At 69.6% G+C, this 54,051-nt stretch carries 54 protein-coding genes, 1 tRNA gene and 1 riboswitch; of the genes, 24 read left to right on the forward strand and 31 right to left on the reverse strand.

Annotation, left to right across the window (positions count from 1 at the left end; all coding sequences use genetic code 11):
• Positions 1–237 precede the first annotated feature (237 nt).
• From Q8Q77_RS12410 to Q8Q77_RS12420, 3 genes are read right to left on the reverse strand one after another with little or no spacing between them, the layout of a single operon-like run.
• Complete coding sequence (locus Q8Q77_RS12410) at positions 238–2,256, reverse strand: transglycosylase domain-containing protein (RefSeq protein ID WP_305583891.1); 2,019 nt, start codon at positions 2,254–2,256, stop codon at positions 238–240.
• 48 nt (positions 2,257–2,304) lie between these two features.
• Positions 2,305–2,487 carry a hypothetical protein gene (locus Q8Q77_RS12415; RefSeq protein ID WP_305583892.1) on the reverse strand — a complete coding sequence of 61 codons (183 nt, stop codon included), beginning with the start codon at positions 2,485–2,487 and terminating at the stop codon, positions 2,305–2,307.
• Positions 2,488–2,518: 31 nt separating this feature from the next.
• Positions 2,519–2,719, reverse strand: a complete 201-nt coding sequence (locus tag Q8Q77_RS12420) for a hypothetical protein (protein ID WP_305583893.1) — start codon at positions 2,717–2,719, stop codon at positions 2,519–2,521.
• Between Q8Q77_RS12420 and Q8Q77_RS12425 the strand changes: the two genes are divergently transcribed.
• Positions 2,718–2,954, forward strand: coding sequence for a hypothetical protein (locus Q8Q77_RS12425; protein WP_305583894.1), 237 nt, complete (start codon positions 2,718–2,720; stop codon positions 2,952–2,954). The genes Q8Q77_RS12420 and Q8Q77_RS12425 overlap by 2 nt on opposite strands.
• A 7-nt stretch (positions 2,955–2,961) precedes the next feature.
• Here the strand turns inward: Q8Q77_RS12425 and nth are convergent, their stop codons facing one another.
• A complete protein-coding gene (nth, locus tag Q8Q77_RS12430; protein WP_305583895.1) occupies positions 2,962–3,636 on the reverse strand; it encodes an endonuclease III in 675 nt (224 codons plus the stop codon).
• 77 nt (positions 3,637–3,713) lie between these two features.
• Between nth and Q8Q77_RS12435 the strand changes: the two genes are divergently transcribed.
• Positions 3,714–4,184 carry a DUF2244 domain-containing protein gene (locus Q8Q77_RS12435; RefSeq protein WP_305583896.1) on the forward strand — a complete coding sequence of 157 codons (471 nt, stop codon included), beginning with the start codon at positions 3,714–3,716 and terminating at the stop codon, positions 4,182–4,184.
• A 1-nt stretch (position 4,185) separates the two neighbouring features.
• Here the strand turns inward: Q8Q77_RS12435 and Q8Q77_RS12440 are convergent, their stop codons facing one another.
• From Q8Q77_RS12440 to hslV, 4 genes are all read right to left on the reverse strand, one after another.
• Complete coding sequence (locus Q8Q77_RS12440; protein ID WP_305583897.1) at positions 4,186–5,028, reverse strand: hypothetical protein; 843 nt, start codon at positions 5,026–5,028, stop codon at positions 4,186–4,188.
• A gap of 43 nt (positions 5,029–5,071) precedes the next feature.
• Positions 5,072–6,379, reverse strand: a complete 1,308-nt coding sequence (hslU, locus tag Q8Q77_RS12445) for an ATP-dependent protease ATPase subunit HslU (RefSeq protein ID WP_305583898.1) — start codon at positions 6,377–6,379, stop codon at positions 5,072–5,074.
• 13 nt (positions 6,380–6,392) lie between these two features.
• Complete coding sequence (locus Q8Q77_RS12450) at positions 6,393–7,262, reverse strand: DUF4440 domain-containing protein (RefSeq protein ID WP_305583899.1); 870 nt, start codon at positions 7,260–7,262, stop codon at positions 6,393–6,395.
• Positions 7,263–7,343: 81 nt separating this feature from the next.
• Complete coding sequence (gene hslV, locus Q8Q77_RS12455; protein WP_305583975.1) at positions 7,344–7,889, reverse strand: ATP-dependent protease subunit HslV; 546 nt, start codon at positions 7,887–7,889, stop codon at positions 7,344–7,346.
• A 41-nt stretch (positions 7,890–7,930) separates the two neighbouring features.
• Here hslV and Q8Q77_RS12460 point away from each other — a divergent pair, with 41 nt between their 5' ends.
• Complete coding sequence (locus Q8Q77_RS12460) at positions 7,931–8,665, forward strand: molybdopterin-synthase adenylyltransferase MoeB (RefSeq protein ID WP_305583900.1); 735 nt, start codon at positions 7,931–7,933, stop codon at positions 8,663–8,665.
• Here the strand turns inward: Q8Q77_RS12460 and Q8Q77_RS12465 are convergent.
• Both Q8Q77_RS12465 and Q8Q77_RS12470 read right to left on the reverse strand, forming a co-directional pair.
• Positions 8,662–10,659, reverse strand: coding sequence for a S9 family peptidase (locus tag Q8Q77_RS12465; protein ID WP_305583901.1), 1,998 nt, complete (start codon positions 10,657–10,659; stop codon positions 8,662–8,664). The two genes, Q8Q77_RS12460 and Q8Q77_RS12465, sit on opposite strands and share 4 nt — an antisense overlap.
• An 83-nt stretch (positions 10,660–10,742) precedes the next feature.
• Positions 10,743–11,729: a D-glycerate dehydrogenase gene (locus tag Q8Q77_RS12470; protein ID WP_305583902.1), complete on the reverse strand. Its 987-nt coding sequence runs from the start codon at positions 11,727–11,729 to the stop codon at positions 10,743–10,745.
• Positions 11,730–11,803: 74 nt separating this feature from the next.
• Between Q8Q77_RS12470 and Q8Q77_RS12475 the strand changes: the two genes are divergently transcribed.
• The 3 genes from Q8Q77_RS12475 to fabB all read left to right on the forward strand — a co-directional run bounded on the left by Q8Q77_RS12475 (position 11,804) and on the right by fabB (position 14,198).
• Complete coding sequence (locus Q8Q77_RS12475; protein WP_305583903.1) at positions 11,804–12,358, forward strand: SH3 domain-containing protein; 555 nt, start codon at positions 11,804–11,806, stop codon at positions 12,356–12,358.
• A 90-nt stretch (positions 12,359–12,448) separates the two neighbouring features.
• Entirely contained in the window at positions 12,449–12,976 is a 528-nt protein-coding gene (gene fabA, locus Q8Q77_RS12480) for a 3-hydroxyacyl-[acyl-carrier-protein] dehydratase FabA (RefSeq protein ID WP_305583904.1), read from the forward strand.
• Between the two features lie 10 nt (positions 12,977–12,986).
• Positions 12,987–14,198, forward strand: a complete 1,212-nt coding sequence (fabB, locus tag Q8Q77_RS12485; protein WP_305583905.1) for a beta-ketoacyl-ACP synthase I — start codon at positions 12,987–12,989, stop codon at positions 14,196–14,198.
• On the opposite strand, the gene Q8Q77_RS12490 is transcribed toward fabB, so the two are convergent.
• Positions 14,195–14,512, reverse strand: coding sequence for a hypothetical protein (locus Q8Q77_RS12490; protein WP_305583906.1), 318 nt, complete (start codon positions 14,510–14,512; stop codon positions 14,195–14,197). The genes fabB and Q8Q77_RS12490 overlap by 4 nt on opposite strands.
• Before the next feature lie 177 nt (positions 14,513–14,689).
• Between Q8Q77_RS12490 and Q8Q77_RS12495 the strand changes: the two genes are divergently transcribed.
• Positions 14,690–15,505 (forward strand): enoyl-ACP reductase, encoded by an 816-nt coding sequence (locus tag Q8Q77_RS12495; RefSeq protein ID WP_305583907.1) that lies wholly within the window; start codon positions 14,690–14,692, stop codon positions 15,503–15,505.
• On the opposite strand, the gene Q8Q77_RS12500 is transcribed toward Q8Q77_RS12495, so the two are convergent.
• The 3 genes from Q8Q77_RS12500 to Q8Q77_RS12510 are packed head-to-tail and all read right to left on the reverse strand — an operon-like array spanning position 15,502 to position 18,832.
• On the reverse strand, positions 15,502–16,110 hold the full coding sequence (locus tag Q8Q77_RS12500) for a TetR/AcrR family transcriptional regulator (protein WP_305583908.1): 609 nt from the start codon (positions 16,108–16,110) through the stop codon (positions 15,502–15,504). The genes Q8Q77_RS12495 and Q8Q77_RS12500 overlap by 4 nt on opposite strands.
• On the reverse strand, positions 16,110–17,681 hold the full coding sequence (locus tag Q8Q77_RS12505) for a DHA2 family efflux MFS transporter permease subunit (protein WP_371130451.1): 1,572 nt from the start codon (positions 17,679–17,681) through the stop codon (positions 16,110–16,112). The genes Q8Q77_RS12500 and Q8Q77_RS12505 overlap by 1 nt, the downstream gene beginning before the upstream one ends.
• A 53-nt stretch (positions 17,682–17,734) precedes the next feature.
• Entirely contained in the window at positions 17,735–18,832 is a 1,098-nt protein-coding gene (locus Q8Q77_RS12510; protein ID WP_305583910.1) for an HlyD family secretion protein, read from the reverse strand.
• A gap of 155 nt (positions 18,833–18,987) precedes the next feature.
• Between Q8Q77_RS12510 and Q8Q77_RS12515 the strand changes: the two genes are divergently transcribed.
• Positions 18,988–20,241, forward strand: a complete 1,254-nt coding sequence (locus Q8Q77_RS12515) for a UbiH/UbiF/VisC/COQ6 family ubiquinone biosynthesis hydroxylase (protein WP_305583911.1) — start codon at positions 18,988–18,990, stop codon at positions 20,239–20,241.
• A gap of 293 nt (positions 20,242–20,534) precedes the next feature.
• On the opposite strand, the gene Q8Q77_RS12520 is transcribed toward Q8Q77_RS12515, so the two are convergent.
• From Q8Q77_RS12520 to Q8Q77_RS12535, 4 genes are all read right to left on the reverse strand, one after another.
• On the reverse strand, positions 20,535–20,738 hold the full coding sequence (locus tag Q8Q77_RS12520) for a Trm112 family protein (RefSeq protein WP_305583912.1): 204 nt from the start codon (positions 20,736–20,738) through the stop codon (positions 20,535–20,537).
• 9 nt (positions 20,739–20,747) lie between these two features.
• A complete protein-coding gene (locus Q8Q77_RS12525) occupies positions 20,748–21,413 on the reverse strand; it encodes an LON peptidase substrate-binding domain-containing protein (RefSeq protein WP_305583913.1) in 666 nt (221 codons plus the stop codon).
• 8 nt (positions 21,414–21,421) lie between these two features.
• On the reverse strand, positions 21,422–22,318 hold the full coding sequence (locus tag Q8Q77_RS12530) for a co-chaperone YbbN (protein WP_305583914.1): 897 nt from the start codon (positions 22,316–22,318) through the stop codon (positions 21,422–21,424).
• A gap of 87 nt (positions 22,319–22,405) precedes the next feature.
• Complete coding sequence (locus tag Q8Q77_RS12535; protein WP_305583915.1) at positions 22,406–22,912, reverse strand: prolyl-tRNA synthetase associated domain-containing protein; 507 nt, start codon at positions 22,910–22,912, stop codon at positions 22,406–22,408.
• Positions 22,913–22,991: 79 nt separating this feature from the next.
• Between Q8Q77_RS12535 and Q8Q77_RS12540 the strand changes: the two genes are divergently transcribed.
• Positions 22,992–23,732: a DUF6065 family protein gene (locus tag Q8Q77_RS12540; protein ID WP_305583916.1), complete on the forward strand. Its 741-nt coding sequence runs from the start codon at positions 22,992–22,994 to the stop codon at positions 23,730–23,732.
• 166 nt (positions 23,733–23,898) lie between these two features.
• Positions 23,899–23,973 (forward strand) — tRNA-Gly (locus Q8Q77_RS12545).
• Positions 23,974–24,034: 61 nt separating this feature from the next.
• Here the strand turns inward: Q8Q77_RS12545 and Q8Q77_RS12550 are convergent.
• On the reverse strand, positions 24,035–24,871 hold the full coding sequence (locus Q8Q77_RS12550) for an enoyl-CoA hydratase/isomerase family protein (protein WP_305583917.1): 837 nt from the start codon (positions 24,869–24,871) through the stop codon (positions 24,035–24,037).
• A gap of 364 nt (positions 24,872–25,235) precedes the next feature.
• Here Q8Q77_RS12550 and Q8Q77_RS12555 point away from each other — a divergent pair, with 364 nt between their 5' ends.
• Both Q8Q77_RS12555 and Q8Q77_RS12560 read left to right on the forward strand, forming a co-directional pair.
• Positions 25,236–25,535, forward strand: coding sequence for a hypothetical protein (locus Q8Q77_RS12555; protein ID WP_305583918.1), 300 nt, complete (start codon positions 25,236–25,238; stop codon positions 25,533–25,535).
• Entirely contained in the window at positions 25,528–25,842 is a 315-nt protein-coding gene (locus Q8Q77_RS12560; RefSeq protein ID WP_305583919.1) for a hypothetical protein, read from the forward strand. The genes Q8Q77_RS12555 and Q8Q77_RS12560 overlap by 8 nt, the downstream gene beginning before the upstream one ends.
• On the opposite strand, the gene Q8Q77_RS12565 is transcribed toward Q8Q77_RS12560, so the two are convergent.
• A complete protein-coding gene (locus tag Q8Q77_RS12565; protein ID WP_305583920.1) occupies positions 25,805–26,497 on the reverse strand; it encodes a hypothetical protein in 693 nt (230 codons plus the stop codon). The genes Q8Q77_RS12560 and Q8Q77_RS12565 overlap by 38 nt on opposite strands.
• A 254-nt stretch (positions 26,498–26,751) precedes the next feature.
• Between Q8Q77_RS12565 and Q8Q77_RS12570 the strand changes: the two genes are divergently transcribed.
• Positions 26,752–29,145, forward strand: a complete 2,394-nt coding sequence (locus tag Q8Q77_RS12570; RefSeq protein WP_305583921.1) for an EAL domain-containing protein — start codon at positions 26,752–26,754, stop codon at positions 29,143–29,145.
• Here Q8Q77_RS12570 and Q8Q77_RS12575 read toward each other — a convergent pair.
• Positions 29,142–29,729, reverse strand: a complete 588-nt coding sequence (locus Q8Q77_RS12575; protein WP_305583922.1) for a hypothetical protein — start codon at positions 29,727–29,729, stop codon at positions 29,142–29,144. The two genes, Q8Q77_RS12570 and Q8Q77_RS12575, sit on opposite strands and share 4 nt — an antisense overlap.
• Before the next feature lie 84 nt (positions 29,730–29,813).
• Positions 29,814–30,446 (reverse strand): LysE family translocator, encoded by a 633-nt coding sequence (locus tag Q8Q77_RS12580; protein ID WP_305583923.1) that lies wholly within the window; start codon positions 30,444–30,446, stop codon positions 29,814–29,816.
• 115 nt (positions 30,447–30,561) lie between these two features.
• On the opposite strand from Q8Q77_RS12580, the gene Q8Q77_RS12585 reads away from it, so the two are divergent.
• Entirely contained in the window at positions 30,562–31,332 is a 771-nt protein-coding gene (locus tag Q8Q77_RS12585; RefSeq protein WP_305583924.1) for a sulfite exporter TauE/SafE family protein, read from the forward strand.
• A gap of 79 nt (positions 31,333–31,411) precedes the next feature.
• On the opposite strand, the gene Q8Q77_RS12590 is transcribed toward Q8Q77_RS12585, so the two are convergent.
• Entirely contained in the window at positions 31,412–31,816 is a 405-nt protein-coding gene (locus tag Q8Q77_RS12590) for an MAPEG family protein (RefSeq protein WP_305583925.1), read from the reverse strand.
• 134 nt (positions 31,817–31,950) lie between these two features.
• Between Q8Q77_RS12590 and Q8Q77_RS12595 the strand changes: the two genes are divergently transcribed.
• Positions 31,951–32,157: a KTSC domain-containing protein gene (locus Q8Q77_RS12595; RefSeq protein ID WP_305583926.1), complete on the forward strand. Its 207-nt coding sequence runs from the start codon at positions 31,951–31,953 to the stop codon at positions 32,155–32,157.
• Here Q8Q77_RS12595 and Q8Q77_RS12600 read toward each other — a convergent pair.
• On the reverse strand, positions 32,154–33,392 hold the full coding sequence (locus tag Q8Q77_RS12600; protein ID WP_305583927.1) for an argininosuccinate synthase: 1,239 nt from the start codon (positions 33,390–33,392) through the stop codon (positions 32,154–32,156). The two genes, Q8Q77_RS12595 and Q8Q77_RS12600, sit on opposite strands and share 4 nt — an antisense overlap.
• Before the next feature lie 111 nt (positions 33,393–33,503).
• Between Q8Q77_RS12600 and Q8Q77_RS12605 the strand changes: the two genes are divergently transcribed.
• Positions 33,504–33,965, forward strand: a complete 462-nt coding sequence (locus tag Q8Q77_RS12605; RefSeq protein WP_305583928.1) for an Lrp/AsnC family transcriptional regulator — start codon at positions 33,504–33,506, stop codon at positions 33,963–33,965.
• A 9-nt stretch (positions 33,966–33,974) separates the two neighbouring features.
• On the opposite strand, the gene Q8Q77_RS12610 is transcribed toward Q8Q77_RS12605, so the two are convergent.
• Both Q8Q77_RS12610 and Q8Q77_RS12615 read right to left on the reverse strand, forming a co-directional pair.
• Positions 33,975–34,331: a hypothetical protein gene (locus tag Q8Q77_RS12610; RefSeq protein WP_305583929.1), complete on the reverse strand. Its 357-nt coding sequence runs from the start codon at positions 34,329–34,331 to the stop codon at positions 33,975–33,977.
• Positions 34,332–36,251 carry a potassium transporter Kup gene (locus Q8Q77_RS12615; RefSeq protein WP_305583930.1) on the reverse strand — a complete coding sequence of 640 codons (1,920 nt, stop codon included), beginning with the start codon at positions 36,249–36,251 and terminating at the stop codon, positions 34,332–34,334.
• A gap of 207 nt (positions 36,252–36,458) precedes the next feature.
• On the opposite strand from Q8Q77_RS12615, the gene Q8Q77_RS12620 reads away from it, so the two are divergent.
• The gene (locus Q8Q77_RS12620; RefSeq protein ID WP_305583931.1) at positions 36,459–37,298 is read left to right on the forward strand and encodes an SDR family oxidoreductase; all 840 of its coding nucleotides are present in this window, start codon (positions 36,459–36,461) and stop codon (positions 37,296–37,298) included.
• 12 nt (positions 37,299–37,310) lie between these two features.
• Here Q8Q77_RS12620 and Q8Q77_RS12625 read toward each other — a convergent pair whose 3' ends face one another.
• Complete coding sequence (locus tag Q8Q77_RS12625; protein WP_305583932.1) at positions 37,311–38,000, reverse strand: MarC family protein; 690 nt, start codon at positions 37,998–38,000, stop codon at positions 37,311–37,313.
• A 75-nt stretch (positions 38,001–38,075) separates the two neighbouring features.
• Between Q8Q77_RS12625 and pyrF the strand changes: the two genes are divergently transcribed.
• On the forward strand, positions 38,076–38,786 hold the full coding sequence (pyrF, locus tag Q8Q77_RS12630) for an orotidine-5'-phosphate decarboxylase (protein WP_305583933.1): 711 nt from the start codon (positions 38,076–38,078) through the stop codon (positions 38,784–38,786).
• Positions 38,787–38,952: 166 nt separating this feature from the next.
• On the opposite strand, the gene Q8Q77_RS12635 is transcribed toward pyrF, so the two are convergent.
• On the reverse strand, positions 38,953–39,612 hold the full coding sequence (locus Q8Q77_RS12635) for a hypothetical protein (protein WP_305583934.1): 660 nt from the start codon (positions 39,610–39,612) through the stop codon (positions 38,953–38,955).
• A gap of 89 nt (positions 39,613–39,701) precedes the next feature.
• Entirely contained in the window at positions 39,702–39,902 is a 201-nt protein-coding gene (locus Q8Q77_RS12640) for a DUF1674 domain-containing protein (protein WP_305583935.1), read from the reverse strand.
• Between the two features lie 111 nt (positions 39,903–40,013).
• Between Q8Q77_RS12640 and Q8Q77_RS12645 the strand changes: the two genes are divergently transcribed.
• The 5 genes from Q8Q77_RS12645 (at position 40,014) to purH (ending at position 45,956) form a co-directional block, all read left to right on the forward strand.
• Positions 40,014–40,397, forward strand: coding sequence for a hypothetical protein (locus Q8Q77_RS12645; protein ID WP_305583936.1), 384 nt, complete (start codon positions 40,014–40,016; stop codon positions 40,395–40,397).
• 41 nt (positions 40,398–40,438) lie between these two features.
• Complete coding sequence (locus tag Q8Q77_RS12650) at positions 40,439–41,722, forward strand: RsmB/NOP family class I SAM-dependent RNA methyltransferase (protein ID WP_305583937.1); 1,284 nt, start codon at positions 40,439–40,441, stop codon at positions 41,720–41,722.
• Positions 41,723–41,785: 63 nt separating this feature from the next.
• Positions 41,786–42,448 (forward strand): ribulose-phosphate 3-epimerase, encoded by a 663-nt coding sequence (rpe, locus tag Q8Q77_RS12655; RefSeq protein WP_305583938.1) that lies wholly within the window; start codon positions 41,786–41,788, stop codon positions 42,446–42,448.
• A 4-nt stretch (positions 42,449–42,452) separates the two neighbouring features.
• Positions 42,453–44,183 (forward strand): heparinase II/III family protein, encoded by a 1,731-nt coding sequence (locus Q8Q77_RS12660; protein ID WP_305583939.1) that lies wholly within the window; start codon positions 42,453–42,455, stop codon positions 44,181–44,183.
• 53 nt (positions 44,184–44,236) lie between these two features.
• Positions 44,237–44,319, forward strand: a riboswitch (ZMP/ZTP riboswitch).
• A 23-nt stretch (positions 44,320–44,342) separates the two neighbouring features.
• The gene (purH, locus tag Q8Q77_RS12665; protein WP_305583940.1) at positions 44,343–45,956 is read left to right on the forward strand and encodes a bifunctional phosphoribosylaminoimidazolecarboxamide formyltransferase/IMP cyclohydrolase; all 1,614 of its coding nucleotides are present in this window, start codon (positions 44,343–44,345) and stop codon (positions 45,954–45,956) included.
• 46 nt (positions 45,957–46,002) lie between these two features.
• Here the strand turns inward: purH and Q8Q77_RS12670 are convergent, their stop codons facing one another.
• A complete protein-coding gene (locus tag Q8Q77_RS12670; protein ID WP_305583941.1) occupies positions 46,003–50,847 on the reverse strand; it encodes an NAD-glutamate dehydrogenase in 4,845 nt (1,614 codons plus the stop codon).
• A gap of 190 nt (positions 50,848–51,037) precedes the next feature.
• Positions 51,038–52,174: an AI-2E family transporter gene (locus Q8Q77_RS12675; protein ID WP_305583942.1), complete on the reverse strand. Its 1,137-nt coding sequence runs from the start codon at positions 52,172–52,174 to the stop codon at positions 51,038–51,040.
• A 253-nt stretch (positions 52,175–52,427) separates the two neighbouring features.
• Here Q8Q77_RS12675 and Q8Q77_RS12680 point away from each other — a divergent pair, with 253 nt between their 5' ends.
• On the forward strand, positions 52,428–53,912 hold the full coding sequence (locus tag Q8Q77_RS12680) for a helicase HerA-like domain-containing protein (RefSeq protein WP_305583943.1): 1,485 nt from the start codon (positions 52,428–52,430) through the stop codon (positions 53,910–53,912).
• Positions 53,913–54,051 lie beyond the last annotated feature (139 nt).

The following is a 54,051-nucleotide window of genomic DNA, read 5'->3' on the forward strand; positions in this document are numbered from 1 at the left end:
CTAGGTGGCGACGGTCTCGACGGTGCGGCGGCCGGCCGCTGGCGTGATGAGCGCCTCGGCCGGCCGCTCTGCAAATCTAGCGCAAGCCAAATACACGAGGTGGCGCGTCGCCCTCTTCGGCGACGTGACGGAGGGGGTTGCCGCCCGCAAACAAGAGTCAAAGTCCCCCTCACCCGGCCATTCGGCCGGGAGCTCCCCCAGGGGGGGAGCATCTGGCTCGGCGGGTCGCCGCCGCCCTCAGTACGGAATCCCGGACCACACATCGGGCTCCCGGGTGGCGACGTCGGCGAGTTCAAGGCTGTCGGGCGACCGGGCCCGCTCGGCGTGGCGCACCGGTATGATCGGGGGCCGCGGCGGTTCGTAGGCGGGGGCGTCCGGCGGCAGTATGGCCGGGAACCAGTCGAAGCCGCGCACCGGCAGGCCTCGGTGGGCCTCGACCATGAACCTGCGCCAGATGTCGGCGGGGATCTGGCCGCCGGTCACCCGGGCCATGGGCCGGTTGTCGTCATTGCCCACCCAGACGGCGCAGAGCCAGTCGGGAGTGAAGCCTACGAACCAGGCGTCGCGGTGGTCCTGGCTGGTGCCGGTCTTGCCGGCGGCCGGACGGCCGAAGCCCGCGCCGCGCGCGGTGCCCGAGGTGATGACCCCCTGCATCATCCGCACCATCTGGGCGGATTCGAACACCGGATAGACCGGGATCGCGGGCCCGGCTTGGCGCTGGTAGAGCGTGCGGCCCCGCGCGTCGGCGATGGCCGAAATCAGGTAGGGCCGGCTCTGGCCGCCGCCGGTCTGCAGCACCTGATAGGCGCTGGCCAGTTGCAGCAGGCTGACCTCGTAGGCGCCCAGCGCCAGGGAGGGCAGGGGATGGACCGGCGTCTCCGCCAGGCCGAACCGGCGGGCCAGGGCGCCGACCTCGTCGAAGCCCGTCTCCCGCGCCAGCCGCACCGAGATGGTGTTGATCGACTGGGCCAGGGCCGCCTGGACGCTGACCTCGCCGCGATAGCCGCCGCCGTAGTTCTGGGGCCGCCAGGCGCCGATGCGGATCGGGGCGTCGCTGCGATGGTCCAGCGGGCGGACCCCGTGTTCCAGGGCCGCAGCCCAGACGATGGGCTTGATCGCCGAGCCGGGCTGGCGCCTCGCCTGGATCACCCGGTTGAAGCGGTCGGTGTCGCGATCGACCCCGCCGACCATGGCCCGGATAGCGCCGTCGGGCGCCATGGCCACCAGCGCCGCCTGGCGCGCGCCACGCGCCCGGCCCTCGCCGGCCATGGCGCGGCGCAGGATGGTCGCGGCCTTCGCCTGGGCGGCCGGGTCGACGGTCAGGTGGATGACCAGGTCGGGAACCTCGTCGCCCACCAGGGCGAGCGCCTGGGCCTGGGCGGCGTCGAGCGCCCAGCCCATGTCGCCCTCGCCGTTCGCCGCGTCCTTGACCACGGCGGGCGGCGGGCCGGCCGCGGCGGCCCGCGCGGTCGTGGGATCGATCCAGTCCATCTCCGCCAGCTGTTCCAGCACCAAGCGGGCGCGGGCCCAGGCGGCGGCGGGATCGTTGCTGGGGGCGAGCTTGCTGGGGGCGCGGGGCAGGGCGGCCAGCAGGGCCGCCTCTGACAGGGTCAGCTCCGACGCCGGCTTGCCGAAATAGGTCTGGGCGGCGGCCGAGATCCCGTAGGCGCGGTCGCCGAAATAGATGCGATTCAGATAGAGCTCCAGCACCTCGTCCTTGCTGAGCATCGCCTCCAGGCGCGCGGCGAGCAGGGTCTCCTGCACCTTGCGGCGCAGGGTCTTTTCCGGCTTGAGGAACAGGGTGCGGGCGAGCTGCTGGCTCAGCGTCGAGCCGCCCTCGACGGTATGACCGGCGCTTTGGTTGGCCCAGGCGGCGCGGGCGATGGCCCGCAGGTCGACGGGGCCATGCTGGTAGAACCGGCGGTCCTCGATGGCCAGGAAGGCCAGGGGCACATGGGCGGGCAGTTCGGCGAGCTTCACCGCCTGGCCGTGGCGGGGCCCGCGATAGGCCACCACCTTGCCGTCGGGCCCTACGAAGGTGGCGCCCGGCGGGCGGCCCACGGCCCACAGCTCCTCCCGCCCCGGTATGGGCGGCAGGTCGCGCATGAAGGCCAGGTCGAAGGCCGCCCAGCCGCCCAGCAGCAGATTGACGATCAGCAGGGCGGTCGACCCGGCGAGGGGCCAGTTGACGGGGCGCCGCGGCCGTACAGGCTCCACGGGTCGCGGGCCATCGCCGGGTAGGACTGAAGCGGCCATACCGAACTCATGGCCGAGGGTCGAAACGGGGGCAAGCCCCCGCGCGCGTCAGGCGAGCGCGAGCAGGAACAGGGGGGCGGCGATCACGGCGACGACCACGGCGAGAACCAGGTCATGGGTGATGCGGTCGGCGCTCGAGGGCGCGACGTCGTTGGGGATGGCGTTCCTTGGGGAGGAGTCCTGGGGTGGGGTCGAGGCCAGGATTGAACGCTCTCGGGGCCGTGGCGACAAACGACCAATAGGGCTTTCAGGTGACTTCAGATCAACCGCGGCGCGGCAGGCCGTCGGCCGAGGCCTGGTCCAGCAGCCAGGTGCGGAAGCGGTGGATGCTGGGCTGGTCCGCCTTTTCCGGCAGGGACAGGACCCAGTGGCTGAAGGGGCTCTCCAGGGTGACGCCGAAGGGTTTGACCAGCCGTCCCGCCGCCAGGTCGTCGAGGATCATGGCCTCCTGGGCGAGCGCCATGCCACGCCCGGTGAGCGCGGCCTCGGCCCTGACCGGCGGTCATGACGACAAGGCGGTGATCAACGAGGTCGAGCGCGGCGAGGACTTCATCAAGGGCAGGTACGAGCACGCCCTGAAGGACGACGGGCTGCCGATGACGGGCCCGCGAGACGGTCCAACGCGCCTACGCAACCATCAAGGCCGACCACGACGAGGTCAGCGCGATCAAGCACTCGCTGAACTAGCCGGGAACTAGCCGGGAACTAGTCGGCGACGAACAGCCGCTTCGACGGACAGAGGTCCGCCACCGGGCAATCCTCGCACTTGGGCCGCCGCGCCACGCAGGTGTAGCGGCCGTGCAGGATCAGCCAGTGGTGGGCCCGCGTCAGATAGGGCTCGGGGACAACGGCCATCAGGTCGGCCTCGACGAGGTCGGGGGTCTTGCCCGCCGACAGTTTCAGGCGGTGGGCGACGCGGAAGACGTGGGTGTCGACGGCGATCGCCGGCTCGATGCGCAGCTCGTTCAGCACCACGCTGGCGGTCTTGCGCCCGACCCCAGGCAGGGCCTGCAGGGCTTCGCGGGTCAGCGGCACCTCGCCGCCGTGCTGGTCGATGATCATCCGGGCCGCCGCCATCACGTTCTTGGCCTTGGTCCGGTAGAGGCCGATCGAGGCGATGAAGGCGATCAGCCCCTCCTCGCCCAGGGCCAGCATCTTCTGGGGCGTGTCGGCGACGGCGAACAGCCTGGCGGTGGCCTTGTTGACGGAGACGTCGGTGGCCTGGGCCGACAGGGCCACGGCGGTGACCAGGGTGTAGGGGCTGTCGTAGTTGAGCTCGGTGCGCGGGTCGTCGGCGAGCGACAGGAACCGGTGGAAGAGCTCCTCGATCCGGGCCCGCTCGGCCGGGGGCAGGGGTTTGCGCGTCGCGAGCTTGGCCATCGCCGCGACCATCGCTTGCGTCGGGCTGCACGCCAAGGCCTTGGCGTAGCCGCAAACAGGTCTATGTTCGGGCCGCGATGGATGGCCTCGTCTATATGGACGCCGTGATCACCCCCAACCGCGCCTTGTCGCAGCGGGGGTTCATCGTGCTGATCTGCATCGTCACCTTCTTCAACTGCGCGGCCGCAGCGGTCTTCCTGGCCATGGGCGCGACCCTGGTGCCGTTCTTCCTGGGCCTGGACGTGCTGGCGGTCACCGCGGCCTTCCTGGCCAGCTACGCCGCCGCCAAGCGCGTCGAGCGAGTGCAGGTGACCTCCCGCGAGGTGCGGGTCCTGCGCGAGACGCCGAACTCCAGCGAACTGGTGTGGGAAAGCCCGACCGCCTTCACCCGCGTCGCCCTGGAGCTGGACGCCGACGAGGTGGTCCAGGCCGTGCGCCTGGCCATCTCCGGCCGCCACGCCTCGGTGGCCATGGCGCTCAGCCCGCCCGAGCGCGCTGATTTCGCCCGGCACCTGGAATGGGCGATCTACGAGGCGCGGCGGGGGTAGGCTACCGCTTGTCCCGCAGGGCCATGCCCTTGACGATCATCATCTTGGCCAGGTTCGCGCCGGGGATGACCATGTTGAGCGTCTCGGCCCCGACATCGAGCAGGAACTGGGTGTCCATCACCTTGCCGAGGTACTGCTCGAAGGTGGCGCCGCCGGTCCGGGTCTCGCCGGTCACCGCGTCGAACTCGACCACCGCCTCCTTGCCGGCGCGGCGATAGCGGAAGGCGTGGACCGGGCGGTAGTAGAGATCCACCGCCTCCACCCGCACCAACTCCTCCAGCACCTTGTCGGCGTCGATCTTGCCGATGGCCGCGGCGATGACGTCGCGGACCACCATCGAGGCCTTGGCCTCGGGCGGCACCACCACCAGCCCCTCGGCGGTGGCCGCGGCCAGGGCGCCGGCGTCGATCTCGATGGCGTCGTGCTGCAGATAGGCCGAGAGGCCGGGCGCGACCTGCTTGGAGAGCCCGTCGATCAGGGTCTCGCGCCGGGTCTCCTCCTTGCAGCTTTCCAGGCCGCGGACCTTGAACTGGCCGGCGACCACCGGCAGCACCTGCTCGCCGATGGTCACCTCGCGGACCTCCGGCAGGACCTTCATCTCGTAGTCGCGGGCGCGCTCATAGGTCGTGGATGTCGACACGGTCAGCCGCCAGAAGGGCTGCAGCCGCCGCTCGCGATAGACGGTCTCGAACTCGTCGTCCTTGGGCTGGGCGAACAGGCCGGTGACCCGCGCCATGGTCCCGAAGGCTTCGATCCGCTTGGACCAGGCGCGGCCCTCGGCGTGCTCCAGGGTGAACCGGTCGGTCATCCGGAACACCCGCTCCTCGGCGAGTTCGACCTGCATGCCATCCTCACAAACCCCGGCGCGGGGCTGTGCGGATTAGGGGCTAGAGAATGAACCGCGACAAGTCCGCGTTCTTGGCCAGGTCGCCGACCCGGGCCTTCACATAGGCCGCGTCGACCGCCACCGTGTCGCCGCCGCGGTCGGAGGCGGTGTAGCTGATCTCCTCCAGCACCTTCTCGATCACGGTCTGCAGGCGCCGGGCGCCGATGTTCTCGACGGCGTTGTTCACGGTCACGGCGGCGTCGGCCATGGCGTCGATGGCGTCCTCGGTGAAGGTCAGGGTCACGCCCTCGGTCGCCAGCAGCGCCTGGTTCTGGCGCACCAGATTGGCCTCCGGTTCGGTGAGGATGCGGCGGAAGTCGTCGCGGCTGAGCGCCTTCAGCTCCACCCGGATCGGCAGGCGGCCCTGCAGCTCGGGCAGCAGGTCCGAGGGCTTGGCCACGTGGAAGGCGCCGGAGGCGATGAACAGGATGTGATCGGTCTTCACCGGCCCGTACTTGGTGGAGACGGTGGTGCCCTCGATCAGCGGCAGCAGGTCGCGCTGCACGCCCTCGCGGCTGACGTCGGCCCCGCCGGCGCGTTCGCGGGAGGAGGCGACCTTGTCGATCTCGTCCAGAAAGACGATGCCCTCGTTCTCGGCCAGAGCCAGGGCTTCCTGGGTCAGGGCCTCCTGGTCCAGCAGCTTGTCGCTCTCCTCGGCGATCAGCGGCGCCCAGGCGCCGGAGACGGTGGTCTTGTGGGTCTTGGTGCGGCCGCCGAAGGCCTTGCCCATCATCTCCGACAGATTCATCACCCCCAGCGAGGCGCCGGGCTGGCCGGGGATGTCGAAGGTGGGCATGCCGCCACCGGTGTCGGCGAGGGTCAGCTCCACCTCCTTGTCGTCCAACTCATTGGCTCGCAGCTTCTTGCGGAAGCTCTCGCGGGCGGCGGTGGAGCCGGGGCCGGTGAGGGCGTCCAGCACCCGCTCCTCTGCGGCGGCCTCGGCCCGGGCGCGGACGGCGGCGCGGCGCTTGTCGCGCACCATGGCCATGGCGCTCTCCACCAGGTCGCGGACGATCTGGTCGACGTCGCGGCCGACATAGCCGACCTCGGTGAACTTGGTGGCCTCGACCTTCAGGAACGGGGCGTGGGCCAGCTTGGCCAGCCGCCGGGCGATCTCGGTCTTGCCGACGCCCGTGGGACCGATCAGCAGGATGTTCTTGGGCGTCACCTCGTCGCGCAGGTCGGCGGGCACTCGCCGACGGCGCCAGCGGTTGCGCAGGGCCACGGCCACGGCCTTCTTGGCCTCGGCGTGGCCGACGATGAAGCGGTCCAGTTCGGAGACGATTTCGCGGGGAGAAAACTCGGTCATGCCCGCCAGATAGTCACGCCGCGGGCTTGGTGACAGGGAGAATCTGGGTGACAGGGAGAATCTGGTCGAACACCAGCTTCCAGCCGTCCTTTCGGCTCTGCCAGACGCGGACATAGTGGCCGCGGCCGGACGCCCCGTCCCGCGTCCAGCCGGCGTCGCCATAGGTCCAGGCCAGGTCGCCGGCGCTCGACGCGCTTCCGCCCAGGGTCTTGAAGGCGATGGCCGGCGCGCGGCCGGCGAGCTCGGCGGCCACGGCGGCGGGGGTCGCGGCGGGGACGGACGGCGATCCGGCGACCCGGGCGTCGGGGGCCAGGGCTGAGAGGTAGGCCGCCTTGGCGTCGGTCGCGGCCTTGGCGGCCAAGGCGGTTTCGGCGGCGCGAACCTGGACCATGGCCGCGTCGGGGGTCAGCTTGCCCCCGGTCGAGGGGGCGAGATAGGCGACATCGGAGCCCTGGGGCGCCGCCGCGCCATGGGCGCTGGCCGCGCCGCCGTCATAGATCCACTTCCAGCCGCCGTCGGCCTGCCTGGCCCAGACCGTGAAGTACCATCCGCTCGGCTTGCCATCGAAGGTGGCCGGGCCGGTGGTGAAGCCGAGATCGCCGGATCGCGCGATCCCAGCCCACAGCGGCCACCAGACCAGGGGCGGGACGGGGCCCTGGTCGGGGCGGGAGTTCAGGAACTCGTGGGCCTTGACCGGATCGGGGGCGAACAGCACCGCGTCGGGGGTCGAGTGTTTCAGGAAGGACCGCTTGACCCCCATGGCCAGGCCGTCGACGGCGAAGGCGCGCTCGGCGGCGACCACCGGGGCGGGATCGCCGCGGGCCTGGGCGAAAACCGGAACTGCGGCCAGAGCCAAGGCGAAGGCGAGGACATGTCGGCGCAAGGGGCATCTCCCGTTATCCGCCGCGAGCATGCGACGGGTCGCGCGCGGCGGAAACGCGAAAAGCGGGCGGAAGACGCGTCGTCAGAGCGTTTCGACCGTCAGCGCCCCATTGGTGTAGACGCAGATTCGGGCCGCGATCCCCATGGCCTTCCGGGCCACCTCCTCGGCTGACAGCGTGCTGTCAGAAAGCGCCAGGGCGGCGGCCAGGGCGTAGTTGCCGCCCGAGCCGATGGCCGCGACCCCGGTTTCCGGCTCGAGCACGTCGCCGACCCCGGTGACGGTGAAGATCGAGTCCTTGTCGGCCACCAGCAGCATGGCCTCCAGCCGGCGCAGATAGCGGTCGGTCCGCCAGTCCTTGGCCAGGTCCACGCAGGCCCGGGCCAGCTGGTCGGGATACTGCTCCAGCTTGGCTTCCAGGCGCTCGATCAGGGTGAAGGCGTCGGCCGTGGCCCCGGCGAAGCCCGCCAGCACCTTGCCGCCCGCCAGGGTGCGGACCTTTCGGGCGTTGCCCTTGACTACGGTCTGGCCCATGGAAACCTGGCCGTCGCCGGCGATCACGGTCTTGCCGTCCTTGCGCACCGCCAGGATGGTCGTGCCGTGCCAGTCCGGAAAATTGCTGTTCGTCATGTCCTGCGATGTGGTCAGGGCCGCGTGGAAGGTCAAGCGCGATGAGTTTCACCGACGACGAGGTCGAACGCTACGCCCGCCACCTGGTGCTGCGCGAGGTGGGCGGTCCGGGCCAGCAGCGGCTGAAGGCCGCCAGCGTGCTGATCGTCGGCGCGGGGGGCCTGGGCGCGCCCGCCGCGCTCTATCTGGCGGCCGCCGGGGTGGGCCGGATCGTCCTGGCCGATCCCGACGTGGTCGACACCTCCAACCTCCAGCGCCAGGTGATCTATGCCGACGCCGATGTGGGCCGCCTCAAGGTCGAGGCGGCCGCCGAGCGCCTGCGGGGCCTCAACCCCCACGTCCATGTGGACTGCGCGCCGGTGCATCTGGAGGCCTGCAATGCCGGGCCCCTGGTGGCGGGGGTCGACCTGGTGCTGGACGGCACCGACGACTTCGCCACCCGCTTCGCCGTCAACGCCGCCTGCGTGGCCCACGAGCGGACCCTGGTCTCCGGCGCCATCGGCCGCTGGACGGGCCAGGTGGGGGTGTTCCGCGGCAAGCCCTGCTACCGCTGCCTGGTCCCCGAAATCCCGCCCGAGGCCGAGACCTGTTCGGCGGTCGGCGTGGTCGGCGCCCTGGCAGGCGTGGTCGGCTCGATGATGGCGCTCGAAGCCATCAAGCTGATCACCAGCGCCGGAGAGCCTCTGTCCGGTCGCCTGCTGATCTACGACGCCCTGGCCGCCGAGACGCGGACGGTGCGCATCGGCGCCGACCCGGAGTGCGAGGTCTGCGGCTAGGCGAAGGCCTTGGCGAGGAAATCCACGGTCTTGCCGAGGATCAACTTCTCGTCCTCTTCCTCCCAACCGCCGTGGCCGGCGCCGGTGACCTCGATGTGTTCATGGCGCTTGCCGGCCGCCTTGAGGGCCGCCGCCATGTAGGCCGATTGCCGGGGCGGCACGACGCCGTCGTCCAAGCCATGGATCAGCAGAACGGGAACCTTGACCTCCGCCGCCCGCAGGGCGGGCGAGGCAGCGATGAGCTTGGCCGATTCCGTCTTCGGGTCGCCCATCCGTTCGACCCACAGCTTGTAGACCAGAGATTCCTCTCCCTCCTCGAAGTCGCGCCGGGTCTCGGCCAGCATCTTGGGCAGGTCGCTGACGCCGGCGATGGACACGGCGGCCTTGTAGAGCTCCGGCCGCCGCACGACGCCCATCAGGGCCGCGTAGCCGCCATAGCTCATCCCGCAGATCGCCACCTTGCCGGGGTCGGCCGCGCCGGTCGCCAACACCTGGGCGACGGCGTCCTCGACATCCTCCTGCATCCGACCGCCCCAATGACCGTGGCCGGCCTCGGTGAACGCCCGCCCATAGCCGGCGGAGCCCCGGAAGTTGGGCTGCAGGACCAGCCATCCCTGGGCCGCGAAGGCCTGGGTGAAGACATCGAACTCGACGCGGTCGCGCGCCTCCGGCCCACCGTGAGGCATGACCACCAGGGGTCGTGGCCCGGCGGCGTTCGGCTTGGTCAGGTAGGCGCGCAGCGACGCCCCGTCGCGGGTCTTCACGTCCAGGCCCTCGACCCGGGCCAGGCCCTCGGCGTTCAGCCATGGCTTGCCCAGGCCCAGGGGCTCGAACCGCGCGGCGGCGGAATCGTAGAAATAGAAGGCGGAATGCACGCCAGGCCCATCGACCCGCGCCAGGTAGCGGGTGTGGTCGCGATTGGTCTGCATCAGACGCACATTGTATTGCTTGCCGAAGAACGACTCCATTCCGCGGAAGTGAGGCGCGAACTTCGGGTCGGCGAAGACATAGGCCGTGCGGTCGTCGGTGAACTCGCCGGCGACGAAATGCCCACGATCGTCGAACAGGGCGCCTTCCATGTCGCGGCCAGGCCGCGCCGCGACGACCTCGCCGAGCGCATGGGTGCGGATATCGTAGCGTCGTATGGTCGCCGCGCCGTCCTGCGAACCCCGGGTTCGCGCAAGGAACACGCCGGCCTGTTCGGTGGGACCGACGAACTCGAAGTTCGGCCGGAACCATTCCGAGCGCCGCACGACCTGGCGGAGCGGCTTCCATTCGGTCTCGCCCTCCGTGCGGCTGAGCACGGTGGTGATCGTTCCTCTTTCGTTGGTGTCGTAGCGAAGCACGGGCTTGCCGCCCTGGGCCGCCCAACCGGTCGTCTGGCCGCCGCCGCGTTCGAGGAACGCGGCCTCGCCGGTGTGTACGTTGAGATGATGCAGGCTGAAGGCGGGCGCTCCGCCGTCATAGGCCATCATCATGATGCGGTCGTCGTCGTCCGGCATCAGGTCGATCAGCATGGCCAGATCGAAGTTGACGCGTTGGAAGCGCTTCAGATCCCCGAACATCAGGACAGGATTGGACCCATCGGCGCCGATGGCCATCATCCGCCGGAACCGGCTCGTGTGCTTCCGCCCGAGGTTCGAGCCGGTCTCCCGAAATATCTCCTCGCGTTCGATGAGGAAGGAGACCAGCAGGCGCTTGTCGCTGGCCCAGGCCAGGCGGTCGACCGTGTAGTTCCCCAGCACCACCAGCTTGGGCTCGGCGCTGGGCGCGTCGGCGTCGATGAGGTGGAGGTAGGCCAGCCGTTCGCTGTCCTTGCCGCGCTGGAACATCACGGCGATCTGCTTGCCGTTGGGCGACATGGCCGCGTCGCGGGCGAGCGGCGGCCTGATCAGGTCCTCCAGGCTCGGCGGCGGCGTGGTCGCCCGCACGGCCGTAGGCGCGACCAGGGGCAAGGCCCCGATGAGGCCCATGGCCCCTCGTCTGCTGAACATTCAACCGCCCCCCGGCGTCACAACCTACGAGCGCAGGCTTGGCCGTGGGCGCGCCGCCCGTCAACCGGGAATGACGGCCGCTGCTAAAGCATCGACGTCAGCACCCGGTCGGGGGGGCGGTGGCCGTCCATCCAGGTCTTGAGGTTGATAATCACCTTCTCGCCCATGTCGGTGCGGGCCTCGACCGTGGCCGAGCCCAGGTGGGGCAGGAGGACGGCGTTGGGCAGCTTGAGCAGCTTGGGATTGATCGCCGGTTCGAACTCGAAGACGTCCAGGCCCGCCCCGCCGATGGCGCCCTGGGCCAGCAGTTCGGTGAGCGCGCCCTCGTCGATGATCTCGCCGCGGGCGGTGTTGACCACGATGGCGTGGGACTGGAGCAGCTTCAGCCGCCGCGCCGACAGCAGATGGTAGGTGGCCGGCGTGTGCGGGCAGTTGACCGAGATGATGTCCATGCGGGCCAGCATCTGGTCGAGGCTCTCCCAGTAGGTGGCCTCGAGCTCTTCGGCGATCAGGTGACTGACCGGCTTGCGGTTGTGGTAGTGGATCTGCATGCCGAAGGCCCGGGCGCGGCGCGCCACCGCCTGGCCGATCCGGCCCATGCCGATGATCCCCAACCGTTTGCCGTTGACCCGCCGGCCCATCATCCAGGTGGGGGTCCAGCCGGTGAAGCTTCCGGCCTGGACAACCTCGGCGCCTTCCACGATCCGGCGCGAGACCGCCATGATCAGGGCCATTGTCAGGTCGGCGGTGTCCTCGGTGAGTACGCCGGGCGTATTGGTCACCGCGATGCCGCGGGCGTTGGCGGCGGCCACGTCGATATGGTCGACGCCCATGCCGAAATTGGCGATCAGCTTCAGGCGCTCGCCCGCCCCGGCCAGCAGGTCGGCGTCGATCCGGTCGGTGATGGTGGGCACCAGGGCGTCGGCGCGACTCAAGGCGTCGGCCAGCGCGGCGCGGCTCATGGGCGCGTCGTCGAGGTTGAGCTCGGTGTCGAACAACTCGCGCATCCGCGTCTCCACCACATCGGGGAGTCGGCGGGTTACGATGACTTTCGGCTTGCGGGCGGCCATGGGCGTCTGAAAGGAATCTTTAACTGCGCGTGGCGCGCTTTGAGTTGTGACCAGGAACCTCTAGCAAAGCCCCTATGGACGGCCAAGGCGAGCCTCATCTGATCGAGCGTGACAATTGGGCGGCGCCGTTGTTTGCGGCGGTGCTGCTGTGCGCCCTTTCCTGCCTGCCGGCCCAGGCGGCCGATCGGGCCACCCCGTCGGGCTATCCCGTACCCCGCTATATCACCCTGAAGTTCGACGAGGTCTATGCCCGAGCGGGTCCGGGGGAGGATCATCGGCTGCTCTGGGTCTACCGGGTCAAGGGCCTGCCGGTGCAGGTGGTGGCCGAGAACAGCGAGTGGCGGCGCGTCTGCGACCCCTCCGGCGGGGTCGCCTGGGTCCACAAGCGGCTCACCGACGGGCGGCGCAACGTTCTCATCGCCCAAGCCACGCGCGTGGCGGTGCGCAAGAAACCCAAGGCCGACGCCCAGATCGTCGCCTATCTGAACCCCAGGTCGCTGGCCGCGTTGACCCGGTGCGACAAGGGCTGGTGCAAGGTCCGGCTGGACGGCGCATCGGGGTGGACGCAGGCGCGGGGCCTCTGGGGCGTGTCGGACGCCCTGCAGTGCAAGGCTCCCGCCCGCCGTTGAGCCCCGGCGTTGAGCAACCGGGCCGGCTCTGCTAGGCCGTGACCCAGACGATTTCATCGGCCCCCAGGGCCGCCGACAAGAAAGCCGACCATGATCCAGGGCGCCAAGGCCAAGGACCACTACAGCCTCGAGGAACTCCTGGCCTGTGGCCGGGGCGAGATGTTCGGGCCGGGCAACGCCCAGCTCCCCGTCCCCCCGATGCTGATGTTCGACCGGATCACCAAGATCGCCGACGCCGGCGGCCTGCACGGCAAGGGCCATGTCGAGGCCGAGCTCGACGTGAACCCGGACCTCTGGTTCTTCCAGTGCCACTTCATCAACGATCCCGTCATGCCCGGCTGCCTGGGCCTGGACGCCATGTGGCAGCTCGTGGGCTTCTTCCTCGGCTGGTCCGGCGCGCCGGGCAAGGGCCGGGCCCTGGGCGTCGGCGAGGTCAAGTTCACCGGCCAGGTGACGCCCAAGGTCTCCAAGCTGGTCTACAAGATCGACCTCAAGCGGGTGATCATCCGCAAGCTGGTCATGGGGATCGGCGACGGGGTGCTGGAAGCCGACGGCAAGCCCATCTACGAGGCCAAGGACCTGCGCGTCGGTTTGTTCGACGCCAAGGATTTGGTCTAGGGAGGCCGCCATGCGTCGCGTCGTCGTCACGGGTATCGGGATCGTCTCCTCGATCGGCAACAACGCAAACGAGGTCCTGGCCTCGCTGCGGGAAGCCAAGTCGGGGATCAGCTTCTCTCCGGAATATGCCGAGCTGGGTTTCCGCTCGCAGGTCCACGCCGCCCCGGCCATCGAGTGGGAAGGCATGGTCGACCGCCGCGCCGCCCGCTTCCTGGCCCAGGGCACGGCCTTCGGCCACATCGCCATGGAGCAGGCCATCGCCGACTCCGGCCTGGAGGAGGCCGAGGTCTCCAACGCGCGGACCGGCCTGATCGTCGGCTCGGGCGGGCCCTCGACGAAATCCATCGTCGAGGCGGCCCACACCGCCAAGGAGCGCGGCCCCAAGCGGGTCGGCCCGTTCGCCGTGCCCAAGGCGATGAGCTCCGGCGCGTCTGCGACGCTGGCCACCTGGTTCAAGATCAAGGGCCTGAACTTCTCGATCTCCTCGGCCTGCGCCACCTCCACCCACTGCATCGGCTCGGGCTACGAGCAGATCCAGCTCGGCAAGCAGGACATCGTCTTCGCCGGCGGGACCGAGGAGCTGGACTGGACCCTGTCGGTGCTGTTCGACGCCATGGGCGCCATGAGCTCCAACTTCAACGAGAAGCCGGCCACCGCCAGCCGCGCCTATGACGTGGCCCGCGACGGCTTCGTGATCGCCGGCGGCGCCGGGATCGTGGTGCTGGAAGAGTACGAGCACGCCAAGGCCCGCGGGGCCAAGATCTATGGCGAGATCGTCGGTTACGCCGCCAATTCCGACGGCTTCGACATGGTCGCCCCGTCCGGCGAGGGCGCGGTGCGCTGCATGCGCCTGGCCATGGACGGCCTGGGCGGGCGCAAGATCGACTATCTGAACCCGCACGGCACCTCGACCCCGGTGGGGGATTCCAAGGAGATGGGCGCGGTGCGCGAGGTCTTCGGCTCCAACGTGCCGCTGATCTCCTCGACCAAGTCGCTGACCGGCCACAGCCTGGGCGCGGCCGGGGCGCAGGAGGCCATCTACTCGATCCTGATGCTCAACAACGGCTTCGCCGCCGAGAGCGCCCACATCGAGAACCTGGACCCTGAATTCGCCGACCTGCCGATCCTGCGCCAGCGCAAGGACGTGGAGCTGCAGACGGTGATGTCCAACAGCTTCGGCTTCGGCGGCACTAATGGCTGCCTGGTGATGGCGCGGGTCTAGGGCCGACCTTCCCGCTGCCATTTCATCGAATAGGCATCGAGCGGAAACTCGTCGCCGCGTGCTGTTAGAGATCCGCCCTTCTCAATGAAGTCGTGCAGCAGGTCCTGCGCCAGGGCGATCGCCAGGCACAGGGCCTGAAACGAGTCTTCGCCCGTGATGTCAGACAGCTTGGCATAGAGGGGGTGCAATGACACCGGACACCGCCACGCCCCCGATGGGTCGGGGTAGGGCGCGCCAATCTCCAGGGAAATCTCGAAGTCCTCCTCTCCCGGAACCGAGGCGCCCAAGGTAATGCTTGCGACTGTTGCCGACATGATCCGCGCCACACCGATTGGTTGAAATTAGAGGGTAGAGTGTCGGTGACCATGCGGCTAGGGCGGGCCGTGCTGGCAGCTTGTTCATTTCGCCGTCGTCGGCTGGCAGAGGTTGCCGCTTGCGTGCTCCAACGCGCGAGTCCACAAACCCGCACGAAAAACGCGAGGGAGACGCGCATGGCCAAGGATGGCTGGGACTTGCCCACGGGCGAGCTGATGAAGGGCAAGAAGGGCGTTGTGATCGGCGTGGCCAATCACGACTCCATCGCCTGGGGCATCGCCTCGCAACTCGCCGCCCAGGGCGCCGAGATGGCCCTGTTCCACCTGCCGGGCATGGAGCGCCGGGTCCAGCCCCTGGGCGAGAGCATCGGGGTCAAGACCATCGTCCCCGTCGACGTCACCCAGGACGACCAGATGGACGCGGCCTTCGCCGCCGTCGAGACGGCCTTCGGGACCATCGACTTCTTCGTCCACGCCATCGCCTACGCCCCGCGCGACCAGATCAAGGGCAGCTTCGTCGACAACGCCAGCCGCGAGGGCTTCCTGCAGGCCATGGACATCTCGGCCTACAGCTTCGTCGACTGCGCCCGGCGCGCCGAGAAGCTGATGCCGAATGGCGGCTCGATCATCTGCCTGACCTATATGGGCTCGGAACGCGCCATCCCGAACTACAACACCATGGGGGTGGCCAAGGCCGCCCTGGAGGCCGCCAGCCGCTATGTGGCCCGCGACCTCGGCCCCAAGGGCATTCGTGTCAACGCGTTGTCACCCGGCGCCATGCGCACCCTGTCCCTGGCCGGGATCTCCGGCGGCAAGGGCATGCTGGCCAAGGGCCGCGACCTCTCGGCCATGAAGCAGGACACCTCGATGGAAGGGGTGGCCGGCGCCGCCCTGTGGCTGCTGTCGGACCTCGGCCGCTCGACCACGGGCGAGCTGATCCACGTGGACGCCGGCTTCCACATGATGGGCTTCACCGAGGACGAGGAAGCCTAGCTCGAATAGGCCTTCATGAACCTGCGCGCGGCCTCGCAGGCGACGTGGTCGATCTGGCCGGCGGTCAAGTCGCGTCCCACGCCCAGCAGGTGGGCGAGCTGATGCGTGCCGATCACCATGCCGGCGAAGAACTCGGCCGCCAGGGCCGGGTCGTCCACCGCCAGGCGACCGGCGGCGGTTTCCATCTCCAGGAACCGGGCCAGCCTGCGCCGTGACGTGACGGGGCCGGATTCGTAGAAGGCTCGGGCCAGCTCGGGCAGCTCCACCGCGCCCTGGACGGTCATGCGCAGCATGGAAGTCCCGCGCGGGGCCATCACCGCTTCGATCATCACCCGGCCGAAGGCGGCCAGCGCCTCCTCGGGGTGCTCTTGGGCGCCCGGCGTCATAAGGGGGGCGGTGATCTCGGAGACCCGGCGGTCGACGATGGCGCGCATCAGCTCTGCCTTGGAGCCGTAGTGATTGTAGACCGTCTGCTTGGAGACCCCGGCGCGGCGGGCGATCAGCTCCACCGAGGCCGAAAGGCCGCGCTCGCCGAACACCAGGGCGGCGGCGTCGAGAATGGCCTCGGTCTTGGCGAGGTCGATCTGTCCGGCCAGCCTGGGCATCAGCGGCCCTCGGCCTGGGCCGGGACCGGCGCGGCCTTGGCGGGCTTGGCGAAGATCCCCAGCACCGCGGCGGCGGCGCAGGCCAGGGCCAGGAAGGCGAAGCCGTCGGCGAAGCCCATGACGCTCGCCTCCCGCCGCAGCATCATGCCGAGCGCCTTGTTGGCCGCGCCCTCGGGGTCGGCCATGCCGCGCTGGGTCATCAGGCTGGTGAAGCCCTGGACCAGGTCCTGGGCCGCGGGATTGGCGCTGGTCAGGGCCGCCGAGAGGTCCCCCAGGTGGACGGCGGTCTGGTGGCTGAGCACGGTGGTCAGCAGGGCCATGCCCACCGCGCCGCCCACGTTGCGCAGCAGGTTCACCAGGCCCGAGGCGTCCTTCATCATCGAGGCCGGCAGGGTGGAGACCGAGAGCTGGGACGCCGCGATCATCGCCGTCATCACCCCCATGCCGCGGAACACCTGCAGGACGGCGAAGTCCCAGAACCCCCAGTCGGCGTTGACGTGGGAGCCCAGGCCGATGCCGTAGGCGGTGAGGCCGAAGCCCAGCACCAGGGGAATGCGGGCGTCCAGCGCGCGGACCATGCGGCCGGCCACGGGGGCCATGGCGAACATGACCAGGCCGGAGACCAGCATGGTGGTGCCCACCTCGGCGGCCGAATAGCGCAGCACCTGGCCCAGGAAGAGCGGCAGGATGAAGGTGCCGCCGAACAGCCCCGCCCCGGCCACGAAGTTCATCACGGCGCCGAGCGCGAAGTTGCGGTCGGCGAACGGCTTCAGCGAGACGATGGGCTGGCGGTAGTTGAGCTGGCGCAGGATGAAGCTCACCCCGGTGACGAGGGCCAGGATGGTCAGGCCCACGATCAGCTCGTCGTCGAACCAGCCCTCGCTGGCGCCCTCCTCCAGCACGTACTGCATGGAGAGCAGGGCTACGGTCATCAGCACCAGGCCCACCCAGTCGACGCCCTTGCCCAGGCGCGGATCGCCCCGGTCGAAGTCGGCGTAGCGCGAGACCAGGAACATCACCACCAGCCCGATCGGGACATTGATGAAGAACAGCCAATGCCAGGACAGGGCGTCGGTGAGGTGGCCGCCCAGCGTCGGCCCGACCGTGGGCGCCAGGGTCACCACCAGGCCGAACACCACATTGGCGGTGACCCGCCGCTCCTGGGGGAAGACCGTCATGGCGGTGGCGAAGGCCGCCGGGATCATCGCCCCGGCCGCCAGGCCCTGCATCGTCCGTGTCAGGATCATCGTCTCGATACTGGTCGAGAAGCCGGTCATCACCGAGGTGACCACGAAGGCGCCGCAGGCCCAGACATAGACCGTGCGGGTGCTCCACATCTTCGACAGGTAGGCGGTGAGCGGAATGATCACCACCTCGGCCAGCAGGTAGCTGGTCTGCACCCAGCTGATCTCGTCGGCGGTCGCCCCGATCCCCGCCTGGATCTGTGACAGCGAGGCCGCGACGATCTGGATGTCGAGCACGGCCATGAACTGGCCCAGCACCATGCCCCCGAAGCCCAGGAAGACCGCGGTCCAGTTGACCTCGCCGGTCGGCCGTCGGTGGCGGACCAGGGGGTCGGCGTCGTGAGCGCCGTGGGGGAGGGGTTCGGGCGCCAAGGCGCGGCTCAGCGCGAGACGCCGTGGCGGGCGTATTGGGGCGCGGCGCTGGTCTCGGCGAAGCTGGGACCGGTGTCGGCGGTGACGTCGACCTTGACCTGCACCGACAGGCCGGGCCGCAGGGCGCCGGCCAGGGGCGATTTGGGATCGACCACGATCTTCACCGGCAGGCGTTGGGCGATCTTGGTGAAGTTGCCGACCGCGTTCTCCACCGGGATCATGGCGAACTCAGACCCAGTGGCGGGCGCGAAGCTGTCGATGTGGCCCGCGATGGTCTGCTTGCCGAAGGCGTCGGCGCGGATGGTCACCGGCTGGCCGATACGCAGCCGGGCGACCTGGGTCTCCTTGAAGTTCGCGACCACATAGGCCTCGCCCAGGGGCACCACGCTCATCAGGGCCGAGCCCGGCCGCACATACTGGCCCTGCCGCACGGCCCGCGCGCCGATCACGCCCGCCACCGGGGCGCGGATCTCGGTGCGGTCAAGGTCGATGCGCGCCTGGTCGACGGCGGCGCGGGCCGCCTGGGCCTGGGCCAGGGTCTGGGCGCGGACCGAGCTCAGGGAGGCGGCGGTGCGGCGTTCGGCCTCCAGGGTGGCGCGGGCCTGGGCGACGCCGGCGGTGGCCTGGCTGGCCGCGGCGCGGGCCGACTGGGCGCGCTGCGGCGAGACCCAGCCCTGGCTGGCCAGGGCGCCGTAGCGGGCGAGCTCGGCCTGGGCCATCTGGGCGCCGGCGTCGGCGCTCTGCACGCCCGCGGCCTTCTGGGCGATCATCGCCTGTTCCAGCCGCGCCTTGTCGTCGACGCCCCGGACGGCGGCGTCCAGAGCCTCGGCGTTGGCCTCGGCCTGGGCCAGCCGCGCCTTCAGCGGGCCGGCGTCCAGGCGCACCAGGACCTGACCGGCGGCCACCCGGACATTGTCGCCCACCAGCACCTCGGCGACATAGCCGTCCACCTGGGGCGCCACGGTGACCTTGTCGGCCTCGACGAAGGCGTTGTCGGTGTTCTCGTGCTTCTGCTTGTCGACCCACCACAGGCCTCCGCCCACGACCAGCACGGCGGCGGTCAGGGACGCGGCGGCGATGGGAACAAGCCTCTTGGGAAGGGCCATGCAATGAACTCGAAAAGGGTCAAAACCGGACGACGGGGTCCAAATCAAAACCGGACCGGAGCCCGGGCGCAGCAATGCACAATCTGTAAAATGGACGGACTGGTCCAAAAATCAACCAGCTTGGCGCCGGCCCCTGAACATCGGCATATCCGCCCATGGCTGAGACTTACGATGCGGATGTGATCATCGCCGGCGCCGGCATGGCGGGGGCGACCCTGGCCCTGGCGCTGAAGAGCGCGGGCCTGACGCCGATCCTGATCGACCCCATCGTGTTCGACGCCCAGGTGGCGCCGACCTTCGACGGGCGCGCCTCGGCCATCGCCTTCGCCGCGTTCCGCCAGTGGCGGACCCTGGGGCTGGCCGCCGACATCGAGCCGCACGCCCAGGCCATCGAGCAGATCCTGGTCACCGACGGGACCTCCCCCGGCGCGGCGGCGGGGGGACCGAACCCTTTCTATCTTCGCTTCGATTCCGCCGAGATCGCCGAGCGGTCCGACGGCGAGCCCCTGGGTTACATGCTGGAGAACCGCCGCACGCGCGCCGCCCTGGCCGCCGCCGTCGGCAAGGCCGGGATCGAGGTCCTGGCCCCCGCCAGGGTCGCCTCGGTGGCCTTCGAGCCGCGCGCCGCCCGGGTGAGCCTGGAGGACGGCCGTGTCCTGGGCGCGCCTCTGGTGGTGGGCGCCGAGGGCCGCGGCTCGGTGGTGCGCCGCGAGGCCGGGATCGGGGTGATCGGCTGGGACTATCCGCAGACCGGGGTGGTGGCCACCGTACGCCTGGAGCGGCCCCACCAGGGCGTGGCGCACGAATATTTCCTGCCGGGCGGGCCCTTCGCCATCCTGCCGCTCACCGAGGATCGGGCGAGCCTGGTCTGGACGGAGTCCACCGCTCGCGGCGCGGCGCTGAAGGCCGCGCGGCCCGAGGTGTTCCACGCCCACCTGCAGCGCCGGTTCGGCGACCTGCTGGGCGAGGCGACCCTGGACGGGCCGGTGTTCAGCTATCCCCTGTCGTTGCAGCTGGCCGAGCGGCTGACCGGACCCCGCGCGGCCCTGCTGGGCGACGCCGCCCACGGCATCCACCCCATCGCCGGCCAGGGCCTGAACCTGGGGCTGAAGGGCGCGGCGGCCCTGGCGCAGGTGCTGGTCGAGGCCGCGCGCCTGGGCGAGGACATCGGCTCGGAGCTGGTGCTGGAGCGCTACGCCCGCTGGCGCAACTTTGACAACGTGATGCTGGCGGCGGCCACCGACGTCTTCACCCGGCTGTTCTCCAACGACCACCCGCTGCTGCGGCTGGCGCGGGGCGCGGGTATGGCCGCGGTCAACCGCATCGCGCCCGCCCGCCGGTTCTTCATGCACGACGCCGGCGGCGCGCTCGGCGACCTACCGAGGTTGCTGCGCGGCGAGGCGCTGTAGCGTCCTCGGACGCGGCCAGCCATGGGTCAAACAACCCGCAACTTGAACATGGTTGCTCCGTCACCTCGCCAAAGAGGGCGACGCGCCACCTCGCCCAGATCGCGCTGCGCGCTGGGGGAGGATCTAGAGACCTCATAGATGCGCCCCCTCTGGGGGAGCTGTCGGCGAAGCCGACTGAGGGGGACTTTGACCCTTGTTTGTGGGCTTCAGCCCCCTCCGACACCTCGCCAAAGAGGGCGACGCGCCACCTCCCCCAAATCGCGCTCCGCGCTGGGGGAGGATCTGAGAACGGGTCAGCCCAGCTCCCGCGCCTCTTCGGGAAGCATGATCGGCACGCCGTCGCGGATCGGATAGGCGAGCTTGGCGCGCTTGGAGATCAGTTCGCCGGCCTTGCGGTCATAGGTCAGCGGGCCGTGGGTCACCGGGCAGACCAGCACCTCGAGCAGGCGCGGATCGACCTCGGCGGTCAGGGAGAGGGGCACGGAGGTCTCGGTCATCCCGGTTCTCTACTGGATCGAGTGCGGCTCGTCATCGTCGCCTTCCAGGGCGTCGATCTCGAGCAGGACGGTGAGCGCGTCACAGCGCTCGAGCATGCCGGGCGCCTCCAGCAGGGCCTGCTTCTCGGCCGGGTCGAAGGGCAGGCCCATGGCCAGGCTGGTGACCAGGGCCTCCAGGGGCGCGGTCTCGGCGGTCTCCCAGTCGATGTCGAGCTCGCGGCGGTTCAGATAGCGCTTCAGGGCGCTGGCGAACCGGCGGCGGTCGAAGGCCGGGATGTCGGCCTCGTCCTCATCCATGTCCTCGGCGAAGGGCTCGAAGGCCGCGCGCACCTGGCGGTACGGGGTCTGGGCCGAGAGCTCGGCGCCCACGGCGAAGCGGCAGACTCCGGTCAGGGTGATCAGGTAGCGGCCGTCGGAAGTCTCGGAGAAGCTGGTTATGCGGCCCGCGCAGCCGACGTTGGCCAGGTTGGGCCGCACCCGCTCGCCGCCGGCCCGTGTCTGGACCATGCCGATCATCCGGTCGCCGGCCATGACGTCGTCGATCATGTTGAGATAGCGCGGCTCGAAGATTTGCAGCGGCAGGTCGCCGCCGGGCAGCAGCAGGGCCCCGTCCAGCGGAAAGACCGGGATGACCTGGGGCAGGTCGGAAGCTCGGCGATAGGGCGCGGCCGTCATCCTGAGCCTCACGAGAACAGGATCGAGGACAGCCGACGCCGCCCCGTCCGGGTGATATCGGAGCCGGAGCCCGCGGCCTCGAAGATGGTGATGAGCTGCTTGCGCGCCGCGTCCTCGTTCCAGGTGCGGTCGGCGGCGATGATGTGCAGCAGGTGGTCGCTGGCCTGGGCCCAGGCGCCGCGGCCGGCCAGGGCCTTGGCGATCTCGTAGCGCGCCTCGTGGTCGTCCGGGTCCTTGGCCAGGCGCTTTTCGAACTCGGTGGTCTCCTCGGGCGCCTCCTGGGCCAGGGCCAGGGTCGCGCGCACGCTGTCGAGGTCGGGGTCCCGGGCCTCGGCCGGGGCCATGTCGGCGATCTCCCGGGCCCGCTCGGCGTCGCCGCCGGAGAGGTAGGACCGGGCGAGGCCCCCCAGGGCCTTCACATTGACCGGGTCGGCCTGAAGCACCTGGGCGTAGGCCTGCGCCGCGCCGCCCAGGTCGCCGAGGTCCAACGACTCCTTGGCCATGGCCAGCAGCTCGTCGCTCTCGTTGGCCGGGGCCTGGCCCGCGATCTTGTCGACGAACTGCTTCACCTGGCTGTCGGGCAGGGCGCCCATGAAGCCGTCCACCGGGCGGCCGCCGACAAAGGCGAACACCGCCGGGATCGACTGGACGCGAAGCTGGCCCGCGTATTGCGGGTTCTTGTCGATGTCGACCTTGACCAGCTTGACCTTGCCCTTGGCGGCCAGGACGGCCTTCTCGATGGCGGGTCCGAGCTGACGGCAGGGGCCGCACCAGGTCGCCCAGAAGTCGACGATGACCGGCGTGTCCTTGGAGGCCTCGATCACGTCGGCCATGAAACTGGCGTCGGTTCCGTCCTTGATCAGGTCGGCGGCGACTTGGGGCTCAGTTTCGCCGATCAGGCTCATGGCGGTGCTTCCCGTCTTGTCTCTTGCCAGGCCCACAACGCGCCTGGCGGCTAAAATGGTCCCTTCGGGCGTCGTCTTCAACGCCGCTCAGGCATCGAGGGCGACGGCCATGGCCGCGAAATCCACCACCAGGGGCGTGACGCCCAGCGCCGCCAGGAACCGGCGGAAGCCCTCTCTCGATGTTCCGGTGGTGGCGGTGTTCTCCAGCGGATGGAAGTTCACACGGTCGGCCAGGGCCAGTTCGCGATCCAGCACGAAGGTCACGGCGCGCGCGCGGTCATTGATCAGGGCGAAGGCCGTGACCGATCCCGGCGTGACCCCTAGGACCCGTTCCATCAACTCCGCATTGCCGAAGGACAGCCGCGCCGAGCCGATGACCGTATGCAGGCGCTTGAGATCGATCGCCGCGTGCTCGTGTGCCGAGATCAGCCACAGCCGGCCCTTGGCGTCCTTCAGGAACAGGTTCTTGGTGTGGGCGCCTTCTATGTCGTCCCCGGTCGCCTCGCCGACCCGGAATACCGCCTGGTGCTCGACGGTGGCATGGTCGATCCCGTGGGCGTCGAAGAAGGCGAAGAGGTCGTCGCGGGTTCTCATGTCCTCCTGATTAGCGAACTGGACGCGGGCGCGACACCCGCTCTAGACCAGTCCAAGCAAAGTTCGCCGGAGACGTCCCATGGATCTCGAGTGCTATCCCACCGCCGAACGGCCCCCCGAGATCGTGCCGGGCCGGCCGCAGCGCGCCTGGATGGACCATTTCTCCGACCGCCACCCCTATCGCTGCCTGCCGCTCAGCATGGCCAACACCACCGGCTGGGAGATCCTCTGCCCGATGGCCTTCACCGCCGAGTGGAACGGCGGGCTTATGCAGAGCGACATCACGCTCACCTCCGACCGGCCCAATCCCGACTTCCACAACTTCGTGAAGACCCATTTCAGCCACGGGGTCCTCACCTTCCACCCGGGCTACCTGTTTCGGACCCCGCCTGGCTGGTCGATGATCGCCCAGGGCCCGCCCAACCATATCAAGGACGGCATCCAGCCCCTGGCCGGCCTGGTGGAGACCGACTGGCTGCCCTTCCCCTTCACGATGAACTGGATCTTCACGCGGCCAGGCCGGGTGCGGTTCGAGAAGGGTGAGCCGTTCTGCTTCATCACCCTCACCCAGGACCGCCAGCTCGCCCAGGTGCAGCCAGTGATCAGGCCGATGGCCCGGAACCCGGAGCTGCGCGAGCAGTACGACACCTGGGAGAAGCACCGCAGCGAGTTCAACAAGCGCATCTTCCGCGCCGACCCGGACGCCACCAAGGAAGCCTGGCAGCGCTTCTACTTCAAGGGCGAGTTCCCCGAGGAGACCGGCGAGGCGCCCAAGGACCACGTGAACAAGCGCCGGCTGAAGGCCCCGCGGATGGGCTAGTTGGCGAATGCCGAAAGCCTTTCTCGTGCTTTGGAGCGCGATGGCCGCCGAAACCGGCCACCACTTTCGGCTATCGCGGTCCAGGGGGTGTTGCCAAGGGGCGGACCCTCTGCCATAAGCCCGCTCTCGATTTTCGGGCGGCCGGTCTCTCGGCCTCTCGCGGATTGCGGGCGTAGCTCAGTGGTAGAGCACAACCTTGCCAAGGTTGGGGTCGAGAGTTCGAATCTCTTCGCCCGCTCCAATTTCCTCCAGGAAGTTGCAGCGATCAAAGCGGCCCCTCGGGGCCGCTTTTTGCGTTCCGGTCAGCGGGCCTTGAAATCGGGCGGGCGCTTCTCGAGGAACGAGGTCATCCCCTCGCGGAAGTCCTGGGTGCGGATCAGCTGCAGGAACTGCAGATAGACGTGGTGGACGTGGTCGTTGAACGTCTCGTTCATGCCCATCCGCATCAACCGCTTGGCAGACTGCACCGCCAGGGGCGCGTTGGCGGCGATCTCGGCGGCCAGTTCGCGGGCCTTGGTCTGAAGCTCGGCGTCGGGGACCACGTGGGTCGCCAGGCCCATCTCCAGGCTCTCCTGGGCCGTGAGCGTGCGGCCGGTGAAGATCAGCTCGGCGGCCTTCGACCAGCCAATCAGTCGTGGCAGGATCCAGGTGCCGCCGGACTCCGGCACCACCCCGCGCTTGACGAAGGCCGCGGCCAGCTTGGCGCCCTGCGCCATCATGCGGATATCGCAGCCCATGGCGGTGTCCATGCCGTAGCCCGCGGCCGCGCCGTTGAGCGCGCAGATGGTCGGCTTGTCCATGGCGAACAGCACGGTGGGCGGGGTGTTGCGCAGGTCGAGATTGACCGAGACGTTGCTGGCTTGGCTCTCCGAGCCGATGCCCGTGCCCTGGGTGGCGCCCACCAGGTCCAGGCCCGCGCAGAACGCCCGGCCGGTTCCGGTCAGGATCACCACGCGCACGGCCGGATCCTCGTTGGCCTTGATCAGCAGCTCCGTCAGCAGGGCCAGCATCGGGCCGGAGATGGTGTTCAGGCGCTCGGGGCGGTTGAGGGTGATGGTGGCGATCCCGTCGGACGCCTCGTAGATCACCTCGGGGGCTTCGCGGGTCAGCTCCGCCGTCATCGTCGAAGTCTCGCTCATGGCCTTCCCCTTACGTTGTAAGCGGTCAACCTAGGCCCAGGCCGGCGCAGGTCAAGGGCGGCGTATTGCCGGGCGGCCGCAATCTCGGCTATAGGTCGGCTGCGAGCTTCATCATCGTGGCGGCCATGAGCGCTTCCTTCGATCCCTGCCGGCAGACCCTGACGCGCCCCGCGGCGCGCGCGGCCGCCTGCGTCTCGAAAACCATGATGATTATTATGACCCCCATCACAGGAACGGGGCGAACGCGCGCGACCTAAAACACCGCCGACGGATCGCAAGATCAGCAACCCCGCTCCCTTCACAGGCAGCGGGGTTTTTTATTGCGCGCCGTCGGTCCCGACATCCACCCAGAGGACCTTCAGCCATGCCTTCCCAAGACCCCAACCTCTCCGATCCGCCCGACGCCGGTAACGCCGTGCGCGGCTTCGTCCGCGCGTTGGTCTCCCGGGCCCTGTTCGAACACACCGCCCGCCTGGAGGTGACGCTGGGCGGCGGCGGGGCGCTCGAGACCCTGCTGGCGGTGGAGCGGGCCCTGACCTGGCCGCCGGCCGGGCCGAGCCGCGAGCTGATCTGGGCCACCGAGGCCGGCGCCCTGCGGCTCAGCGCCTATGACGAGGCCGGCCGCCTGCTGCTGAAACGCGACTATGGTGACTCACGTGGCTGACGGGGCTGTGGCGCGACGCGTCTTCCTGATCGAAGCCCGCACAGGTCATGAAGGCCTCCTGCGAGTGCTGGGACGGCTGGCTGTGTGCGGCGTGCCCTTGATCGCACTGGAAGCCCGCGCCCGCGGCGATCTGGTCAACATTCGGGTCGAGGTGGGCGAGCTCGGGGCTGACAAGGCCGAAGCGGCGGTCGCGCGTTTAAGTTCCATCCCCGGCGTGGACATGGTCGGGCTGATCTGGCGGCCAGCGCCGTGCGAGCGCGCGACGCCGACTATGGAGCCGTCGAGGCGTCTGCTGGTGTCAGGCTGATCCTGGCGATATCGCGTTCGCCCAGTTCAGCCAGGCGACCCAGGAAGGTGCGGAGGAAGATCGCGACGGCGATCATCTCTCCGGTCTCCTCCCCGGTGACCAGGGCCAGCATCTTTGGAAGCGATTGCGAGGTTCCCACCGCCCGCTCAGCGTTCTGAACCATCTCGAGCCCGACCGCCGAGAAGACATAGATCAACCCCCCGCTGGCCAGACCCAGGCGCACAAGCGGCTTCTGACGCAGCCAGAATCGAAAGAGCCAGACGCCAAGCGTCAAGGCGACGAGCGCATAGGGGAAGACCCCGATACTGCTGAACATTCCGGCGGTGCGGTCTCCAAAGCTGTTCAGTTTCTCGTGGACCTGCGCGGCTTCATCGAGGGTCATGAAGCTGAATAGGGCGGCGAAGACCATCCAGGCGCGGGACTCGTCGGCGGCGAGGTTGGGGGTAGTCGCCAGGCGCCAGGCGACGAGAGCTGTCGCCAGCAAGGCGAGAGTCGCGCAGAAGGTCGGGAGATTGGACTCAAAAGCCATTCGGAAGAATTGGCTCGGCTCTCCGGCCCCGTCCGCCAGCGCCGTCACGACATTCGCGACGGCGAGCGCGAGTATGAGCAGCAGGTGCCAAGCGAACAGACGTCGGGCGGAAATGGTCCAGAGCAATCGCGTCATCGTCCACAATCTTGGCGAGAGCATCGCATTGAAGCCGAAGCGTCACAATAGGGTCACATAGGGCGTCAGTCGCTTCGCCGACGGCGCGATATCGTCCATCGCTGCGCGAGCGTCGAAGGCGCGGGAGCTCTGCGCGTCGCTTCAGGTCGGCGGGCGGCGGCCTGGAATCGCCCAGGTAAGCGTAGGATTTTCTTTACGGAAGAGATGGCAATTGGCTTTGACCGTCATGGCGAGGCTTCGTTTCCGTGCTCAAGACTATTACCTGTCTAGTGACAGAACATGATCTCCGACTGGTCCTCGTCGCGGGGTTGGTTTGCTTCGGCGGCTGCTTTACGACCTTCCGTCTCTACTCTCGGATGCGAAATACATCTACGCACGGAGTGCGAGCGGCTTGGATTCTACTGACCGGCCTGGTGGCCGGCTGCTCGGTCTGGGCCACCCATTTCATCGCCATGCTCGCCTATTCGACCGGCCTCAAGGCAGGCTTCATGCCGCTTGGGACGCTCGCCTCGCTGCTGATCGCGGGGATCTTCATGGCCCTCGCCTTCGGCGCGGCCGCCTCGGCCCGCGGTGTCGGGGGCAAGGTGGCCGGCGGGGTGCTGGCGGCCCAGGGCGTGGGCGCCAGGCACTATGTCGGCATGTCGGCCTATGTGACCCAGGGGACCCTGAGCTGGGACCTGGGCCTGGTGGCGGTCTCCATGGCGCTGGGAACCCTCGGCGGGGTCGGCGCCCTGTTCGCTGCGGGCCAGGCGCGGACCCTGCCCCGGCAACTGTTGGGCGGCCTGGTCCTCACGCTGGGCATATGCGGCCTGCACTTCACGGGAATGGGCGCCATCACGGTGCTCCCCGACGCCGGGATCGAGGTTCCGCCGCAGCTGTTGTCGTCGGTGATGATGACCCTGGCCGTCGCCCTGATCGTCAGCCTGATCATCCTGGGCGGCCTGGGCGCCGTCCTGATCGAGGGCGGGGCCAACGAGCAGGCGCTGACGCGCACCCGCCGGCTGGCCGACGCGGCCTATGAGGGCATTGTGGTGACCCGCGCCGGCTGCATACAGGACGCCAACGCGGCCTTCTGCGCCCTGGCCTGCGCCGAGGTCGGCGACCTCATCGGCCTGCATCTCACGATCGACATGCTGACCTTCGACGACGCCGGCGGCGGCGCGGTCGACGCGCGCCGGGAGGGTCGGTTGCGGCCCCGCGACGGCGGCGTCGAGGTGCCCGTCGAGGCTTTCGCGCGCGTGCTGGAGGCGGGGGGCGATCAGAGCGACCTGATGGTCCTGGCGATCCGCGACCTGCGCGAGCGCCGCTCGGCCGAGGAGAAGATCCGCTACCTCGCCGAACATGATGGCCTCACGGGCCTCGCCAACCGCAACGTGATGCAGGCCCGGCTCAGCCAGGCCCTGGAGCAGGCGGCGACCTCGGGCGAGCGCCTGGCCGTGATCTGCGTCGACCTGGATCACTTCAAGGAGGCCAACGACCTGCACGGCCACCTGGCCGGCGACGTCATCCTGCGAGAGACCGCCAAGCGCCTGCAGCTGTCGGTGGAGGCCCCGTCCTTCGCCGCGCGCCTGGGCGGAGACGAATTCGTGATCGTCCAGATCGGCGGCGACCAGCCGGCGGCCGCCGCTGAACTCTCGGCCACGCTGCAGGAGGTCCTCGCCCAGCCCGTGGCCTATGAGAGCCATGACCTGCCAGTGGGCGCGAGCCTGGGGGTCAGCCTCTACCCCGACGACGGTGAGACCGGCGAAGCGCTGCTGGCCAACGCCGACATGGCCCTTTATCGCGCCAAGGACGACGGCCGCGGGGGGTATCGGTTCTTCAAGCGCGAGATGGACCAGACCATCCGCGAGCGCCGCGCCGTGGCGCGCGAACTGCGCACCGCCATCGCCGCCGACGAGCTCTTCCTGCACTACCAGCCGTTGGCGCGCGCGGAAGACGGCGAGGTTTGCGGCTTCGAAGCCTTGGTCCGCTGGCGCCATCCGGTCCGCGGCGTGGTCGCGCCGCTCGATTTCATTCCCATCGCCGAGGAAAGCGGACTGATCCTGCCGATCGGTGAATGGGTGCTCCGCCGCGCCTGCGCGGACGCGGCCAACTGGGACAAGCCCCTGCGGATCGCGGTCAACCTTTCGCCCGTGCAGCTGCACCAGGCGAACCTGCCCAACCTGGTCCACGAGATCCTGCTGGAGACCGGCCTCTCGCCGCGCCGGCTGGAGCTGGAGATCACCGAGACCGCGCTCTTCAAGGACTTCCAGCGGGCGCTGGACAATCTGCGCCGGCTCAAGGCCCTCGGCGTGCGGATCGCCATGGACGACTTCGGCACCGGCTTCTCATCGCTCTCGACCCTGCAGTCATTCCCCTTCGACAAGATCAAGATCGACAAGAGCTTCGTCGAGAACATCCATCGCGACGATCGCGCCACCGCCATCGTCCGCGCGGTGCTGGGCCTGGGCCGCAGCCTGGACATCCCGGTCACCGCCGAGGGTGTCGAGACCTCCGAGCAACTGGCGTTCCTGCGCGAGGAGGCCTGCGCCGAGGTGCAGGGCTACGCCATCGGCCGACCGGCTCTGCTGGAGACCCTGGGCGGCTGGACCGATACGACGCCCGTCGTCGACGAGCGCCGCGAGACCAACGCCGCTTAGGCCTTGGGGACCGGTCGCATCACGCGCGGGCCGATATTCTCCATTACGGCGCGGGCGTCGAAGGCGCGCGGATCGTCCACGGGCTTGGCGCCCTTGCGCATGACGATCTCGGCGCTGGCCTCGAACTTCTCGACCGTGCGCACGTCCAGGCGGTCGGCCCAGAACGGGTCGCCCCAATAGGGGTCCCAGGTCCGCCAGCCGAAACCGCCGCCGTAATAGCGCCAGTAGGGCTGCCAGGCGCCGTAGCTCGGGCCATACCAGGGCCGGTAGAACGGGTCGCGGTCGACATAGGTGCGGCGGTCTCGCTCGGTCTCGCGCTCGACGATCGAGAACCAGTCATAGCCCTGCTGGACCGTGAGCTCGGCGGCGCGGAACAGCAGGTAGGCCTCGACCGTGTCGCGGGAGGTCAGGCTGTTGCCGGCGAAGGTGACCTTGAAGCGGTCGGCCTCCAGCCGATGTTCCGAGAAGCCGCCCGAGATGGACTGGCCCGGAATGTTGGGTTGATAGGGGGTGGCGGTGGCGCACGCGGAGACCAGGCCCGCCAGGGCCAGGCTTGCGGCGATGGAGGCGAACCTGCGTGTCATCGTTGTCGAACCTGAAAGCGTCCCTTGCGGGGATTAGTAAGGAAACACATGGGCTTAATTGTGGTTGCGCTTGGGTGCCGGCGACTATCTCGCCTTGCCCGCCATCAGGACGGCGGCGGTGAGAAGAAGCAAGCCCACCACGAAGGAAAATCCTCGTCGGAAGCGCGGCTCGCTCATCTGCATGGCCAGGGCCGCGCCGCCCAGGCCGTAGGCGCTCATGGCCAGCACGTCCATGCCGATGGTGGCTACGGCGAAGGCGGCGAGCTGGGCGGGGAGGGGCCGTTGGGGATCGAGGAACGGCGGCAGGACCGCCGTGAAGAACAGCACGGCCTTCGGATTGGTGATCTGCACGGTGAAACCATCGAGTAGGGCCGACTTGCCCTGCTTGAACGCCCCATGCTCCGGCTCGGCGTCGGACTTGAAGGCGCCCCGCAGCGCCTTGATCCCGAGCCAGGCGATATAGGCCGCGCCCGCATAGGCCAGCAGCAGGAAGACCTGCGGGAAGGCCAGGATCAAGGCGCCGAGGCCGAGCGCGGCGGCGGCGAACCAGACCAGGGTGGCCGAATTCATGCCCACGACGCCGGTCAGGGCCGCGGCGGGGCCCTTCTGCGCCCCGGTGGCGATGGCGAACAGGTTGGCCGGGCCGGGCGTGACCGCCATGACGGCCATCACGCCCAGGAAGGTGGCGTAGCGCGCGGGATCGACGGGAAGGTCCATGGGTGCGTCGCGATCTTTTGGGGGGAGAGATTCAGGGATGCTGGCGCCGCCCTCAGGTAATCCCCATTGCCCGGGTTCGGAAGACCTGCGACCTCCCAGTTCGAACGGGGGGACGATGGGTCCGGAATTCTGGTTGTTCGCCGCGGTCGGCTTCGCGGCTCAGCTCGTCGACGGCGCCCTGGGCATGGCCTATGGCGTGGTCTCGACCACCGTCCTGCTGGCCAATGGCGTGCCGCCCGCGGCGGCCTCGGCCAGTGTGCACGCAGCCAAGGTGTTCACTGGCGCGGCCTCGGCCGTCTCGCACATCGCTCACCGCAACGTCGACTGGCGGCTGCTGCTGTTGTTGTCCCTGGGCGGCGTCCTGGGCGGGATCGTCGGCACCTTCGTCCTCACCTCGGTCGATGGCGAGATGATCAAACCCTATGTGGTCGGTTGGCTGGGCCTGATGGGGATCGTCATCCTCTACCGCGCCTATAAGGGGTCGCGGCCCAAGGCGTTCTCCTGGAAGTCGCCATTTCCGCTCGGCCTGGTCGGCGGGTTCTTCGACGCCGTGGGCGGCGGGGGGTGGGGGCCGGTGGTCACCTCGACCCTGCTGGGGAGCGGCGCTGAGCCGCGCAAGGCCATCGGCACCACCAACGCCGCGGAGGCCTTCGTCGCCGCGGCGATCTCGGCGACCTTCCTGGCGGCCCTGGTCAGCGGCCACTGGGATTCCGGCGGCCTGAAACAGTACCTGTGGTCGGTGCTGGGCTTGATCGGCGGCGGGATCATCGCCGCGCCCATCGCCGGCTGGATGGTCAAGATCCTGCCGCTGCGGGCCCTGACCTGGATCGTCGGCCTGCTGGTGACCGGCCTGGCGATCTGGCAGGGCGTCGTCCTGCTGCTTTAGCCGACGCCCGCGATGCTGCGCGGCGACGCGGTCGCCGTGGCGCTTGTGGTCCGCCACCGTCCTGAATTGAGACGCGACCCTAGGCGCCGACCACGGCGATCGACCAGATGATCCGTCCCAGAGCGCCGAACAGCAGGATGGCGGTGGCGGCCATCTGGATCATGAAGCCGGCCTCGCGCTTGCCTGGGTCGACGTAGTAGCCCAGCGCATAGATGATCCGCCCCACGATCCACAGCACGCCCAGTCCGGCGGCGACCAGGTCGTTCCAATAGATGGCGAACAGCCAGAGGCTCGCCAGGAAGATCGGCAGCCACTCGAGCGTGTTGTAGTGGACCCGAATGGCGCGCTCGAGCACGGGATCTCCGGTCATGGCCGGGGCGGCGATCCCGGTCTTGCTGCGCGCCTGGCCGACGCGGATCGCCATCCAGAAATAGGTGAGAAGCGCGGCGATGGTGACGAGCGCCACATAGCTGTGCGGTTGCATGGAGTTCCCCAATGACGATCGGCGGTCGTTCCGCCGTTACGGCGCAGCTTGGCATGGCGGAAGGCCGGGAGGGAACAAATCCGCCAGGTCCAGGCGTTCTTAGGGTCGGTCCACGGAAGGTTGGGAGACCCGCCATGCAGGTCGAGTCCGAAGCTATCTCCGACATCCGCTACGACGAAGAGCGCGCGAAGCTGTTCGTCACGTTCCACGACGGGGACGCCTACGTCTATGTGGGCGTGCCCGGCGAGGTGCACCGCAGCTTCGTCGACGCCGACTCGAAAGGCCGGTACTTCGCCTTCGAGATCCGCGACCAGTACCCCTACAACAAATTGACGGCTTAGCCCTTGATGCGCTGGTCGCGCTTGGCGGCCACGCGCAGGCGCAGGGCGTTGAGCTTGATGAACCCCGCCGCGTCGCGGTGGTCGTAGGTGACCTTGCCTTCCTCGAAGGTGACCAGGTCCTGGTCATACAGCGAGTAGGGGCTGGTGCGGCCGATGATGCTGACATTGCCCTTGTAGAGCTTGACCCGCACCTGGCCGGTGACCATGGCCTGGCTGTGGTCGATGGCCGCCTGTAGCATCTCGCGCTCAGGGGCGAACCAGAAGCCGTTGTAGACCAGCGATGCGTACTTCGGCATCAGCTCGTCCTTCAGGTGCATGGATCCGCGGTCCAGGGTGATGGACTCGATGCCCCGGTGGGCGGCCAGCAGGATCGTGCCGCCGGGAGTCTCGTAGACGCCGCGCGACTTCATGCCGACGAAGCGGTTCTCCACCAGGTCCAGGCGTCCGACGCCGTTGTCGTGGCCGAGCTCGTTTAGCTTGGTCAGGAGGGTGGCGGGCGACATCTTCACGCCGTCGATGGCGACCGGGTCGCCCTTCTCGAAGTCCATGGTGAAGACGGTCGGCTTATCCGGCGCGTCCTCGGGGGCGATCGTGCGCATGTGGACGAATTCGGGGGCCTCGACCGCCGGATCCTCCAGCACCTTCCCCTCGGACGAGGAGTGCAGCAGGTTGGCGTCGACGCTGAAGGGCGCCTCGCCGCGCTTGTCCTTGGTGATCTGGATCTGGTGCTGCTCGGCGAACGCCAGCAGGGCCTCGCGGCTCTTGAAGTCCCATTCACGCCAAGGGGCGATCACGTGGATGTCGGGCTCCAGCGCATAGTAGCCCAGCTCGAAGCGGACCTGGTCGTTGCCCTTGCCGGTGGCGCCGTGGCTCACCGCGTCGGCGCCGGTCTGCCGGGCGATCTCGATCTGCCGCTTGGCGATCAACGGTCGGGCGATGGAGGTGCCCAGCAGGTACTGGCCCTCATAGACCGTATTGGCGCGGAACATCGGGAAGACGAAGTCGCGGACGAACTCCTCGCGCACGTCCTCGATGAAGATGTTCTCGGGCTTCACCCCGGCGGCCAGGGCCTTGGCGCGCGCGGGCTCGATCTCCTCGCCCTGGCCGAGATCGGCGGTGAAGGTGACCACCTCCGCCCCGTACTCGGTCTGCAGCCACTTCAGGATGATCGAGGTGTCGAGGCCGCCGGAATAGGCGAGGACGACTTTCTTGATGGGGCGCGCGGTCGTGTTCATGGGCGGCACCTTAGGCCAAGATCAAAACAATTGGGTTGCAAAGACACCAAGAATAAGCCCGATTGCGGCATCGGATGCCAATCTGGCTAAAGAAAGAGGCGCTGGGCGCCAATGAAACTCGACACGATCGACCGGCGCATCCTACGCGCGCTGCAGCGGGACGGCCGCATGCAGAATATCGAACTCGCCCGGGAGGTGGGCTTGTCGCCTTCGCCCTGCCTGCGCCGGGTGCGGCTGTTGGAAGAGGCCGGCGTGATCGAGCGCTATGTGGCGGTGCTGGATGGCGCGAAGCTCGGGGTCGGCCTGACCGTGTTCGCGCGCGTCTGGTTCAAGACCCAGGACGCCGATGTCACCAACCAGTTCGCCGAGGCCGTCCGGAGGATGCCCGAGGTGATGGAGTGCTACCTGACCACCGGCGAATGCGACGCCCTGCTGCGCATCGTCACCGCCGACCTGAACAGCTATTGGCGCTTCCAGGCCGACCACCTGACCCGCATCCCCAGCGTCCAGAGCGTCAAGACCGACGTTCCGATGGAGACGGTCAAGCGGAGCTTCGAGATTCCGCTTCCCTGACCGCCGGCCTCAGGGCTTGAGCGCGCCTTCGGCCTCGAGGGCGGCCAGGGCGCCCTTCAGCCACTGCAGGTGCATGAGCGCGATGACCGCCGCCAAGGTGGCGCGCAGGCCGAAGAAGATCACGTCGTAGCTGATATTGGTCACGCTCCGATGGCCCCACAGCAGGACCGCGCCGAAGGCGAAGGCGAGGCCGATCGGCAGGCCCAGGGCGAGGTCCCGCTTCAGCCGCAAGGCCTTGCGGGCGTCACCTTGCATGGGAACCCTGGTGTCGGCGTCCATGCGCCGCCAGGCGGTCAGGCTGATCGAGGCCATGATGGAGAGCGCCACGATCCACAGGATGTCGGCGGCGATGGAAAGCAGCGTCATCTAGACGGTCACCTGGGTGCCAAGCTCCACCACCCGGCCCGGGGGGATCTTGTAGAAGTCGGTGGGATTGGCCGCGTTGCGCATCAGGAAGATGAAGATCTTGTCCTGCCAGAGCGGCATGCCCGACTGGGCCGAGGGCACGATGGAGCGGCGGCCGAGGAAGAAGCTGGTGGCCATGATGTCGAACTTCAGCCCCTGCTTGCGGCACAGGCCGAGCGCCTTGGGCAGGTTCGGGCTCTCCATGAAGCCGTAGGAGATGAACACCTTCTTGAAGTCGTCGTTGACCGGTTCGATGCGGATGCGGTCGTCGTCCTTCACCCGCGGGGTCTCGGCGGTCAGCACGGTCAGCACGATGTTCTTCTCGTGCAGCACCTTGTTGTGCTTGAGATTGTGCATCAGGGCGACCGGGGCCATGTCGGGGTCCGAGGTCAGGAAGATCGCCGTGCCGGGCGCGCGGTGCGGCGCGCGGGCCCGCAGGATTTCCGACAGTTCCACCAGCGGCACGGAATCGCGGCGGGTCTTCTCGCTGAGGATGTCGGCGCCCCGGGTCCAGGTCCACATGATGACCACCAGCGCGGCGCCCAGGACCAGCGGCAGCCAGGCGCCGTCGGGGATCTTCAGCAGGTTCGAGCCGATGAACACCACGTCCAGGACGCCGAAGGCGCCCGCCGCGGCCGCCGCCTGCCAGGCCGGACGCTTCCACATGTGCTTGACGATGACGAAGAAGATCAGGGTGTCGACGAACATCGATCCCGTCACCGCGATGCCGTAGGCCGCCGCCAGGGCCGAAGAGTTCTGGAAGGTGAACAGCAGGATCAGCACGCCCACCATCAGGAAGGTGTTGACCTGCGGCACGAAGATCTGGCCGGCCTGGGTCTCGGAGGTCCGGCGGATGTCGATGCGCGGCAGCAGGCCGAGCTGCACCGCCTGCTGGGTCATCGAGAAGGCGCCGGTGATCACCGCCTGGCTGGCGATGACGGTGGCGACGGTGGCCAGCACCAGCACCGGCCAGTAGGCGATCTCCGGGACCATGTCCCAGAACGGATTGTGCCGCGCCATCGGGTGGGCCAGCACATTGGCGCCCTGGCCAAGATAGTTGAGCAGCAGGCAGGGCAGGACGAACCACAGCCAGGCGGCGCGGATCGGGCCTTTCCCGAAGTGGCCCATGTCGGCGTAGAGCGCCTCGGCCCCGGTCACCGCCAGGAACACCGAGCCCAGGATGACGAAGCCCACCAGGCCGTCGTTCAGCAGGAAGCGGACCCCGTAGTAGGGATTGAAGGCCCGCAGGATCGAGAGGTCGTCGGCGATGTGGTAGACGCCGAGCGCGCCCAGCACGAGGAACCAGACGGCGGTGATCGGCCCGAACAGGGCGGCCATGCGGTGGGTGCCGCGCGCCTGGACCATGAACAACCCCACCAGCACGGCGGCCGAGATCGGCACGATATAGGGCTCGATGCCGCGGCCCAGGCCTGGCGCGTCCTTCAGGCCCTCGACGGCCGAGAGCACGGAAATGGCCGGGGTGATCACCCCGTCGCCGTAGAACAGGGCCGCGCCGACCACGCCCAGGAAGAATACCGCTGTGGAGCGTTTGGGCAGATAACGCTGGGCCAGCGCCATGAGCGCCAGCGTGCCGCCTTCGCCCTTGTTGTCGGCCCGCATCAGGAAGACGACGTACTTGATGGTGACGATGAGGAAGAGCGCCCAGATCACCAGGGAGACCACGCCCAGCACCGCCAGCTCGCTCGCGCCGCCCGACCGGGAATGGTGCAGGGCCTCGCGCATGGCGTAGAGCGGGCTCGTTCCGATATCTCCGAACACCACGCCGATGGCCCCGAGCGCGAGCGCCCGGAAGCTGTCTTTCTTGTGGGGGGAGTGAGACTCCTCCGCCGCCTCCAGGGCGACGCCGGCCGGGTCAGCCATTCAAAGTCTCCGGGAACAGGATCATGGGTTCCCTTGGGCGGCCCGATGCCGTCGCGGCGGGCGCGATACACCCGATTGAACCGCCATACAACGTCGGCGTGGCCGCGTCATGCTGACGCTCACCGGCTCGGAGCGCGCGCGGCTTGACCTTCGGACGGCTTTGGCCACCTTCGGGGCTTGACCGCTTCGAGAGGTTCGAGGGCCGACATGGATCGCAGACTTGCGCTGGTGACAGGGGCCTCGGCCGGCATCGGCGCGGCCTTCGCGCGCATCTTCGCCAGCCACGGCTACGACGTGGCGCTCACCGCCCGGCGCACCGACCGGCTGGAGAAACTGGCCGAGGAGATCCGCCTGCGCTTCGGGGTCGAGACCCTGACCATCACCGCCGACCTGGCCGAGCCCGCCGCCCCCGCCGCCATCCTCGATCACCTGACGGCCCATGGCCGGGTGGTGGACGCCCTGATCAACAACGCCGGCTACGGCATCCCCGGCGGCTTCCTGGAGACCCCCTGGGAGGCGCATGCGGCCTTCCTGCGGGTCATGCTGACCGCGCCGACGGAGCTGGCGCACCGGGTGCTGCCGGGCATGGTCGAGCGCCGCTTCGGGCGGATCGTCAACGTGGCCTCCCTGGCCGGCCTGATCCCGGGCTCGGCGGGGGCCAGCCTCTACGGCGCGACCAAGAGCTATCTGGTGAAGGCGTCTCAGAGCCTGCACCTGGAGAACCAGGCCACCGGGGTGCATGTGAGCGCGCTATGTCCGGGCTTCACCTATTCGGAGTTCCACGACGCCAACCACACCCGCGACCAGATCAGCCGCGGGGCGCCCGAATGGATGTGGCTGGGCGCTGACGAGGTGGCCGCCGCCGGCTACGAGGCCGTGGAGGCCAACCGCGCCATCTGCGTGCCCGGCGCGCCGAACAAGGCCATCGCCGCCTTCGCCAAGCTGGTCCCCGACGACTGGGCCCTGGCGCTCATGGCCAGCCAGGGGCCACGTTTCCGGGGGAAGGTGCAAGTCGCCCCTCATCAAACCAGGGATGACACTCTTTGACCGGTTTCGGTGCTACTTCGCGTAGGGCGCCGCAGCCTCGCGCAAGATGACGCCCGCTGTCGACTCCGCGATGCCGGCCAGGATGAATTGGACGGCCAGGGCGCAGAGGATCAGGCCCAGGACGCGGACCACGATGGTCAGGCCGATGCGTCCCAGCAGCCGGGTGATCACGGGTGTGGCCCAGAAGCTGAGCATGGTGGCCAGCGCCAGGGCGGCGATCACCGCCACCCCCACGGCGGCCCCGGCCAGGCCGAACCGCTTGGCCTCGCTGGCGTAGATCACCACTGTCGAGATGGCGCCGGGCCCGATCAGCAGCGGCATCGCGAAGGGCACGATCATCCGTTCGAACCGGGCGCGGGCCTGGGCCCGGCCGCCAGCCGTGGCGCCGTCGTCGCCCTCGAGGGTCAGGCTGGCGGTGAAATCGTTGCGCACCATGTCGAGGCCCAGGAGGAACAGGATCACCCCGCCGGCGATGCGGAAGGCCGCGAGCGAGATGCCGAAGAACTCCAGCAGGGCCAGGCCGGAGAAATAGAAGAAGGTCAGGAAGACCAGCACGAACAGCGAGAGATAGACCGCGATCAGCCGGCTCTCGCGGCCCTTGACCCCATTGGTCGCCGCGGCGAACAGCGGAACGTTCCCGATCGGATCGATCAGGGCGAAAAGGGCGACGAAGAAGTTGACCGCGAAGTCCCACTGGCTCATGCCTGGGTCTTAGCCCAATTCGACGCCGCGCCGAACCCCGCACCGGGGGGTGCGCAGACCTGCCTGGAGACCGCCATGAGCCTCGCCGCCGCCGTCCGCTGCGACCCGCGTCTGATCGTGCCGCTGGACCTGCCCACGGTCGAGGAGGCCCGCGCCCTGGTGGCCGCCCTGGGCGATGCGGTGAGCTTCTACAAGGTGGGCCTGGAGCTGTTCGCCACCGGCGGCGGCATGACGCTGGCCCGCGAGCTGAAGGCCGCCGGCCATCAAGTGTTCATCGACTGGAAGCTCCACGACATCGGCGCCACGGTGCAGCGGGCCGCCAGCGTGCTGGCCGACACCGGCTGCGACTTCCTGACGGTTCACGCCGAGCCCCAGGTGATGGAGGCCGCGGTGCGCGGCAAGGGCCGCTCGTCGTTGAAGATCCTGGGTGTGACTGTGCTGACCAGCCTGGGCGACGCCGACCTGGTCGAGATGGGGTTCTCCGAGACCGCCCGCCAACTGGTCGAGCGGCGCATCCATCACGCGGTCAAGGCCGGCTGCGACGGGGTGGTCGCCAGCCCGCACGAGGCGGCCCTGGCGCGCGCCATCGGCGGCCAGGACTTCCTGGTGGTGACGCCCGGCGTGCGGCCCGACTGGTCGGCCAGGAACGACCAGGCCCGCGCCGCCACCCCCGCCGACGCGCTCAAGGCCGGCGCCAGCCACATCGTCTGCGGCCGCCCGATCAGCGCCGCCAACGATCCGCGCGAAGCCGCCCTGCGGGTGGCCGCGGAGATGTTCGGGGTCTAGGCGCATTGTCCCAGATGCTCCCCCCCTGGGGGAGCTGTCACCGTAGGTGACTGAGGGGGACTTTGACTCTTGTTTGTGGGCTGCAACCCCCTCCGTCTCGTCGCGAAGAGGCGACGATCCACCTCCCCCAAATCGCGCTCCGCGCTGGGGGAGGATCTTGGTGGTTTTAGTGCTTCCCCCCGCCGCAGCCGCTCTTGCAACCGCGGGCGCCGTGATGGCCGCCGCGGCCGCCGAAGCGGATGCTGACATTGGAGGACGAGGAGGCCGAGGCCGAAGCGCGCGCCGAGGCGCCGGCGAAGGCGCCCGCGCCCGCCACGGAGTAACCGCCGCCGCCGCCGCCATAGCCGCCGTCCATGTAGCCGCCGACGCCGCCGTAATCGTAGAAGAAGCTGGAGGGCACGCCGATCTCCCCGACCGCCCGGCCGCAGGTCGAGCGGCAGGCCGCGCCCGGCCAGCCATAGTTCTGCGAGGCGTAGCCGTAGGTGGGGATCTGGTAGCCGTAGCCGCGCGAGCGTTCGCGCTCATCGTAGCGGGCCTCGACGTGGCGGCGGTCGTAGCCGGACGGGCCGTAGCGGTCAGGGCCGGGGTCCGCATAACGCCCGCGCCAGCCGCTGTCGTATTCCTCGTCCTGGATGCGACGCTCGGCATAGGCCATCCGACGGTCGTCGGCATAGCCGCCTTGCTCGTAGCGCTCGTCGTAGCGGCTGCTGGGACCCTGGTCGTAGCCGGGCCCTCCCATGAGCTCGGGATAGCGGTCTCCCGCCAGGGCAGAGCCCGCGCCGCACGCCAGGGTTAGACCGACAACCGCGCTCAGAATCCGACGCATGACCGCCTCCGCACACAAGATTTCGGGCGGAGCCTAGGGATGTGGGGCCGCTCTCGCGACCGCTTGCCCCTCAGGCGGGAGCGACAGGGTTAAAAATCAACCGCGATGCCCTTGCGCTCCCAGTCGCCGAAGCGCGTGGGCTCCAGGCCGCTGGGGCCGCCGGCTTCGGCGGCGCGGGCGGCGGCTTCCGCTTCGGCCGCATGGCGCGCGGCGGCCTCCTCCAGCGCGCGGCGAGCGGCGGGGGTCAGAACCTTGTCCGGGGCGGCGTTAGGCGGGGTCTGGTCGGGCATGGGCGGAATTTAGGGACTGTGAGCCGCCAAGGCCAGCATTGTCAGGCCCGGGATACTGGATCTAGATAGGCCTGCAGGCGTCGGCCACGGCGCACGTTCGGGGGAACGTCCATGTCCAAGCTGTCCTTGTCTTTCTTTACGGTGGCCGCGCTTTGTGGACTTGCCGGTATGGTCTTCGGCGCGGTGATGGGGATCACCGAGGACTTCACGCTCGCCCCGTCCCACGCGCACCTGAACCTGCTGGGCTGGGTGAGCCTGGCGCTCATGGGGACCTTCTACGCCATGTCCGGCCGGGGCGGCCGGTTGGGCTGGATCAATTTCGCGCTATCCAGCGCCGGCGCCATCCTCATGTCGGTCTCGCTCGCCCTCTTTCTCGGCGGCGCCAAGCCGTTCCTGACCGGGGTGATGGCGGGGACGCTCATCGCGGTCCTGGGCATGCTCGCCTTCGTCGCCTCGGTGGCGCGGAGCTGGGGCCGGAGCAGCCCCGCGGCCTAAGGCGGCTTGCATCGGGGCGCGGAAGGGGGCACGCCCCGCCCGTGACTTCAGATGCAGACCTCGGCCTTCCGGCCCGCCGCGCGGCCCTCGACATCCTTTCCGCCAGCCTTGCGCGCAGGGCCGGCCTGGACGAGGCGCTCAACCGTCCCGCCTTCGGGGCCCTGCCGCCCCGCGACCGCGGCTTCGCCATGGCGCTGGCCATGGCCACCCTGCGCCGGCTGGGGGCCATCGATCGGGCGCTCGACGCCAAGCTTGCCAAGGCCCCGCCCGAGGCGGTGCGCAACATCCTGCGGATCGGTGTGACCCAGGCCTTCGTGCTGGACACCCCGGCCTTCGCCGCGGTCACCACCAGCGTCGACCTGGCGGCTAGCCATTCCTCGACCCGGGCCTTCAAGGGCCTGGTCAACGCCGTGCTGCGCGGCCTGGTGCGCGAGCCGCCGAAACTGGACGAGCCCGAGGCCCTTGCGCCGCCCTGGCTCTATGCCCGCTGGAGCGCAGCCTTCGGCCCCCAGGCCGCTAGGGACATGGCCGCCTTGATCGCCGACGAACCCGCCACCGACCTCTCGCCGAAGTCCCTGGACGGCCTGGCCGCCCTGGCCGCCGAACTCGAGGCCGAGATGCTCACCGGCGGGACCCTGCGCACCGCCCGCAAGGGCGACGTGGCCGCCTGGCCCGCCTATGAGGCCGGGTCGTGGTGGGTGCAGGACGCCAGCGCGGCGATCCCCGCGCGGCTGCTGAACGTAGGCCCCGGCGAGACCGCCCTCGACATGTGCGCCGCCCCCGGCGGCAAGACCCTGCAGCTCGCCGCCACGGGCGCGAGCGTCACCGCCATCGACCGCTCCGCCGCGCGCCTGGTGCGGGTCAGCGAGAACCTGGAACGCATGGGGCTGGCCGCCGAGATCGCCGCCGCCGAGGCCGGCGACTGGGCCGATACGCGCGAATTCGACGCCGTGCTGCTGGACGCACCCTGCAGCGCCACCGGCACGTTCCGGCGCCATCCCGACGTGCTGTGGGCCGCGCGGCCGGGCGACGTGGCGGCCCTGGCCGGGGTGCAGTCACGGCTGCTAGACTCCGCGGCGCGGCGCACTCGGGTCGGCGGACGGCTGGTCTATTGCGTCTGTTCGCTGGAGCCGGAGGAGGGCGAGGCCCAGGTCGCGGGCTTCCTGGCCCGCCATCCCGGCTTCGCGCTCGCCCCCATGGCGGCGGGGGAGGGCGGGGCGCCGGAGGCCAGCCTGCTGGCCGACGGGACCCTGCGCCTGCTGCCTCACCAGCGGCCGGGCGGGCAGGACGGATTCTACGTTGCCCGCTTCACCCGTAGCTCCTGACGACCCACTCTCTTCAAGAATTGTCGGTTGGCGCAGCGGCCGGGCTTGGCTAAGTCCAGGGACATGACCCGCGCTCCGATCATCGCCCCCTCCATACTGGCCTCGGACTTCGCCAAGCTGGGCCAGGAGGTCGCCGCCATCGAGGCGGCCGGCGCCGACTGGGTGCATGTGGACGTCATGGACGGCCACTTCGTGCCCAACATCACGCTCGGCCCCGACATCGTCAAAGCCCTGCGCCCGCACGCCAAGATCCCCTTCGACGTGCACCTGATGATCGCGCCGGTGGACCCCTATCTCGAGGCCTTCGCCCAGGCCGGCGCCGACATCATCAGCGTCCATCCCGAGAGCGGCCCGCACCTCAACCGCACGCTCAAGCGCATCCGCGAGCTGGGGGCCAAGGCCGGGGTGGTGTTCAACCCCTCCACCGATCCCAGCGTCATCCAGTGGATGATGGACGAGGTCGACCTGATCCTGGTCATGTCGATCAATCCGGGCTTCGGCGGCCAGAAGTTCATGCACTCGCAGCTCAGGAAGATCGAGCGCCTGCGCAAGATGATCGACGAGACCGGCCGGCCGATCGAGCTGGAGGTCGACGGCGGCGTCACCGTCGAGACTGCGCCCCTTTGCGTCGCGGCCGGGGCCACGGCCCTGGTGGCCGGGACGGCGGTGTTCAAGGGCGGACCCGAGGCCTATGCCGGCAATATCCGCGCGCTGAAGGGCGGCTAGGGCGGTGGCCGGCGGCTTCCCGGCGATCTTCGATACGCCCGCCGGGGCCTATGTCCTGGCCTTCGCGGAAGGCGGCCGCCGCGCGCTAGCTCGCGAGTGGGCCGGAACCGGACTGCACCGCTGGCTGCTCTCGCATCCGAAGGCCCAGGCCCTGGCCGGGCGACCCAAGGATCCGCGGCCCGTGGACCTGGCGGCGGGCCATCGTCTCCTGGCCGGCCGCTTTGAGTTCGGCGGCGCCTTGCTGGAGGCGGGCGTCGGCGGCGACCCCTGGGACCGTCCCAGCCCCTCGCGCCGCTTCGCCGCGGCCCTGCACCGGTTCGACTGGACCCGGGACCTGGTCGCTATCGGCGACGAGGGCGCGGCCGAGGCCCTGCGCCTGACCCTGGACTGGCGGCGGCTGTTCGGCCGCTGGAACGGATTCGCCTGGTCGCCGGAGGTGCTGGAGCGGCGGGTGTTCAACCTGGCCTGCGCCGCCAAGCCAATCTGCTCCAAAGCCTCCGACGCTGAGGTGGCCCTGATCGCCCAGGACCTGGCCCGCCAGGCCCGCCATCTGGTCAGCTTGATCGACGGTCCGGTCCGCGCCGCCGAGCGCGCCTGCGCCGCGGCCTTGGCCGGCACGGCCCTGGGGGGCGACGCCGGCGAGGCCCTGATCGCCCAGGGCCTGTCGCGGCTCCAGCGATCCCTGCCCGTGACGGTGCAGCCGGACGGCGGCCACGCCTCGCGCTGCCCTCGCGCAGCCCTCGAACTCCTGCTGGACCTCCAGGCCCTGGACGAGGCCCTGGTCCAGCGCGGGATCGCCCCGCCCGACGAGATGCTGCGCGCCATCGACCGGTTGGCGGGCGCGGTGCGGTTCTTCACCCTGGCCGACGGCGGCCTGCCCGACCTGCAGGGCGGCGAGGGCGGGACCGCTGCCTATGTGGCCGCCGCCCGGGCCAGCGAAGGCGCCTCGACCAAACCGCCGGTGGCGCGCAACGGCTATCACCGGCTGGAGGGCCGCAGCCTGCAGGTGATCGCCGACGCCGCCCCGCCGGCCCGCGGACCCTGGAGCGTCACCGCCTGCGCCCAGCCGCTGGCCATGGAGCTGTTGATCGGCGCGCGGCGGGTGATCGTCGGCAGCGCCTGGTCGCCCGACGCGGTGGGACCGCAGGCGCTTCGCGTGGCCGACGCCGCCTCGACGGCGACCCTCGCCGACGCGGTCTGCGGTGAACCGATCGGCGGCTTCCGGGCCGGGGTCCTGGGGCCGCGCCTGGTGGGCGCCTATGAGGCGGTCGACGCGCGCCGGCAAGAGGGCGACGGCGCCCTGTGGCTGGAGCTGGCCCATGACGGCTGGGTCAAGCGTTTCGGCCTGCGCCATGAGCGCCGGCTCTATCTCGACCTCGCCGCCGACGAACTGCGCGGCGAGGACCGGTTCCTGACCGCGCGGCCGGGCGTCGACCTGGGCCCGGCCGGACGCCGCTTCATCCCCTTCGCCGTGCGCTTCCACCTCCATCCCGACGTGAAGGCCAGCCTGGCGCGCGACAGTAAGAGCGTGCTGCTGCAGGCCGGCGATCAGGAACACGGCTGGTGGCTGCGCAACGACGCCGCCGACGCCTCGGTGGAGCCCTCGGTGTTCTTCCAGGACGGCCAGCCCAAGCGCGCCCAGCAGATCGTCCTGCGCGGCCAGGCGCGGGTCGAGACCGGCGCCCGTGTGCGCTGGAAACTCGCCGCCGCGGAGATCTGGCCGCCGCCGCAATAGACACGCTGCGAGCGCGCCGCATTGACTGGCGCGGGCGTCGGGCCTATGCCGCCGCCATTCCGCGTGACTGGCGAATGAAGGTGGGCGACCACCGGGGAGCGCGGGATCTCATATGCCGCTCGCCTGGGCAATTTCCTTGAAACGCATCAGGAGACTGCCGTGCCCGCCGCGCCGAATTTCCCGCCCGCCCCCGACCGTGTCGCGCCCAAGCGCGCCCTGATCTCGGTCTCCGACAAGACCGGCCTGGTCGAGGCCGCCAAGCTCCTGGCCGAGCTTGGCGTCGAGCTGGTCTCCACGGGCGGCACCCGCGCCGCCATCGCCGCGGCCGGCCTGGCGGTGAAGGACGTGTCCGACCTCACCGGCTTCCCGGAGATGATGGACGGGCGGGTGAAGACCCTGCACCCCATCGTGCATGGCGGGCTGCTGGGGGTCCGCGACGCGCCCGACCACGCCAAGGCCATGGCCGACCACGGCATCGGCGCCATCGATATCGTCTACGTGAACCTCTACCCGTTCGAAGCCACGGTGGCGAAGGGCGGGAGCTTCGAGGACTGCGTCGAGAACATCGACATCGGCGGCCCGGCCATGGTGCGCTCGGCGGCCAAGAACCACGGCTATGTGGCCATCTGCACCGAGATCGCCGACCTGGAAGAGGTGCTGGCGGAGCTGAAGGTGGACGGCGCCACGAGCCTCGAGTTGCGCAAGAAGCTGGCGGCGCGGGCCTATGCCCGGACCGCGGCCTATGACGCGGCGATCTCGGCCTGGTTCGTCAGGTCGCTGGGCGAGATCGCGCCGGCGCGACGCGCCTTCGCCGGCAAGCTGGTCCAGACCATGCGCTATGGCGAGAACCCGCATCAGGCCGCGGCCTTCTACGCCGAGGAGACCCCGCGCATCGGCGTCGCCACCGCCCGCCAGATGCAGGGCAAGGCGCTCAGCTATAACAACATCGCCGACACCGACGCCGCCCTGGAGCTGGTGGCCGAGTTCGATCCCGCGGCGGGCGCCGCCGTGGCCATCATCAAGCACGCCAATCCCTGCGGCGTGGCGCTGGGTCCGGACCTGAAGAGCGCCTATGAGCGCGCCCTGCAGTGCGACCCGGTCTCAGCCTTCGGCGGGATCGTGGCGGTGAACCACCGACTGGACGCCGCCGCGGCCCGCGAGATCATCAAGATCTTCACCGAGGTGGTCGTCGCCCCCGAGGCCGACGAGGACGCCATCGCCCTGTTCGCCAAGAAGAAGGACCTGCGCCTGCTGCTGACCGGCGGCCTGCCCGATCCGCGCGCGGCGGGTGACGCCTACAAGCAGGTGGCCGGCGGCTTCCTCGTGCAGAGCCGCGACACCGCCCACATCACGGCCGCCGACCTGAAGATCGTCACCAAGCGCCAGCCGACGCCGAGCGAGATCGCCGACATGCTGTTCGCCTTCACGGTGGCCAAGCACGTGAAGTCCAACGCCATCGTCTACGCCAAGGACGGCCAGACGGCGGGGATCGGCGCCGGCCAGATGAACCGCAAGGACTCGGCCCGGATCGCGGCGTTGCGGGCGGGCGAGGCCGCGGAGGCCGCGGGCCTGCCGGCGTCGCTGGCCAAGGGTTCAGCCTGCGCCTCGGACGCCTTCTTCCCGTTCGCCGACGGCCTGCTGCAGGCGGCGGAGGCCGGGGCCACGGCGGTGATCCAGCCGGGCGGCTCGATCCGCGACCAGGAGGTGATCGACGCCGCCGACGCCGCGGGTCTGGCCATGGCCTTCACCGGCGTGCGGGTGTTCAGACACTAGATCAGATGGACCTTCGCCCAGGCGAAAACATAACTGATTGATTTAGTTATCTTTTCTTTCCGACATCCATCGTCGCCAGCTCGCGCAGGGCGGCGTTGGCGATGGTGAGCTTGGCGAAGCTCCAGCCGCCGCCGGCGGCCTCGATCTCCTCCACCGACTTGCGGGCGGCCTCGGCGAGGTCGCGGCGCAGGGCCGTCCAGGAGCCGATGGCGGCCTGGGCGGTCTGCACCGTCTCGCCGGCCTGGGCGTTCCCCGAGAAGGCCATGATGGCGCGGGTCACCGAGGCCTGCTCGGCCAGCAGGTCCTCCACCAGCCGCCGCACGGCGGTGCGCTCGAAGCTGTCGCCGGCCGTGAAGCCGCCCGCCGCGGCGCGCAGCCGGTCGAAGGCGAAGGCGCGGCCCACCTGGTGGTAGAGCCGGGCGACGTTGGGCAGGGCCCAGCTCGAGGCGTCGGCCAGGTCGACCAGGTCGACGGCGGTGGTCAGGGGCTGCAGGTTGGCGACCTGGCGGGCGAGGTCCTCGGGGGCGCCGGCCTCGGTCATGCGGACCACCTGGGCTTCCAGGCGTTCGCGCTCGACCGGGGAGAGGATCTCCGGGATGAGCTTCTTGAGCGTCGCCGCGCCGGGACCATAGCGCCTGACCAGGGCCTCAACCCCGCCGCCGGAGCGGGCGGCGCGTCGGGCCAGCCAGAAGGTCTCACCGCGCAGGGTGTAGGCCAGTCGCCGGTAGAGGGCCATCTGACCCGCGGCTGGAACCTTGCCGTCCAGGGCCGAGACCTGATCCCACAACGCCGGGAGGGCCAGCACCGCCTTAGCCGCCTCGTAGGCGGTGACGAAGGCGGTCACGTCGCAGGAGGCCGCGGTCATCAGCCGTTCCGGGAAGGACGGGCCGCAACGGTTGACGACGTCGTTCGCCGTCACCGTGGTGATGATCTCGCGGCGCAGGCGGTGGCGGCGCAGGGCCTCGTCGAACTTGCGAACGCCCTTGGGGAAATAGCCCTCCAGGATGTCCTCGAAGAACGGGTCGTCGGGGACCTCGCTCTCGATCATGTGCCGCTTGAGCTCCAGCTTGCCGTAGGCCAGCAGGATGGCCTCCTCGGGCCGTGTCAGGCCCTTCCCGGCCTTGCGGCGATCGGCGATGACATTGGCGTCGGGCAGGCCCTCGACCGCGCGGTCGAGTTGGCCGCGCGACTCCAGCAGACTCATGAACCGGGCGTGCGGCTCCAGCTCGCCCGGGGCGTCCAGGTCCATCAGCGACAGGGCCAGGGTCTGGTCGTAGTTGTGGGTCAGGACGTGGCGGCCCACGTCATCGGTCATCGACTTCAGCAGCTTGTCGCGCTTGGGTCGGTTGAACACCCCGTGGCGCTCCAGCGTGCCGGTGAGGATCTTGATATTGACCTCGTGGTCGGACGAATCGACCCCCGCGGAATTGTCGATGGCGTCGGTGTTGATCCGCCCGCCGCCGAGCGCGAAGGCGATGCGGCCGGCCTGGGTGAGGCCGAGATTGGCGCCCTCGCCCACCACCTTGACCTTGAGCTCGTCGGCGTTGACGCGGATGGCGTCATTGGCCTTGTCGCCCACCTCGATGTGGGTCTCGCCGCGCGCCTTCACATAGGTCCCGATGCCGCCGACATAGAGCAGCTCGGCCGGCGCCTTGAGGATGGCGTTCATCAGCTCGGCCGGGGTCAGGCTGTCGGCCTCGACGCCCAGCAGGGCCTTGATCTCGCGGCTGAGCGGGATCGACTTCAGCGCCCGGGAGAACACCCCGCCGCCCTTGGAGATCTTCTTGCGGTCGTAGTCGTCCCAGGACGAGCGCGGCAGGGCGAACATCCGCTCGCGTTCCCTGTAGGAGGCGGCGATGTCGGGGTTGGGATCGATGAAGATGTGGCGGTGGTCGAAGGCGGCCTGGAGCCGTGTCTGGGTCGAGAGCAGCATGCCGTTGCCGAACACGTCGCCGGACAGGTCGCCCACGCCCACCACGGTGAAGGGCTCGGTCTGGATATCCTTGCCCAGTTCGCGGAAGTGGCGCCTGACCGCTTCCCAGGCGCCGCGGGCGGTGATGCCCATGACCTTGTGGTCGTAGCCGGCCGAACCGCCTGAGGCGAAGGCGTCGCCCAGCCAGAAGCCGTAGGACTCGGCCACGCCGTTGGCGATGTCGGAGAAGGTGGCCGTGCCCTTGTCGGCGGCGACCACCAGATAGGGATCGTCCCCGTCATGGACCACCACGCCCTGCGGGTGGATCACCTTGCCCTCGGCGTCGAGGTTGTCGGTGAGGTCGAGCAGGCCGCAGAGGAAGGTCTTGTAGGCCCGGATGGCCTCGGCGCGCACGGCGTCCTGGGTTCCGCCCTTGGGTAGCTGCTTGGGATAGAAGCCGCCCTTGGAACCCACCGGCACGATGACGGCGTTCTTGGTCTGCTGGGCCTTCACCAGGCCCAGCACCTCGGTGCGGAAGTCGTCGCGGCGGTCGGACCAGCGCAGGCCGCCGCGGGCGACGGGGCCGAAGCGCAGGTGGACGCCCTCCACATGGGTCGCCCAGACGAAGATCTCGCGATAGGGCTTGGGCAGGGGCAGGTCGGCGACCTCGGGGGAGGCGACCTTGAAGCTGATATAGGGTTTCACCCGGCCTTCGGCGTCGAGCTGGTAGTAGTTGGTCCGCACGGTCGCGGCGACCAGCAGGGCCAGGCGGCGCAGAACCCGGTCGTCGTCCAGGCTCTCGACCAGCTGCAGGGCCGAGGTGATCTCTTCCATCACCTTCATGGCCTGGCCGGAACGGGCGGTCAGGTCGGCGGCGATCGCCGGATCGAACTTGGTGCGGAACAGATCGAGGATCAGCCGCGCCACGCCCGGATGGTTGGAGAGGGCGGTCTCGGTGACCCGCTGGCTGGGATCGAGGCCAGACTGCTGGCGGTGGCGCGACAGGGCCCGGATCAGGGCCGCCTCGCGCCAGGAGATCGAGAGCTCGAGCACCAGGCGGTTGAAGCCGTCGTTCTCGGTGGAGCCGGTCCAGACCGCCACGAAGGCGTCCTCGAAGGCGGCGCGCAGGTCGTCGAACACCAGGTGCCCGCCGTGGGCGTCGTCGATCTCGAACTCGTGGACATGGACCCGCCTGGCGCCGGCCCGCATGACCGGGAAGCCGTTCTCGACCATGGCCTTGAGGCCCATGTTCTCCAGCATCGGCAACACGTCGGCCAGGGGCGCGGGCGCGCCCGGACGGTAGAGCTTGAAGCGGAACTGGGTATTGGCGTCGGCGGGACGGCGGAAGGCGCGCACCCGCACCGGCTCGTCGGGATCCAGGCTCTCGATGACGGCGATGTCGGCCAGGGCCTCGTCGACGTCGTAGCGTTCGCGGTAGCCAGCGGAGAAGGCCTCGGCGTAGCGGCCGACGATCTGCGCCACCTGTGGAGTGTCGCGGCCCGAGGCGCGCACGGCCGCGGAGAAGCGGTCGGCCCAGGTGCGCGAGGCCGCGGCGATCTGGGCCTCGACCACCTTCAGGTTGGGCTCGTCATGGGCGCCCGGCTGGAAGCCGATGATGAAGTGCACCCGGGCCAGGGGCGAGTCCGTGAAGCTCGGATAATAGGCTGAGACCCGGCCGCCATAGGCGTGGGCCAGCAGGTCGCCGGCCCGTTCGCGCAGGTCGGAATCGTAGCGCTCGCGCGGCACGTAGAGCAGGACCGAGGCGAAGCGGTCGAAGGGGTCGCGGCGTTCGAAGACGCGGACCCGCGGCCGGTCGTTGAGGTGCAGGATGGCCAGCGCCGTGGCCAGCAGATCGTCCTCGGCGGCCTGGAACAGCTCGTCCCGGGGATAGGTCTCCAGGATGTTGCGCATGCGCTTTTCGTTGTGGCTGCCAGGGGCTTTGGCGGCGCGGGCCAGGACGTGGGCGACCTTGGCGCGGATCATCGGCACGGCGTGAGCCGGCTCGTCATAGGCCTCGGCGGTGACCCGGCCGCCGAAGCGGATCTCGCCCGAGGGCTTGCCGTCGGCGCCGTAACGCTTGACCCCGACATAGTCCATGTAGCCCCGGCGATGGACGCGGGAGCGGACGTTGGACTTGGCCACGGTGACCGGATCGGTTCCGAGGCCCGCCTGGATCTGGGCGGTGAGCAGGGCGGGCTCGGAGGTCCGGCGCAGGACGGTGCGCTCGGGATCGCGCAGCACGCCCAGGCCGCCTTCCGGCAGGTAGAGCGGTTCCTCGGGCGCGTAGTCGCCGTTGGGCAGGCGCGGATACTCGTAGATCCGGGCGCCCAGATAGACGAAGTGCTCGTCGTGCAGCCATTCGAGGAAGGCGACGTTCTCGTCGCGGGCGGCGCTGGCCGGCGAGGTCTTCAGCTCCCCGATCGTGCGCGAGATCAGGGCCAGCATGGCCGGGAAGTCCTCGACCGCGGCGCGGACGTCAGCGAGGGTCGCCTGCAGCCCGGCGACCAGGGCGGCCTCGCGGTCGGCGCCGACCCGCTCCAGGATCACCTGGATCATCGACTCCCGCTTGACCGCGCCGTCCTGCGCTCGCGCGCCCTTGCGGTCACGGGCGACGGCGACGATGGGGTGGAACATGGCCCTGACCGACAGGCCCTGGTCGGCGATCTCGCCCATCACGCTGTCGACCAGGAAGGGGGCGTCGGCCTGCAGGATCTCCAGGCGCTCCAGGTCGGACGAGCCCGCGATGGGGGCCAGCCGGATCACCGGCGCCGAGCCCTTGCGGGTGGCCGCGAAGGCCCAGAAGTCGGCCAGCAGGGCGGCCAGGGCCGAGGTGGCGATCTCGGGCAGTTCGTCCGGCGCGGCGTCCTCGGCGGCCTGGCCGATGAAGTCGCGCGCCGCGTCGCTGTCGTCGCCCGCGATCTGGCCGAAGGCCGCGATCAGGGCGCGCTGGGCGGAGCTCTTTCGGGGGGCCTTGCTCATATCCGGGCTCCGGACACGAGAACGCCGCCGGAGGAGAGAGTCCGGCGGCGCGTTGTCCCGCCCTGGGGGGGGAGGCGGAACACTCGGGGCTCGCAGCGGCGGGGGCTAACGCCGGCGTCGCCAAGAGTTCGGGAGGAACCCGAACAACACTGAGATAGGAAGGAAACGGCCAAGTTGAAGACCCTGGTTTTCAGGATTTGGGTTCACGCTTGCGTGACGCGGGGGTGCGCCTTTCGGGCGCGGGGTTTTTGTCCGGAGACCCGATGGGTTTGTGCTCGCGCAGCTTCTCCGGCTCGCCGTCGGCTGACAGCAGCACCGCCAGCCAGCGGGTGCCGCTGAACTGGGCCAGGATCACCATGACCATGACGGTGAGCGGGGTGGACAGGAACATGCCGGTCGTGCCCCACAGCACGCCCCAGAAGGCCAGGCTGAGCAAGACCACCACCGGGTCCATGTTGAGGCTGTCGCCCTGCATACGCGGCAGAATGATGTTGCCGACCACGAACTGGATGGCCTGCAGCACCCCCAGCAGGATCACCGCCGGCCAGAAGGTGGGGAACTGGATCAGCGCGAAGACCGGCGGCGCCAGGATGCCCACCGCCCCGCCGATCACCGGGATGTAGGAGGCGATGAAGATCAGGAAGGCCCAGAAGACCGCGTTGTCGAGGCCCATCACGGCCATGGCGATCCAGGAGGCCACCGCGATGATCAGGCCGGTGACCGTCTGGACCCACAGATAGCGCTCCACCCCGTCGCGGATGCGGCGGAAGGCCGCCATGGCCTCGGCGCGCTCGGCATGGTGCGGGAACAGGCCCACCACCTTGCGCTGGAACCCGCGCCGCGAGGCGATGATGAAGCCCAGATAGATCAGGATGAAGAAGGCGTCGGAGGCGAAGCCCTGCAAGCCCTTGGCGATGTCGGCCAGGTAGGCGCTGGGATTCAGCCGCACGAACAGCTCGCTGACCGTCGGCGGCACGTCGATACCCAGCAGGCCCGCCACCTGGGCGATCAGGCCGTTGAGCCGAGGGGTGTAGGCGACCAGTTGGCCGACGAAGCTGGTGGCGTTCTCGGCGATGACGAAGGTCGAGCCGCCGAACAGCAGCACCGACAGCACGATGGCGCTGGGCAGGGCGGCGCCCTCGCTCACCCAGGGCAGGCGCGAGCGGATCACCCGGGCGAAGCCGTCGATCATCACCGCCAGGAAGACGGCCAGCGCCAGGGGGGTGAGGATGCCGCGAAGCAGGTAGAGGGTCGCGCCGCAGGCGATCACCGCGAGGATGACGAGGGCGGTGCGGCTGACGGTCGACGGGGGAGCGGTTTCGGGCATCGGTCTCTTGCGGCGCACTCTGGGGTCGGACGCGACTGTCCGCGCCGGGGAGGTCCGCGTCAATTTTGGCGACCCCTACCCTGTTTTGGGCTTAGATGGGAGGCATTTTGCCGTCTGAACGTTAAATTTTGGTCCACCCTGCCCGATTTTCTCAAGTTATCGGCAATCACGTTTCATTCAACCGATGGCGGTGGTCGGCGGCGCGCGGCGGCGATAGCTTGGCCGACGCCACGAAAACCCCTTGGAGCACCCTATGTCCGACGGCGTCATGATCGGCTTTTCCGACCATCCCGAGATGCTGCGGCTGGACCGCGCCAACCGCCACGGCCTGGTGGCCGGCGCCACGGGGACGGGCAAGACGGTCACCCTGCAGATCCTGGCCCAGGGCCTGTCTGACGCCGGCGTCCCGGTGTTCGCCGCCGATGTGAAGGGCGACCTGTGCGGGATCGCCGCCATCGGCGCCCCCAACGAGAAAATGCTGGCCCGTGCCGCCACCATGAACCTGACGCTCAATCCGGCCGCCGCGCCGGTGGTGTTCTGGGATCTGTTCGGCGAGCAGGGCCACCCGATCCGCGCCACGGTCTCGGAGATGGGCCCGCTGCTGATCTCCCGGATGCTGGAGCTGAACGACGTCCAGGAGGGGGTGCTCTCGGTGGTGTTCCGCGCCGCCGACGACGAGGGCCTGGCGCTGCTGGACATGAAGGACCTGCGGGCGGCCTTGACCCACGCCTCCGATAACGCCTCGGCGCTGGGGGCCAAGTACGGCAACGTCTCGCCGACCACGGTGGCCACCATCCAGCGCAAGCTGCTGATGCTGGAGGACCAGGGCGGGGCGGGGCTGTTCGGCGAGCCGGCCCTGCAGCTCTCCGACCTGATGCGCACCGACGGTTCGGGACGGGGCTATGTGAACATTCTGGCGGCCAACCGGCTGATCGCCAGTCCCCGGCTCTACGCCACCTTCCTGCTGTGGCTGATGAGCGAGCTGTTCGAGGAGCTGCCCGAGGTGGGCGATCCGGAGAAGCCGCGCCTGGCCTTCTTCTTCGACGAGGCCCACCTGCTGTTCCGCGACGCGCCCAAGCCGCTGCTGGAGAAGGTCGAGCAGGTGATCCGGCTGATCCGCTCCAAGGGGGTCGGGGTCTATTTCGTCACGCAGAACCCCGCCGACATCCCCGAGACCGTGCTGGGCCAGCTCGGCAACCGCATCCAGCACGCCCTGCGCGCCTATACCCCGTCCGAGCAGAAGGGCCTGCGGGCCGCGGCGCAGAGCTTCCGCGAGAACCCGGCCTTCGACACCGCCGAGGCGATCCAGGGCCTGGGGGTGGGCGAGGCCCTGGTCTCGGTGCTGGACGAACGCGGCGCGCCGACCGTGGTGCAGAAGACCCTGGTCCGGCCGCCGGTCTCGCGCCTGGGGCCGATCACCTCGGCCGAGCGCGCGGCGGTCATGGCCCAGAGCCCGGTGCGCGGCCTCTACGACACCACCAAGGACCGCGAGAGCGCCTACGAGACGCTGAAGGCCCGCGCCGCGGCGGCGGCCGAGGCGCTCGAGGCGCCGCCCGCCCGCCGGGCCGCCGAGCCTGACGACGACGAGCCGGCCCGCCGCGCCCAGCCCCGGGCGCGGGCCTCCAACCGCCAGGGCATGGGCGAGACCTTCGCCAAGTCCCTGCTGCGCCAGGCCGGCAGCGCCATCGCCCGAGAACTGATGCGCGGCGTACTGGGGAGCCTGAAGAAGCGGCGGTAGGGTGTAGCCGATCTCAGATGCTCCCCTCCTGGGGGAGCTGTCACCGCAGGTGACTGAGGGGGTCTTTGACTCTTGCTTGTGGGCCCGAGCCCCCTCCGCGACGTCGCCAAAGAGGGCGCCGCGCCACCTCCCCCAGAAG

The sequence above is a fragment of the Phenylobacterium sp. genome, from assembly GCF_030698145.1.
In the GTDB taxonomy this organism is placed as follows: Bacteria; Pseudomonadota; Alphaproteobacteria; order Caulobacterales; family Caulobacteraceae; genus Phenylobacterium.

What these genes read in the sequence shown, in the direction of transcription:
- Q8Q77_RS12410 (WP_305583891.1), bottom strand. Translation starts at nt 2,256, where the DNA reads ATGGCCGCTTCAGTCCTACCCGGCGATGGCCCGCGACCCGTGGAGCCT.
- Q8Q77_RS12425 (WP_305583894.1), top strand. Translation starts at nt 2,718, where the DNA reads ATGCCACGCCCGGTGAGCGCGGCCTCGGCCCTGACCGGCGGTCATGAC.
- Q8Q77_RS12420 (WP_305583893.1), bottom strand. Translation starts at nt 2,719, where the DNA reads ATGGCGCTCGCCCAGGAGGCCATGATCCTCGACGACCTGGCGGCGGGA.
- nth (WP_305583895.1), bottom strand. Translation starts at nt 3,636, where the DNA reads ATGGCCAAGCTCGCGACGCGCAAACCCCTGCCCCCGGCCGAGCGGGCC.
- Q8Q77_RS12435 (WP_305583896.1), top strand. Translation starts at nt 3,714, where the DNA reads ATGGATGGCCTCGTCTATATGGACGCCGTGATCACCCCCAACCGCGCC.
- Q8Q77_RS12440 (WP_305583897.1), bottom strand. Translation starts at nt 5,028, where the DNA reads ATGCAGGTCGAACTCGCCGAGGAGCGGGTGTTCCGGATGACCGACCGG.
- hslU (WP_305583898.1), bottom strand. Translation starts at nt 6,379, where the DNA reads ATGACCGAGTTTTCTCCCCGCGAAATCGTCTCCGAACTGGACCGCTTC.
- hslV (WP_305583975.1), bottom strand. Translation starts at nt 7,889, where the DNA reads ATGACGAACAGCAATTTTCCGGACTGGCACGGCACGACCATCCTGGCG.
- Q8Q77_RS12460 (WP_305583900.1), top strand. Translation starts at nt 7,931, where the DNA reads ATGAGTTTCACCGACGACGAGGTCGAACGCTACGCCCGCCACCTGGTG.
- Q8Q77_RS12465 (WP_305583901.1), bottom strand. Translation starts at nt 10,659, where the DNA reads ATGTTCAGCAGACGAGGGGCCATGGGCCTCATCGGGGCCTTGCCCCTG.
- Q8Q77_RS12470 (WP_305583902.1), bottom strand. Translation starts at nt 11,729, where the DNA reads ATGGCCGCCCGCAAGCCGAAAGTCATCGTAACCCGCCGACTCCCCGAT.
- Q8Q77_RS12475 (WP_305583903.1), top strand. Translation starts at nt 11,804, where the DNA reads ATGGACGGCCAAGGCGAGCCTCATCTGATCGAGCGTGACAATTGGGCG.
- fabA (WP_305583904.1), top strand. Translation starts at nt 12,449, where the DNA reads ATGATCCAGGGCGCCAAGGCCAAGGACCACTACAGCCTCGAGGAACTC.
- fabB (WP_305583905.1), top strand. Translation starts at nt 12,987, where the DNA reads ATGCGTCGCGTCGTCGTCACGGGTATCGGGATCGTCTCCTCGATCGGC.
- Q8Q77_RS12490 (WP_305583906.1), bottom strand. Translation starts at nt 14,512, where the DNA reads ATGTCGGCAACAGTCGCAAGCATTACCTTGGGCGCCTCGGTTCCGGGA.
- Q8Q77_RS12495 (WP_305583907.1), top strand. Translation starts at nt 14,690, where the DNA reads ATGGCCAAGGATGGCTGGGACTTGCCCACGGGCGAGCTGATGAAGGGC.
- Q8Q77_RS12500 (WP_305583908.1), bottom strand. Translation starts at nt 16,110, where the DNA reads ATGCCCAGGCTGGCCGGACAGATCGACCTCGCCAAGACCGAGGCCATT.
- Q8Q77_RS12510 (WP_305583910.1), bottom strand. Translation starts at nt 18,832, where the DNA reads ATGGCCCTTCCCAAGAGGCTTGTTCCCATCGCCGCCGCGTCCCTGACC.
- Q8Q77_RS12515 (WP_305583911.1), top strand. Translation starts at nt 18,988, where the DNA reads ATGGCTGAGACTTACGATGCGGATGTGATCATCGCCGGCGCCGGCATG.
- Q8Q77_RS12520 (WP_305583912.1), bottom strand. Translation starts at nt 20,738, where the DNA reads ATGACCGAGACCTCCGTGCCCCTCTCCCTGACCGCCGAGGTCGATCCG.
- Q8Q77_RS12525 (WP_305583913.1), bottom strand. Translation starts at nt 21,413, where the DNA reads ATGACGGCCGCGCCCTATCGCCGAGCTTCCGACCTGCCCCAGGTCATC.
- Q8Q77_RS12530 (WP_305583914.1), bottom strand. Translation starts at nt 22,318, where the DNA reads ATGAGCCTGATCGGCGAAACTGAGCCCCAAGTCGCCGCCGACCTGATC.
- Q8Q77_RS12535 (WP_305583915.1), bottom strand. Translation starts at nt 22,912, where the DNA reads ATGAGAACCCGCGACGACCTCTTCGCCTTCTTCGACGCCCACGGGATC.
- Q8Q77_RS12540 (WP_305583916.1), top strand. Translation starts at nt 22,992, where the DNA reads ATGGATCTCGAGTGCTATCCCACCGCCGAACGGCCCCCCGAGATCGTG.
- Q8Q77_RS12550 (WP_305583917.1), bottom strand. Translation starts at nt 24,871, where the DNA reads ATGAGCGAGACTTCGACGATGACGGCGGAGCTGACCCGCGAAGCCCCC.
- Q8Q77_RS12555 (WP_305583918.1), top strand. Translation starts at nt 25,236, where the DNA reads ATGCCTTCCCAAGACCCCAACCTCTCCGATCCGCCCGACGCCGGTAAC.
- Q8Q77_RS12575 (WP_305583922.1), bottom strand. Translation starts at nt 29,729, where the DNA reads ATGACACGCAGGTTCGCCTCCATCGCCGCAAGCCTGGCCCTGGCGGGC.
- Q8Q77_RS12580 (WP_305583923.1), bottom strand. Translation starts at nt 30,446, where the DNA reads ATGGACCTTCCCGTCGATCCCGCGCGCTACGCCACCTTCCTGGGCGTG.
- Q8Q77_RS12585 (WP_305583924.1), top strand. Translation starts at nt 30,562, where the DNA reads ATGGGTCCGGAATTCTGGTTGTTCGCCGCGGTCGGCTTCGCGGCTCAG.
- Q8Q77_RS12590 (WP_305583925.1), bottom strand. Translation starts at nt 31,816, where the DNA reads ATGCAACCGCACAGCTATGTGGCGCTCGTCACCATCGCCGCGCTTCTC.
- Q8Q77_RS12595 (WP_305583926.1), top strand. Translation starts at nt 31,951, where the DNA reads ATGCAGGTCGAGTCCGAAGCTATCTCCGACATCCGCTACGACGAAGAG.
- Q8Q77_RS12600 (WP_305583927.1), bottom strand. Translation starts at nt 33,392, where the DNA reads ATGAACACGACCGCGCGCCCCATCAAGAAAGTCGTCCTCGCCTATTCC.
- Q8Q77_RS12605 (WP_305583928.1), top strand. Translation starts at nt 33,504, where the DNA reads ATGAAACTCGACACGATCGACCGGCGCATCCTACGCGCGCTGCAGCGG.
- Q8Q77_RS12610 (WP_305583929.1), bottom strand. Translation starts at nt 34,331, where the DNA reads ATGACGCTGCTTTCCATCGCCGCCGACATCCTGTGGATCGTGGCGCTC.
- Q8Q77_RS12615 (WP_305583930.1), bottom strand. Translation starts at nt 36,251, where the DNA reads ATGGCTGACCCGGCCGGCGTCGCCCTGGAGGCGGCGGAGGAGTCTCAC.
- Q8Q77_RS12620 (WP_305583931.1), top strand. Translation starts at nt 36,459, where the DNA reads ATGGATCGCAGACTTGCGCTGGTGACAGGGGCCTCGGCCGGCATCGGC.
- Q8Q77_RS12625 (WP_305583932.1), bottom strand. Translation starts at nt 38,000, where the DNA reads ATGAGCCAGTGGGACTTCGCGGTCAACTTCTTCGTCGCCCTTTTCGCC.
- pyrF (WP_305583933.1), top strand. Translation starts at nt 38,076, where the DNA reads ATGAGCCTCGCCGCCGCCGTCCGCTGCGACCCGCGTCTGATCGTGCCG.
- Q8Q77_RS12635 (WP_305583934.1), bottom strand. Translation starts at nt 39,612, where the DNA reads ATGCGTCGGATTCTGAGCGCGGTTGTCGGTCTAACCCTGGCGTGCGGC.
- Q8Q77_RS12640 (WP_305583935.1), bottom strand. Translation starts at nt 39,902, where the DNA reads ATGCCCGACCAGACCCCGCCTAACGCCGCCCCGGACAAGGTTCTGACC.
- Q8Q77_RS12645 (WP_305583936.1), top strand. Translation starts at nt 40,014, where the DNA reads ATGTCCAAGCTGTCCTTGTCTTTCTTTACGGTGGCCGCGCTTTGTGGA.
- rpe (WP_305583938.1), top strand. Translation starts at nt 41,786, where the DNA reads ATGACCCGCGCTCCGATCATCGCCCCCTCCATACTGGCCTCGGACTTC.
- Q8Q77_RS12670 (WP_305583941.1), bottom strand. Translation starts at nt 50,847, where the DNA reads ATGAGCAAGGCCCCCCGAAAGAGCTCCGCCCAGCGCGCCCTGATCGCG.
- Q8Q77_RS12675 (WP_305583942.1), bottom strand. Translation starts at nt 52,174, where the DNA reads ATGCCCGAAACCGCTCCCCCGTCGACCGTCAGCCGCACCGCCCTCGTC.
- Q8Q77_RS12680 (WP_305583943.1), top strand. Translation starts at nt 52,428, where the DNA reads ATGTCCGACGGCGTCATGATCGGCTTTTCCGACCATCCCGAGATGCTG.